Annotated in this window: 52 protein-coding genes (1 of these 52 only partly in view); 24 read left to right on the top strand and 28 right to left on the bottom strand. The window is 67.4% G+C overall.

From position 1 onward, the window contains the following. Positions 1 to 2: 2 nt before the first annotated feature. From pstB to PQI66_RS14740, 6 genes are all read right to left on the bottom strand, one after another. A complete protein-coding gene (gene pstB, locus PQI66_RS14765) occupies positions 3 to 779 on the bottom strand; it encodes a phosphate ABC transporter ATP-binding protein PstB (RefSeq protein WP_339999287.1) in 777 nt (258 codons plus the stop codon). Between the two features lie 22 nt (positions 780 to 801). After that, the gene (pstA, locus tag PQI66_RS14760; protein WP_339999286.1) at positions 802 to 1,743 is read right to left on the bottom strand and encodes a phosphate ABC transporter permease PstA; all 942 of its coding nucleotides are present in this window, start codon (positions 1,741 to 1,743) and stop codon (positions 802 to 804) included. Between the two features lie 15 nt (positions 1,744 to 1,758). Beyond that, entirely contained in the window at positions 1,759 to 2,865 is a 1,107-nt protein-coding gene (gene pstC, locus PQI66_RS14755; protein ID WP_339999285.1) for a phosphate ABC transporter permease subunit PstC, read from the bottom strand. A 1-nt stretch (position 2,866) separates the two neighbouring features. Further along, positions 2,867 to 3,973: a phosphate ABC transporter substrate-binding protein PstS gene (gene pstS / locus PQI66_RS14750; protein WP_339999312.1), complete on the bottom strand. Its 1,107-nt coding sequence runs from the start codon at positions 3,971 to 3,973 to the stop codon at positions 2,867 to 2,869. A 133-nt stretch (positions 3,974 to 4,106) separates the two neighbouring features. Next, entirely contained in the window at positions 4,107 to 5,084 is a 978-nt protein-coding gene (mshD, locus tag PQI66_RS14745) for a mycothiol synthase (protein WP_339999284.1), read from the bottom strand. A 12-nt stretch (positions 5,085 to 5,096) separates the two neighbouring features. Further along, positions 5,097 to 5,777, bottom strand: coding sequence for a winged helix family transcriptional regulator (locus PQI66_RS14740; RefSeq protein WP_339999283.1), 681 nt, complete (start codon positions 5,775 to 5,777; stop codon positions 5,097 to 5,099). 176 nt (positions 5,778 to 5,953) lie between these two features. Here PQI66_RS14740 and PQI66_RS14735 point away from each other — a divergent pair, with 176 nt between their 5' ends. Both PQI66_RS14735 and PQI66_RS14730 read left to right on the top strand, forming a co-directional pair. Then, positions 5,954 to 6,808, top strand: a complete 855-nt coding sequence (locus PQI66_RS14735; protein WP_339999282.1) for an LmeA family phospholipid-binding protein — start codon at positions 5,954 to 5,956, stop codon at positions 6,806 to 6,808. Between the two features lie 39 nt (positions 6,809 to 6,847). Then, a complete protein-coding gene (locus PQI66_RS14730; protein WP_339999281.1) occupies positions 6,848 to 7,486 on the top strand; it encodes an FABP family protein in 639 nt (212 codons plus the stop codon). A gap of 12 nt (positions 7,487 to 7,498) precedes the next feature. Here the strand turns inward: PQI66_RS14730 and PQI66_RS14725 are convergent, their stop codons facing one another. Next, positions 7,499 to 8,407, bottom strand: a complete 909-nt coding sequence (locus PQI66_RS14725; protein ID WP_339999280.1) for an aminodeoxychorismate lyase — start codon at positions 8,405 to 8,407, stop codon at positions 7,499 to 7,501. A gap of 61 nt (positions 8,408 to 8,468) precedes the next feature. Here PQI66_RS14725 and ygfZ point away from each other — a divergent pair, with 61 nt between their 5' ends. Together ygfZ and PQI66_RS14715 are read left to right on the top strand one after the other, a co-directional pair. After that, positions 8,469 to 9,701 (top strand): CAF17-like 4Fe-4S cluster assembly/insertion protein YgfZ, encoded by a 1,233-nt coding sequence (gene ygfZ / locus PQI66_RS14720; protein ID WP_339999279.1) that lies wholly within the window; start codon positions 8,469 to 8,471, stop codon positions 9,699 to 9,701. A gap of 175 nt (positions 9,702 to 9,876) precedes the next feature. Next, positions 9,877 to 10,056, top strand: coding sequence for a DUF3073 domain-containing protein (locus PQI66_RS14715; protein ID WP_038553056.1), 180 nt, complete (start codon positions 9,877 to 9,879; stop codon positions 10,054 to 10,056). A 181-nt stretch (positions 10,057 to 10,237) separates the two neighbouring features. Here PQI66_RS14715 and purM read toward each other — a convergent pair whose 3' ends face one another. Then, complete coding sequence (gene purM, locus PQI66_RS14710) at positions 10,238 to 11,341, bottom strand: phosphoribosylformylglycinamidine cyclo-ligase (RefSeq protein WP_339999311.1); 1,104 nt, start codon at positions 11,339 to 11,341, stop codon at positions 10,238 to 10,240. A 103-nt stretch (positions 11,342 to 11,444) separates the two neighbouring features. Further along, the gene (locus PQI66_RS14705) at positions 11,445 to 11,840 is read right to left on the bottom strand and encodes a sterol carrier family protein (protein ID WP_339999278.1); all 396 of its coding nucleotides are present in this window, start codon (positions 11,838 to 11,840) and stop codon (positions 11,445 to 11,447) included. Between the two features lie 133 nt (positions 11,841 to 11,973). Between PQI66_RS14705 and PQI66_RS14700 the strand changes: the two genes are divergently transcribed. Further along, positions 11,974 to 12,939, top strand: a complete 966-nt coding sequence (locus PQI66_RS14700; protein ID WP_339999277.1) for an acyl-CoA thioesterase — start codon at positions 11,974 to 11,976, stop codon at positions 12,937 to 12,939. On the opposite strand, the gene PQI66_RS14695 is transcribed toward PQI66_RS14700, so the two are convergent. The 8 genes from PQI66_RS14695 to PQI66_RS14660 all read right to left on the bottom strand — a co-directional run bounded on the left by PQI66_RS14695 (position 12,940) and on the right by PQI66_RS14660 (position 22,884). After that, positions 12,940 to 13,782, bottom strand: coding sequence for a hypothetical protein (locus PQI66_RS14695; protein WP_339999276.1), 843 nt, complete (start codon positions 13,780 to 13,782; stop codon positions 12,940 to 12,942). A gap of 39 nt (positions 13,783 to 13,821) precedes the next feature. Further along, positions 13,822 to 14,715, bottom strand: coding sequence for a hypothetical protein (locus PQI66_RS14690; RefSeq protein ID WP_339999275.1), 894 nt, complete (start codon positions 14,713 to 14,715; stop codon positions 13,822 to 13,824). 140 nt (positions 14,716 to 14,855) lie between these two features. Continuing rightward, on the bottom strand, positions 14,856 to 17,243 hold the full coding sequence (purL, locus tag PQI66_RS14685; RefSeq protein WP_339999274.1) for a phosphoribosylformylglycinamidine synthase subunit PurL: 2,388 nt from the start codon (positions 17,241 to 17,243) through the stop codon (positions 14,856 to 14,858). Positions 17,244 to 17,257: 14 nt separating this feature from the next. Further along, the gene (gene purQ, locus PQI66_RS14680; RefSeq protein ID WP_339999273.1) at positions 17,258 to 17,929 is read right to left on the bottom strand and encodes a phosphoribosylformylglycinamidine synthase subunit PurQ; all 672 of its coding nucleotides are present in this window, start codon (positions 17,927 to 17,929) and stop codon (positions 17,258 to 17,260) included. Then, on the bottom strand, positions 17,926 to 18,171 hold the full coding sequence (purS, locus tag PQI66_RS14675) for a phosphoribosylformylglycinamidine synthase subunit PurS (protein ID WP_339999272.1): 246 nt from the start codon (positions 18,169 to 18,171) through the stop codon (positions 17,926 to 17,928). The genes purQ and purS overlap by 4 nt, the downstream gene beginning before the upstream one ends. Positions 18,172 to 18,260: 89 nt before the next feature. After that, positions 18,261 to 19,676, bottom strand: coding sequence for a cation:dicarboxylate symporter family transporter (locus PQI66_RS14670; protein WP_339999271.1), 1,416 nt, complete (start codon positions 19,674 to 19,676; stop codon positions 18,261 to 18,263). Positions 19,677 to 19,779: 103 nt separating this feature from the next. After that, positions 19,780 to 21,948 carry a S9 family peptidase gene (locus tag PQI66_RS14665; protein ID WP_339999270.1) on the bottom strand — a complete coding sequence of 723 codons (2,169 nt, stop codon included), beginning with the start codon at positions 21,946 to 21,948 and terminating at the stop codon, positions 19,780 to 19,782. 36 nt (positions 21,949 to 21,984) lie between these two features. Continuing rightward, entirely contained in the window at positions 21,985 to 22,884 is a 900-nt protein-coding gene (locus PQI66_RS14660; RefSeq protein ID WP_339999269.1) for a phosphoribosylaminoimidazolesuccinocarboxamide synthase, read from the bottom strand. Between the two features lie 162 nt (positions 22,885 to 23,046). Here PQI66_RS14660 and PQI66_RS14655 point away from each other — a divergent pair, with 162 nt between their 5' ends. The 4 genes from PQI66_RS14655 to PQI66_RS14640 are packed head-to-tail and all read left to right on the top strand — an operon-like array spanning position 23,047 to position 28,199. Further along, positions 23,047 to 24,681: a peptide ABC transporter substrate-binding protein gene (locus tag PQI66_RS14655; RefSeq protein WP_339999268.1), complete on the top strand. Its 1,635-nt coding sequence runs from the start codon at positions 23,047 to 23,049 to the stop codon at positions 24,679 to 24,681. A 2-nt stretch (positions 24,682 to 24,683) separates the two neighbouring features. After that, entirely contained in the window at positions 24,684 to 25,610 is a 927-nt protein-coding gene (locus PQI66_RS14650) for an ABC transporter permease (protein ID WP_339999310.1), read from the top strand. Continuing rightward, positions 25,603 to 26,544, top strand: a complete 942-nt coding sequence (locus PQI66_RS14645) for an ABC transporter permease (protein ID WP_339999267.1) — start codon at positions 25,603 to 25,605, stop codon at positions 26,542 to 26,544. Before PQI66_RS14650 ends, PQI66_RS14645 begins: the two co-directional genes overlap by 8 nt. Continuing rightward, positions 26,541 to 28,199: an ABC transporter ATP-binding protein gene (locus PQI66_RS14640; RefSeq protein WP_339999266.1), complete on the top strand. Its 1,659-nt coding sequence runs from the start codon at positions 26,541 to 26,543 to the stop codon at positions 28,197 to 28,199. Before PQI66_RS14645 ends, PQI66_RS14640 begins: the two co-directional genes overlap by 4 nt. Before the next feature lie 16 nt (positions 28,200 to 28,215). On the opposite strand, the gene PQI66_RS14635 is transcribed toward PQI66_RS14640, so the two are convergent. Continuing rightward, the gene (locus PQI66_RS14635) at positions 28,216 to 28,929 is read right to left on the bottom strand and encodes an AAA family ATPase (protein ID WP_339999265.1); all 714 of its coding nucleotides are present in this window, start codon (positions 28,927 to 28,929) and stop codon (positions 28,216 to 28,218) included. 262 nt (positions 28,930 to 29,191) lie between these two features. On the opposite strand from PQI66_RS14635, the gene prpD reads away from it, so the two are divergent. The 4 genes from prpD to PQI66_RS14615 all read left to right on the top strand — a co-directional run bounded on the left by prpD (position 29,192) and on the right by PQI66_RS14615 (position 36,431). Next, positions 29,192 to 30,706: a 2-methylcitrate dehydratase PrpD gene (gene prpD / locus PQI66_RS14630; RefSeq protein WP_339999264.1), complete on the top strand. Its 1,515-nt coding sequence runs from the start codon at positions 29,192 to 29,194 to the stop codon at positions 30,704 to 30,706. Continuing rightward, positions 30,707 to 31,624: a methylisocitrate lyase gene (prpB, locus tag PQI66_RS14625; protein WP_339999263.1), complete on the top strand. Its 918-nt coding sequence runs from the start codon at positions 30,707 to 30,709 to the stop codon at positions 31,622 to 31,624. It begins immediately after the preceding gene. 14 nt (positions 31,625 to 31,638) lie between these two features. Next, entirely contained in the window at positions 31,639 to 32,811 is a 1,173-nt protein-coding gene (locus tag PQI66_RS14620) for a bifunctional 2-methylcitrate synthase/citrate synthase (RefSeq protein ID WP_339999262.1), read from the top strand. Between the two features lie 167 nt (positions 32,812 to 32,978). Beyond that, on the top strand, positions 32,979 to 36,431 hold the full coding sequence (locus PQI66_RS14615; protein WP_339999261.1) for a pyruvate carboxylase: 3,453 nt from the start codon (positions 32,979 to 32,981) through the stop codon (positions 36,429 to 36,431). Positions 36,432 to 36,443: 12 nt separating this feature from the next. Here PQI66_RS14615 and PQI66_RS14610 read toward each other — a convergent pair whose 3' ends face one another. Beyond that, positions 36,444 to 36,899 (bottom strand): Lrp/AsnC family transcriptional regulator, encoded by a 456-nt coding sequence (locus PQI66_RS14610; protein WP_339999260.1) that lies wholly within the window; start codon positions 36,897 to 36,899, stop codon positions 36,444 to 36,446. A gap of 83 nt (positions 36,900 to 36,982) precedes the next feature. Here PQI66_RS14610 and PQI66_RS14605 point away from each other — a divergent pair, with 83 nt between their 5' ends. Then, the gene (locus PQI66_RS14605; RefSeq protein ID WP_339999259.1) at positions 36,983 to 37,618 is read left to right on the top strand and encodes a LysE family translocator; all 636 of its coding nucleotides are present in this window, start codon (positions 36,983 to 36,985) and stop codon (positions 37,616 to 37,618) included. Here PQI66_RS14605 and purB read toward each other — a convergent pair. Further along, on the bottom strand, positions 37,615 to 39,054 hold the full coding sequence (gene purB / locus PQI66_RS14600; protein WP_339999309.1) for an adenylosuccinate lyase: 1,440 nt from the start codon (positions 39,052 to 39,054) through the stop codon (positions 37,615 to 37,617). The two genes, PQI66_RS14605 and purB, sit on opposite strands and share 4 nt — an antisense overlap. Positions 39,055 to 39,161: 107 nt before the next feature. Between purB and PQI66_RS14595 the strand changes: the two genes are divergently transcribed. Then, positions 39,162 to 40,190, top strand: a complete 1,029-nt coding sequence (locus tag PQI66_RS14595; RefSeq protein ID WP_339999258.1) for an ABC transporter substrate-binding protein — start codon at positions 39,162 to 39,164, stop codon at positions 40,188 to 40,190. A 24-nt stretch (positions 40,191 to 40,214) separates the two neighbouring features. On the opposite strand, the gene PQI66_RS14590 is transcribed toward PQI66_RS14595, so the two are convergent. The 4 genes from PQI66_RS14590 to purD are packed head-to-tail and all read right to left on the bottom strand — an operon-like array spanning position 40,215 to position 43,613. Further along, a complete protein-coding gene (locus PQI66_RS14590) occupies positions 40,215 to 40,691 on the bottom strand; it encodes a DUF6985 domain-containing protein (protein ID WP_339999257.1) in 477 nt (158 codons plus the stop codon). 19 nt (positions 40,692 to 40,710) lie between these two features. After that, entirely contained in the window at positions 40,711 to 41,565 is an 855-nt protein-coding gene (locus PQI66_RS14585) for an Fpg/Nei family DNA glycosylase (RefSeq protein WP_339999256.1), read from the bottom strand. Further along, the gene (locus PQI66_RS14580; protein WP_339999255.1) at positions 41,565 to 42,311 is read right to left on the bottom strand and encodes a hypothetical protein; all 747 of its coding nucleotides are present in this window, start codon (positions 42,309 to 42,311) and stop codon (positions 41,565 to 41,567) included. Before PQI66_RS14580 ends, PQI66_RS14585 begins: the two co-directional genes overlap by 1 nt. A gap of 18 nt (positions 42,312 to 42,329) precedes the next feature. Then, positions 42,330 to 43,613: a phosphoribosylamine--glycine ligase gene (gene purD, locus PQI66_RS14575; protein ID WP_339999254.1), complete on the bottom strand. Its 1,284-nt coding sequence runs from the start codon at positions 43,611 to 43,613 to the stop codon at positions 42,330 to 42,332. A 32-nt stretch (positions 43,614 to 43,645) separates the two neighbouring features. Here purD and PQI66_RS14570 point away from each other — a divergent pair, with 32 nt between their 5' ends. From PQI66_RS14570 to PQI66_RS14545, 6 genes are all read left to right on the top strand, one after another. Beyond that, positions 43,646 to 44,074, top strand: coding sequence for an HIT family protein (locus PQI66_RS14570; protein WP_339999253.1), 429 nt, complete (start codon positions 43,646 to 43,648; stop codon positions 44,072 to 44,074). Further along, positions 44,074 to 45,057, top strand: coding sequence for an esterase/lipase family protein (locus PQI66_RS14565; protein ID WP_339999252.1), 984 nt, complete (start codon positions 44,074 to 44,076; stop codon positions 45,055 to 45,057). The genes PQI66_RS14570 and PQI66_RS14565 overlap by 1 nt, the downstream gene beginning before the upstream one ends. Before the next feature lie 180 nt (positions 45,058 to 45,237). Further along, a complete protein-coding gene (locus PQI66_RS14560) occupies positions 45,238 to 45,786 on the top strand; it encodes a helix-turn-helix transcriptional regulator (RefSeq protein ID WP_339999251.1) in 549 nt (182 codons plus the stop codon). Positions 45,787 to 45,790: 4 nt separating this feature from the next. Then, complete coding sequence (locus tag PQI66_RS14555; protein WP_339999250.1) at positions 45,791 to 46,537, top strand: ABC transporter ATP-binding protein; 747 nt, start codon at positions 45,791 to 45,793, stop codon at positions 46,535 to 46,537. A 5-nt stretch (positions 46,538 to 46,542) separates the two neighbouring features. Beyond that, positions 46,543 to 49,020, top strand: coding sequence for an ABC transporter permease (locus PQI66_RS14550; protein ID WP_339999249.1), 2,478 nt, complete (start codon positions 46,543 to 46,545; stop codon positions 49,018 to 49,020). Between the two features lie 47 nt (positions 49,021 to 49,067). Beyond that, entirely contained in the window at positions 49,068 to 49,973 is a 906-nt protein-coding gene (locus PQI66_RS14545; protein ID WP_339999248.1) for an esterase/lipase family protein, read from the top strand. Here PQI66_RS14545 and PQI66_RS14540 read toward each other — a convergent pair. After that, the gene (locus tag PQI66_RS14540) at positions 49,918 to 51,543 is read right to left on the bottom strand and encodes a sensor histidine kinase (RefSeq protein ID WP_339999247.1); all 1,626 of its coding nucleotides are present in this window, start codon (positions 51,541 to 51,543) and stop codon (positions 49,918 to 49,920) included. The two genes, PQI66_RS14545 and PQI66_RS14540, sit on opposite strands and share 56 nt — an antisense overlap. Before the next feature lie 17 nt (positions 51,544 to 51,560). Then, positions 51,561 to 52,244 (bottom strand): response regulator transcription factor, encoded by a 684-nt coding sequence (locus tag PQI66_RS14535; RefSeq protein WP_339999246.1) that lies wholly within the window; start codon positions 52,242 to 52,244, stop codon positions 51,561 to 51,563. 240 nt (positions 52,245 to 52,484) lie between these two features. Here PQI66_RS14535 and PQI66_RS14530 point away from each other — a divergent pair, with 240 nt between their 5' ends. Further along, complete coding sequence (locus PQI66_RS14530) at positions 52,485 to 53,273, top strand: L,D-transpeptidase (RefSeq protein ID WP_339999245.1); 789 nt, start codon at positions 52,485 to 52,487, stop codon at positions 53,271 to 53,273. Next, positions 53,273 to 53,803 (top strand): GNAT family N-acetyltransferase, encoded by a 531-nt coding sequence (locus tag PQI66_RS14525; protein WP_339999244.1) that lies wholly within the window; start codon positions 53,273 to 53,275, stop codon positions 53,801 to 53,803. The genes PQI66_RS14530 and PQI66_RS14525 overlap by 1 nt, the downstream gene beginning before the upstream one ends. Positions 53,804 to 53,825: 22 nt before the next feature. On the opposite strand, the gene crtI is transcribed toward PQI66_RS14525, so the two are convergent. Both crtI and PQI66_RS14515 read right to left on the bottom strand, forming a co-directional pair. Then, the gene (crtI, locus tag PQI66_RS14520; RefSeq protein ID WP_339999243.1) at positions 53,826 to 55,406 is read right to left on the bottom strand and encodes a phytoene desaturase family protein; all 1,581 of its coding nucleotides are present in this window, start codon (positions 55,404 to 55,406) and stop codon (positions 53,826 to 53,828) included. Beyond that, a complete protein-coding gene (locus PQI66_RS14515) occupies positions 55,403 to 56,353 on the bottom strand; it encodes a squalene/phytoene synthase family protein (protein WP_339999242.1) in 951 nt (316 codons plus the stop codon). Before PQI66_RS14515 ends, crtI begins: the two co-directional genes overlap by 4 nt. Positions 56,354 to 56,421: 68 nt before the next feature. On the opposite strand from PQI66_RS14515, the gene PQI66_RS14510 reads away from it, so the two are divergent. Further along, positions 56,422 to 57,671, top strand: partial view of an MFS transporter gene (locus PQI66_RS14510; protein WP_339999241.1) — the 5' portion only. It continues 82 nt past the right edge of the window; the window shows 1,250 of its 1,332 coding nt (coding positions 1-1,250); it begins with the start codon at positions 56,422 to 56,424; its stop codon lies beyond the right edge, outside the window.

The raw sequence follows: 57,671 nt of genomic DNA, 5'->3' as shown, positions 1-57,671 counted from the left end.
GTCTACCCGAAGCGTCCGGAGATGTAGTCCTCGGTCTCTTTGCGCTCCGGGCTCTCGAAGATCTTCTTCGTGGGGCCGACCTCGACCAGCGTCCCCGGCTTGCCGGTGGCCTCCAGGGAGTAGAACGCCGTCTGGTCGGACACCCGCGCCGCCTGCTGCATGTTGTGGGTGACGATGACGATGGTGAAATCCTCCTTCAGCTCGTGGATGAGGTCCTCCACCGCCAGTGTCGAGATCGGGTCCAGCGCCGAGCACGGCTCGTCCATCAGCAGGACCTCGGGTTCCACGGCGATGGCACGGGCGATGCAGAGGCGCTGCTGCTGACCACCGGAGAGCCCACCGCCGGGCTTGTCGAGGCGGTCCTTGACCTCCTCCCACAGGTTGGCCGACCGCAGGGAGCGCTCGGCGACCTCGCGCAGCTTCTTCTTGTTCTTCTCGCCCGAGAGCTTCAACCCGGCGATCACGTTCTCCTCGATCGACATCGTGGGGAACGGGTTCGCCTTCTGGAAGACCATGCCGATGGTGTTGCGCACGGCGACCGGGTCGACGCTGCGTCCGTAGATGTTCTCCCCGTCGAGGAGGATGTCGCCCTCGACGTAGGCGCCGGGGATGACCTCGTGCATCCGGTTGAGGGTGCGCAGGACGGTGGACTTGCCGCAACCCGACGGTCCGATGAACGCCGTCACCGAGCGCGGCGGGACCTCCAGGTTGACGTCCTTCACCGCGTGGAAGTCCCCGTAGAAGATGTTCACGTCGTGGAGATCGAGGCGTTTCGCCATGGTGTTGAACCTTTACCGTTCTTTAGCTGGACTTGATCGAGAACTTGTTGGAGATGATCCGGGCGCTGATGTTCAACGCACCGATGAGGATCACCAGGGTCAGTGCCGCGCCCCACAGTCGGGCGAGCACCTCGTCACTGGCCTGGAGCTTGTACATCTCCAGCATGAACAGCGGCAGGGAACTCTGGTTGCCGTCGAAGACGTTCCAGTTGATCACCGGTGTCGCCCCGACGAGGATCAGCACGGGGGCGGACTCCCCCATCACGCGGGCGACGGCGAGCATCACGCCGGTGACGATGCCGGAGAGGGCGGTCGGCAGCACGACGCGGACGATCGTCTTCCATTTCGGCACGCCCAGGGCGTAGGCCGCCTCCCGCAGGTCCATCGGGACGATGCGCAGCATCTCCTCGGTGTTGCGGACGATCACCGGCACCATCAGCAGCACCAGGGACAGGGAGACGGCGAAGCCGGACCGTTCGAAACCGAACATGGTGATCCACAGTGCGTAGACGAACAGCGCCGCCACGATGGAGGGGACGCCGGTGAGGATGTCGACCATGAAGGTGGTGGTGCGGCCCAACCAGCCGCCCCGGGAGTACTCCACGAGGTAGACGGCGGTGAACACCCCGACCGGCACGGAGATCACCGTGGTCACCGCCACCTGGGTCAGTGTCCCGATGACGGCGTGCACGATGCCGCCGCCGGCGACGTTCGAGAGCTGCCCGAACATGTCGTAGACCCACCAGTCCACGCTGAGCAGCGCGGGGACACCGCGCTGCACCAGGACGAACAGGACCCAGACCAGGGGCAGGATCGCCAGGCCCATCGTGGCGTAGATGACGACGGTGGCCGTCGCGTTGCGGGCCTTACGGCCGGCGGAGATGTCGGTGAACCCGCTCGGGGCGAGCGCGGAGTGCGGACGGTTGTCGAGTTCGGTGGGGCCCGTGGGCGTGCTGGTGGCCATCGGTGTCGTCCTCCGCTACTTCCTGTTGTTGACCAGTGACCGGGCCGCGGCGTTGACCAGGAAGGTCAGCACGAACAGCACCAGACCGGCGGCGATGTAGGCACCGGCCTTGAGGTCGTCGTTGAATTCCGGGGCGGCGTTGGCGATGGCGGTGGCGAAGGTCGTGCCGCCGTCCATCAGCGAGCCGCGGAAACCGGGCGCCGAGGCGATGACCATGTAGAGCGCCATCGTCTCCCCCAGTGCCCTGCCCAGGCCGAGCATCGCGCCGGAGATGTACCCGGACTTGCCGAACGGCAGCACCGTCGTCCGCACGACCTCCCAGCGGGTCGCACCGAGGGCCAGGGCGGCCTCGATCTGCCCGCGCGGGGTCTGGACGAACACCTCCCGGGCGGTGGCGGCGATGATCGGCAGGATCATGATCGCCAGCACCACACCACCGGTGAAGATGTTCCGGCTGGTGGCGAATGCCGGAGACGTGCCCTGCTCCCAGTCGAAGAGGATGAACCCGCCGGCCCAGCCGACGAGCCATTCGTAGAAGCCGCCGAGGGCGGGGCCGAGGACCTGCATGCCCCAGATGCCGAAGACGATGGAGGGCACCGCCGCCAGCAGGTCGATGACGAAGCCCAGGGGGCGCACCGCCCGCTTCGGGCAGTAGTTCGACAGGAAGACCGCGATGCCGAGGGCGACCGGCATCGCGATGATGAGCGCCAGCACCGAGACCATCACGGTGGTGAAGAACATGTTCGGGATGCCGAACTGCATCCAGCCGCCGTCGTTCGAACTGTGGTTCAGGTCCCACCGGTCACCGAAGGTGAAGAAACTGAACAGCCCGTCGCGTTCCCGCGACAGGGCGGGCACCGCCTGGAGGAGCAGGAACAGACCGATGGCCCCGATGAGCACCGTGATCAGCACGGCGGCACCGGTGGACAGCGACTCGAAGATCCGGTCGCCGGTCCGCTTCACGGTGCCGTCGCCACCGGCGTTCCCGGCACGGCCGGACGCCGTCGCTCCCTGACGCTTCTCCCCGTCCCGGTCGGCGGCGTCGAGGTCCGCGCCGGACGCAGCACCGGGCCCCGGACCGGACCCTGCACCCGACTCTGTCCCCGCGTGTGAGTTGGCCATGCTACTGGAGCGCGTCCACGGCGGTCTCGAGCTTCTCCTTGAAGGAGCCGCCCAGCGGGATGTAGCCGGCCTCTTCCAGCTGGTCGTTCTGGTTGTCGAGGATGGTGTGCAGGAAGTCCTTGACCCGGGCACCGGTCTCCTCGTCGTACCCGGCGGAGCAGACGATCTCGTAGGTCGTGAGGGCCAGCGGGTAGGCGCCCTCCTCCTTCATGGCGAACAGCGCATCGGAATCGACGACGAGGTCGTTGCCTTCACCGGAGAAGGCGACCTGGTCGAGGGCCTTGTTGACGGTCTCGGCGTTGAGCTCGGTGGGGCCGGCACCGAAGTCGAGGTTGGCGATGCCCAGGTCGTTGGCGGTGGCGAAACCGGACTCGACGTAGGTGATGGAGCCGTTGGTCGCCTTGACCTGGTCGGCGACGCCGGAGGACCCCTGGGCACCGGAGCCGACGCGGGTCGGGAAGGTCTTGCCCTCGTCCTCCCACAGTCCGTCGGTGGCGGTCTTCAGGAACTTCTGGAAGTTGTCCGAGGTCCCGGACTCCTCGGCGCGGTAGAGGACGTCGATCGGCTGGTCGGGCAGGTCCACGCCCTCGTTCTCCGCGGCGATGGCCTCGTCGTTCCAGGTGCGGATCTCGCCCTTGAAGATCCGGGCGACGGTCTCGACGGAGAGGTTCAGCTCGTCGACACCGTCGAGGTGGAAAGCCACCGCGACCGGGCCGACGACCATCGGCAGGTGCCAGGCGGGGTTGTCCTCGCAGCGCGTCGCGGCAGCCGCGGCCTGCTCCTCGTCGAGCGGGGAGTCCGACCCACCGAAGTCGACCTGGTTGGCGATGAACTGCTTCTGGCCGGCACCGGAACCGGTGGCGTTGTAGGCCAGCACCGCGCCGGGGACCGCGGACGAGTAGGCGACACCGAACTGCTCCATCGCCTTCTGCTGGGAGCTGGCGCCCTCGCCGCGGAGTTCACCCTGGGTGGCTGAGAGGTCGTAGGAGCTCTCGGCGGCGGAGTCCCCGTCACCGTTGCCCGAGTTCGAGCATCCGGTGAGGACGAGGGAACCGGCGGCGACGGTCGCTGCCGCAGCAGTCAGCGTGCGGCGGCGGGTGGTCGAGATCTTCACAGTGGGTAGTCCTTACACATGCGTTGTGGGTTGACGACGCACCGTACGTTAACGACCCGTGGTGGACACCAGACACCGTGAAGGTGAACGGAAGATGAATACTCGGCCCTTTTCCGTGTCTTCCGTGTCAGATCATTCCGCGGTACACGACATCCCGGTGGACGACCTCGAACCCGAGCCGACGGTAGGTGGCCACTGCCGGGGTGTTGTCGCCTTCCACGTAGAGGTCGACGGCCTCGGCACCGCCGTCCAGCAGGTAGCCGATGCCGAACAACGTCATCGGGCCACCGAGGCCCCGTCCGCGGGCCGCGTCGGCCAGGCAGACGACGTACACCTCACCGTGGGGGTCTCCCTCCGGACGTTTCGTCCAGTGGAATCCCAGGCACTCGCGGTCGTCGAAGAGGAAGATCACCCCCGACGGGTCGAACCAGTCGGTGTCCCGGGCGCCCTGCAGTGTTCCGGAGTCCCAGCCGCCCTGCTCAGGGTGCCAGGCGAAGGCCTCGTTGTTGACCCGCAGCCACTCGTCGTCCACGTGGTCCGCGCCGAAGGCCTCACAGGCCGCCGGGTAGTCCAGGACGGTGAGCCCCTCGCCGTCCACGGTGGCGGTCGCCCGGTCACGACGGGCCAGCAGGTCGTCGCGTCGTGCGGCGTCGGTGCAGTCCACCGACATCTTCAGCAGTTCGCGGACGATGCGGGCCCGACGTCCGTCGGCGAACCCCTTCGCCGACCCCAGGTCGCCGTGCGACCACACGCTGAGCTGGCGTTCCACGTCCAGGTGACGACCGATCTCCCGCAGCATGCCGGTGGCCACCCCGCTGCGGCGTGCGTCCGGGTGGACGGCCAGCTCGGCGACGTAGGACGGGTTCACCGACACCACCCCGACGACCCGTCCGTCGACCTCGGCGGTGAGGTGCCGGTATCCGTCACCGCCTCCCGCGCCGCTGACGCTGCGCAGGAACGCCTCACTGTACGGCGATACCCCGTCGGCCTCCTCGGCGGCGGCGAGAAGGCGTGTCACCTGCTCACTGACCTCGTCCGACCGGTCGGGGTCCCCCGGAAAATACTCCCGGTGCACAGGGTTCAGTGTCTTGTTCTCGGCGTTCATCGCGGTTCACTCCTACGGTGCGTCCAGTTCCACTGCCTTGTACCCCACATTACGCACCGTGGCGATGACCTTCTCGTACTCGTGACCGAGCTTCGCGCGCAGCCGGCGCACGTGCACGTCCACGGTGCGGGTGCCCCCGAAGTAGTCGTAGCCCCACACGTCCTGCAGCAGCTGTTCCCGGCTGAACACCCGGCCCGCGTGCTTGACCAGGAAGTACAGCAGCTCGAACTCCTTGTACGTCAGGTCCAGCGGTCGTCCCTCGACGCGGGCGACGTAGGTGACCTCGTCGACGATCAGTCCGCCGATCGTGGCGACCTGGCTGTCCTCCGCCTCTTCCACGGGCACGGGGCGCCGGGTCATCAGCATGCGCAGGCGCGCATCCACCTCGGTCGGGGTCGCCGAGGGGAGCAGGAAGTCGTCCACCGCCCAGGACCCGTCCAACGCGATGACGCTGGTCTCCTCGATGGCGACGGACACCGGCAACGTGGGGTACGCGGCGGCGACCGACCGGCAGAGGTCGCGGGCACCCAGCAGGTTGCTCCCGGTGACGTCGATCATCACCACCTCGGCACCGCCGATCTCCTTGACGGATCCCGGCGCCGGCGGGAGGAGCACGACCTCGTGGGACAGCAGGGCCAGCGACGGAAGTACCTCTGAGACCTCGTTCTTGTCAGAGAGCACGGTCAGTTTCACGGCCGTCGTCCTTCCTTCGGTGTGACTCGCCGGGAACGCTCCGCTCCGGCACCGTCACCACTTTACACCGGCCGGACCTGCACAATCCTGGTGACCGACCACCGCAACAGCATCGAAACGAAGACGTAACAATCTGCCCATTCGTCGCAACCCCGGCCGCTTTGTATGCTGGGGCGGTGACCGACACCACCCACCAGCGCACCGGACGCCGTCCCCGACGCACGGTGACGACCGTCGTCCTGACCGTGGTCGCCGTGCTCGTCGCCACGCTCGGCGTCGCCGTCGTGGCGGACAGTCTGGTCGCCGCCCGGGTGGAGAAGAAGATCTCCGACCGCATCTTCCGCGAGTCCCACCTGGCCACCCCGCCGCACGTCCAGGTGACCGGCCTGCCCTACCTCGCGGCCGCCATCACCCACGAGGTGCCGTCGATCCAGGTGGAGTCCACCGACGTGGAGATCCCGGGCTTCGGACGGGTGACGGTGTCCTCGTCCGCCACGAAGATCACCCTCGGCCGGGACGCGGTGTTGTCCGGGGACTTCTCCGACGCACCGGCGAAGGAGGTCTTCACCCGCATCCAGATGGACACCGTCGAACTCGGCGACCGCATGGGGATCGCCGACCTCGGACTGGCCTCCCAGGACGACTCCTCCCCCACCGGCGGGTGGGAGACCGAGGGCTACCTCTCCGGCTCACCCGAGGGGTTGCCGGCGGAGGACGCCGGACGCTACGAGGTAGGTGTGCGGCTGCGCGTCTGGCAGGGCGACGTCTACCTCACCCCCACCGAGATCACCGACACCCCGCACGCCACCGCCCCGGAGGACCTGGACGACCAGGTGCGCGACCGCGTGCTCGACGCGTTCACGCTGGAACTCCCCGGCGACAGCCTGCCCTTCCGCAGTCCGCCGCGGCGGGTGTACACCGCCGGCGGCACCCTGTTCATCGAGGCGGAGCAGAACTTCACGCGGGTCAGTGTCGCCGACCTCGCCCCACGCTCGGGCCCGTTGGACGAGGACGAGCAGGCGGGACTCTGAACCCGGCCCGTCGGGGGGCGACCCGGTACGCTGTCACACATGACTAGCGAGAACCCCATTTCAGGTAACGAGGCCGTCGCCCGCGCGGAGGAGCAGGCCAAGCAGACCGCCGGGCGCAACATCCCGACCATCGGTGACCTCCCCGTCGCCGAGGACACCGCCAACCTGCGGCAGGGACCGAACCTGCACGACGGACTGCTGGCCCTGCTGCCCCTCGTCGGTGTCTGGCGCGGCGAAGGCCACGCCTCACCCGTCGGCGGCTCCGACGAGTACGCCTTCGGCCAGCAGATCGTCTTCGCCCACGACGGCGAGAACTACATCAGCTACAACTCGCGGATCTGGCGTCTCGACGACAACGGCGAGGCGACCGGCCAGGACGTCCGTGAGACCGGGTTCCTGCGCATCAGCGACAAGGACGACATCGAGTTCCTCACCGTGCACAGCACCGGTGTCGTCGAGGTCATGTACGGCCGCCCCCGGACCGAGCGCGCCTGGGAGCTGGAGAGCGCATCGACCATGGCCTCCGAGACCGGCCCCCGCGCCTTCGGCCCCGGTAAGCGGCTCTACGGCCTGATGCCGAACAACAACCTCGGCTGGGTCGACGAGCGGGCCGAGAACGGTGGCAGCGGCGAACTGGCGCCGTGGATGTCCGCCGAGCTGTCCCGGGTCATCGGCTAGACGGGACGCCCCTCAGGCGGTGGCCGCCTCGACGGCCAGCGCCTCAACCTCAGCGGCCACGTCCGGACGGGGCAGCGCGACACCGTCCATCTCCGTGACACGGGCGTGGATGCGCACCGAGGAGACCAGCCAGACGCCGTCGGCGGCACGCAGGTCGGCCACCGTCAACGGGCGCCGCTCCGTCTCCCAGCCGTCCCGACGCGCCACGGCGAACAACGCCGCCTGGGTCGTGCCGGGGAGCACCCCCGCCTGCTGGGCCGGGGTGACCATCGTCCGGCCGGTGACCGCCACGACGGTGGAGGTCGGCCCCTCGAGGACCCGGTCGTCGTCGCCGATGAAGATGACGTCGTCCAGCCCCTGCGACGCAGCGTGGCGGAGGGCCGCCATGTTCATGGCGTAGGACAGCGTCTTCGCGCCCACCAGCGCCCACGGGGAGTCCTCGGAGACGCTGAGACTGAACCCCCGGTGCGCCGTCATCACCCGGACCCCCTGCTCGCGTTGACGCACCACCGACGCCGACTCCGCACTGACGGTCACCCACCCGGTGACCTCGCCGGTCGACTCGCGCCCGCGGGAGTACATCCAGCGCAGGGCGGCCGCGCCGCCGCCGAGGTCGTCCCAGGCCGCCAGCGCCATGTCCGTGGCCTGCAGCCACCGGTCCACGTCCGGGGCCGGCAGATCCAGCAACGAGGCCCCCCGGACGAACCGGTCGCGGTGGAGGTCGAGGTTGCGCACGCGACCGGCCCGCACCATCATCGTCTCGAAGATGCCGTCGCCCCGACGCGCGGCAAGGTCGTCGATGTACATCACCGGCACGGTCGGGTCGATGGTCTGCGGCGGCAACACCTCCGCGGGACGGACGTCCACGGCCACGTCACGGGGGTTGTCGAGGGGAGTCTCACTGGTGCTGATGGCGTCCATGGAGACCAGTGTAGGGGGCGTACCCCTGACACGGGCGGTGATGAGTACTAGGGTGGACGGTGTGAGTCAGACGCACAGTCCCCTGGTCAGTCCCCTGGTCGACCACGTACCGGGGGCAAGCACGGAAGACGGTTCGGGAGTCGAGGGGCACCGGGAGTTCCTGGTCGCCACGGCGAGGCACTATGGACGGCCGCTCATCGAGCAGTCGATCGTGGACGAGGGCGGCACCGGGGTGATCGACGGGTGGTCGCACACCGCCATCCTCGTGACCGGTGCCGACGCCGCGACGTGGCTGAACGACCTCATCTCCCAGAAGGTCAACGCCATGGCGGTGGGGACGTGCACGCGGGGGCTCATCCTCGACATCCAGGGCAGGGTCGAACATGCCTTCGGCATCGCCGCGGTGGACGACGACACCTTCCTGCTGGACGCCACCGGAGACTCCGACGCCGCCGCCCTCGCCGACTTCCTGACCCGGATGGTGTTCTGGGCGCAGGTCGAGGTCTCCACCCCGGCCCTGTCACTGCTCAGCGTGGTCAACCCGGCGTCCGCCCCCGCGGAGTCACCGTCGACGGCCGCCGGAACCGGCGCACCGGCCGGGGCGGGCGTCCCGGGTGCCAGGTTCTGGGCGACCCGCACGCTCGGCGGCCACCCGGTCACCGATGTGTGGGTCGACACCGACACGCTGACGGACTCCTGGGACGCCCTCGTCGCGGACGGGGCCGTCCCCGTCGGCGGGTGGGCGGCCGACGCCCTCCGGATCCGGGACCGGCAGCCCCTGCTCGGTGTCGACACCGACGAGCGGGTGATCCCGCACGAGGTCCCCGTGTTCATCGGCGACACCCCCGGTGCACACGGCGCCACCCAGCTGGCCCGGGCCGACGACGGCCCGACCTCCTCCGCCGTGCACCTGAACAAGGGCTGCTACCGGGGCCAGGAGACGGTCTCGCGCGTGCACAACCTGGGCCGTCCGCCACGGCAGCTGGTGGTCCTGCAGCTCGACGGGTCGGGCCAGTCGTTGCCCGAGGTGGGCGCGGCGGTGCTCGCCGGCGGCCGGAGTGTCGGCCGGATCGGGTTGACCGTCCAGGACGCCGACGACGGTCCGGTCGCTCTCGCCCTGGTGAAACGCCAGGTCATCGAGAAGCTCGCGGCGGACCGGGAGACCGGCGGAAACGAGACCCCCGCCCTGACGGTCGACGGTGTCGATGCCGCCGTGGACCCCGACGACATCGTCGTCGACACCACGGTGCGCCCGGGCCGGGCGGCGGTGGACAAACTGAAGGGAAAGATCTGACCGCCGTTCACCTGCAGTTACCGTACTGACACGCGATTCGGGGCGGGGCCGTTTCTGACAACCGCGCCTTCACCCGCTATGGTGGGGGCAGAACAGAATCACTCAAAGATGCGAGAGCAGCTCAAATCCCTGGCTGCTCCAGTGACATCCATTGACAACCCGAGGGGGTCAGGCCATGGGTCGCGGCCGTGCGAAGGCGAAGCAAACCAAGGTTGCCCGTCAGCTCAAGTACAGCTCTCCAGACATGGATCTCGAGAGTCTTCAGCGCGAGCTGTCCACTGAAAGTGGGCACTCCACCGAAGACGACTACGAGGAGTGGGACGACTGGAGTGCCGAGGAGGACGAGGGCCGCTGACGGCCCTCTCCCTCCCCCCAGGCAGTGAACGCCGGTGCTCGGGTCACCCCGACCGCCGGTTTTCGCGTACCTGCGTCGCTGTAACGACTCCGGGGGCGGGGGGGGGGGGGGGGGCCCCCCCCCCCCCCCCCGCCCCCGGTTCCTCGGCCGCTCAGCCGGGGCAGGACGCCGGTCCTCCCGCTCAGGTCCGCGGGTACTCCCCCACGAGCTCCGCACGCGCCGCAGACTCGTTCTCCGAGCCGTCCTCGGCGGCGAGCCTGACGTGACCCAGGTTCCAGGCGTCGATGTGGCGGGCGGTGAGCATGGCGAGTGCCCGCTCGGCGTCGTCCTCGCCGACGACGGCGACCATGCCGACACCCATGTTGAAGGTCTTCTCCATCTCGTCCTGGGAGACCTTGCCCAGCTGGGCGATGGTGCGGAACACCGGGGCCGGCTCCCAGGAGCCGCGGTTGAGCTCGGCGACGAGCCCCTCGGGGATCACACGCGCCAGGTTGGCGGCCAGTCCGCCACCGGTGACGTGGGAGTAGGTGTGCACGTCGCACTCGGCGGCGAGCGCGAGGCAGTCGAGGGCGTAGATCTTCGTCGGCTCCAGCAGCTCCTCACCGAGGGTCCGCCCGAAGTCCGAGACGTAGCCGTCGAGCTCCAGGCCCGCCGTCTCCAGCAGGACGTGGCGGGCGAGGCTGTAGCCGTTGGAGTGCAGGCCGGAACTGGCCATGCCGATGACGACGTCACCGTGGCGCACCCGGTCCGGCCCCAGCAGCTTGGCCTCTTCCACGACGCCGACCGCGGTGGCGGAGACATCGTACTCGCCGGGCTCCATCAGCCCGGGGTGTTCGGCGGTCTCGCCGCCGAGGAGGGCGCAGCCGGCGTCGATGCAGCCCGCGGCAATACCGGAGACGATCTCGGCGACGTGCTCGGGGACGACCTTGCCGATGGCGATGTAGTCCTGCAGGAACAACGGTTCGGCGCCGCAGACCACCAAGTCGTCGACGACCATGGCGACCAGGTCGCGGCCGATGGTGTCGTGCTTGTCCATGGCCTGGGCCACCGCAAGCTTGGTCCCGACGCCGTCGGACCCGGACGCCAGGAGCGGCTTGTCGTAGTCCCCGAGGGCGAAGAGCCCGGCGAAGCCGCCGAGTCCGCCACGGACCTCGGGTCGGGTGGCCTTCTTGGCCAACGGGGCGAACATCTCGACGGCACGGTCGCCGGCCTCGATGTCCACGCCGGCGGCAGCGTAGCTCGCTCCCTCGGCGGCGGCGCCGGAGTTGTCGCGGGGATCGGTCAGGTCAGTCACAGTAAATACGCCTTCACTCGCGGTGATTGTCGTGCAGGATTCTCCTGCATTGAGCCGACCCCAGCCTACCCGGTGTGTTCCCCGATCTTCCTACTCAGATACCCCGGACGACGGGAATCCAGTGCGAGATGTCACCGGCATGCGCACCGGACACCTCCGCACCAGCGGCGACTGCCCCGTCGAGGTCGGTCAGCCCACCCGCGAGGCGGAGCCACGTCAGGGCGTCGCACTGGACGACGTTCGGTGGGGTCCCCCGCCGGTGCACGGACCCGTCGACGCACTGCACCGCAGCGAACGGCGGCACCCGTACCTCGACGCTGTGGCCCGGGGCGTCCTGCCCCAGCTGCGCCACGGTGAGCCGCACGGCGGCCGCCACCGCACTGCGCGACGGACGCGGGACGGCGTCCGGATCCTGCACCCACGGCCACACCGCCACCATCGCCGCACGCACCGCGGCGGGGTCCGTCGTCTTCGTCGACCTCTCTGACATGACCTCGATGATACGGCGGGGAGGCGGACTGTAGGATGTTGGACATCACCAGTGAGACGAAAGGCAGATTGTGGCAGTAACAGGGGCAGACGACCGGGAGCGGACGCTGCAGCCGGAGACGACCCTCCGGTTCATGGCGGCACCGACCGACGTCCTGATGCAGGGGTCCCGAGGTGTCCATGGCGGCCGCGTGCTGGAGTGGATCGACAAAGGTGCCTACGCCTGCGCCGTGGGGTGGTCCGGCGCGTACTGCGTGACGGCGTACGTGGGCCACATCCACTTCACCCGCCCGATCCCCTCCGGCCACATCGTCGAGGTCCGGTCCCGCATCGTCTACACCGGCCGCTCCTCGATGCACATCGTCAACGAGGTGCTGTCGGCGGACCCGCGGGAGGGCGTGTTCACCCGCGCATGCGACTGCCTGGTCATCTTCGTCGCCATGGACGAGAACCGGAAGTCGATGCCGGTCCCCCACTTCGAGCCCGAGACCGAGGCCGGCGTGCGCATCCAGCAGGCCGCCCTGTCCCGCGTGCAGCTGCGCAAGGCCATCGAGGAGGAGATGCTGAAGCAGAGCTACTCCTCCGATCCCGCCGCGACGACCGCACCGCGGATGACGCACCGCTTCATGGCCAAGCCGACCGACGTCAACTGGGGCGGCAACGTCCACGGCGGTACCGCCATGGAGTGGATCGACGAAGCCGCCACCGCCTGCACCTCGGCGTGGACGGGCGAGCGGACCGTCGCGGTGTACGCCGGCGGCTTCCGGTTCTACCGGCCCGTGCACATCGGCGACCTGGTGGAGGTCGAGGCCCGCGTGATCCGTACGGACGTGCGCAGCATGTCGGTCTCGGTGCACCTGCGCGCCGGCGATCCGCGTGAGGGGACCGGCAACCTGCCGGTCGGCATCCACGCCTCGATGACCTACATCGCCACCGACATCGACGGCAACCCCCTCGCCGCCCGTCAGTTCACCCCCACCACCCCGGAGGACAAGCGGCTGTCACAGCACGCCGCCACGCTGCGCGAGCTGCGTACCAAGTACCGGCCGATGCCGCTGGTCGAACCGCTGCGCGACGAGAGCCAGTACCCGATGAACTGATCAGTCGGCGTCTACCTCGATGAGCTTGTAGTCGCCGTCGCGTTCCACGAGCGAGGCTCCTCCGACAATATCGGTCCCGTCAGTGATGCTGAAGATCAGCATGCTGTCGACTTCCTCCCGGCTGAGTCCGGCATTCTTCTTGGCGCCCTCGTACATCTCTTCGACATCATCGAGAGCGATCATCTTGAAGAATTCGACCGACACGAAGGTGGTGTCGACCTTAAGATCATCACTACCGAACAGCGCATCGAAACCGTTGAATGACTGCCCATCACCGAGATCCAGTCCGGACAACACATCCTCACGGCTCTTAGGGATCGAGTTCTCCTTCACCCAGTCGCGGAGCTCGTCCTCGTCGTCGATCTTCAACATGTCCTCAACGACCGATGCCGCACGTGACTGTGCATCGCCACCACCGAACAGTCCGGTCCCCCATCCGACCAGTCCCGCGATGACTGCGGTCACCACGGCGGTGATCATGATCGCGAGGACCCTGGACTGCCGGAAGGAGTCACGGACCTGCCCGGTGAGCTGCCCCACCCTCCCTGTGCTACCTGCGGCCTTTGTGCCGTCCGGACTTCCGGCCCCCGGCTCGTTGAGGGCGGCCAGTTCCCGCAGTGAGGCGACGTCGATCTCTGGGGCGGAGGGGTCATCGAGGCGCTGGTCGTAGAGGGAACGGCGGGTCTCATCACCGAGGATCGCCCGAGCGGTGTTCAGCTGGTCCAGCTGGCCGACATCGTCCGCTGGAGTGGTCGCGAGGCGTTGCTCGATCTCCGCCGCGAGCTCCTGGGGAGTCGCCCGCCTGGACAGTCCGAGCGACTGGTAAAGGTCATAATGTGCCATGAGGTGTTCTCTTCTTCTCTTCGTCTCTCAGTGATTCTCTTAATAATCCATCGGCCGATTGACGATATTGAGCACCTTGAGGTTCCCACCCTGCTCGACGAGTGCGACAAGGCCCCCGTAATTCCCGGAGTCTTTTGCGACACCGACGATCAGCCTCGAATCGGCCTCTTCCTCAGAGAGCCCCATCGCAGCCAGGTCCTCAGTCTCATCAACGCCCGTACCGCCGGGCAGCTGTTCCCCAACATTGAGCGTCGTCTTCGCGTGGAGCCCGCTCCCCGAGAAGAACGCGTCCATTCCGTTGAAGGAGTCGCTGTTGCCGTCGCCGACGTTCATCCCCTCCATGATCTCGTCGCGGAACTGGTAGGCGGTGTTCTCACGCAACCAGCTACGAAGGTCTTCGGAAGTGTTCTGCTTGAGCAGGTCGTCCACCAGTGCGATGGCGTCCTTGTCCTCCTTCACGCCGGAACCTCCCCCGGTTAGCGCCCCGATCCCCCACCCGACCAGCAGCACAACCACGGCTGTGACCACTGCGGTGATGCCGATCGCCAGCCCCTTCGATTGACGGAACGAGTCCTGGACCTGGCGGCCGGCCCCGGTAGTCTTCGCCCCCGCTGTCCGGGCGAACTGGCCGGCCTGCTGCTGGAACTGCCCTCTTCGCTGAGAGGACGGCACGTCTCCGCCGACGTCAAGTGCGGCGAGTTCCTTCAACGACGCCACGTCGATGTCCTCGGCATTCGGGTCAGCGAGCCGCTGATCGTAGAGCGACCGGCGGGCGTCGTTGCCCAGCACTGCCCGCGCCGTCGTCAGTTCGTCGACCGCCGCCGGATCGTCCGACGGAGCAGCCGCCAAACGGTCAGCCAGTTCTCTGTCGAGCTGCCCGCTGGGGGCGCTCCTGTCCAGCCCCAGAGACTGGTAGATGTCGTAGTGCGCCATTGAGTTTCTTCTCTCCTGAAAATGTCGGATGCTGCAAAAGCATCTCTTGAAACCAGGGGAAGATTAACAAACCCTCAGACACACAAGGGCCCGTTATGGGGAAACTTCCCCACAACGGGCCGCAGTGTGCCGGCGCGCAACTACTCCACGACGGAGTTCGCTCCGACAGCGTGGCTGAACAGCGAGGGAAGAGTACCCTCCCACGCCTCCCTGGCCTCGGCGACGGAAACGGTGAACTCTGCACCGACCGTGGTCACGGCGATCTGCGCCGCCTCGGCGGAACCGGCGCCGTTGTCCCCGTCGGCCGAGACGCTCGACCCGATGCGGGTCACCGGGACCCCGTTGTCGGCGAAGACGGACTCCGCCTTCTCCACCGCGGACGGATCCGCGGCATCGACTGCGACGAGCACACGCGTGGCGGTCTCGGAGAACAGGCCGGTGAACAGATCGGCGACAGCGTCGCCCGAGGTGGCTTCCGCTGACAGGGCGGCCACCGGGTCCACGGACACCGAGGTTCCGGACTGCACCGCGTACTCCACGACGGCCTGGGAGAGGCCACCTTCGGACAGGTCGTGGGCGGACGCCACCGTCCCGCGCAACTGTCCGAGTGCGGCGCCGAGGCGCTGCTCGGCAGACAGGTCCACGGCCGGGGGCATGCCCGCCAGGGTGGAGTGCGCGACCTGCTGCCAGATGGAGCCTCCGAGTTCGTCGGCGGTCTCCGCACCGGCGAGCAGCAGCACGTGGTCCCCCGCCCCGGGGCGGGTCGGGATACGGGTCGCGACGTCGTCGATGGTGCCAAGGACGGCGATCACCGGAGTCGGGAGAATGGCCTCCGCCCCGGTCTGGTTGTAGAAGCTGACGTTGCCACCGGTGACCGGGACAGCCAGTTCGGCACAGCCGTCGGCGAGCCCGTGGACTGCCTCGCGGAACTGCCACATCACGCCGGCGTCCTCCGGGGACCCGAAGTTCAGGCAGTTCGACACCGCCACGGGGGTCGCCCCGGTCACCGACACATTGCGGTACGCCTCGGCCAACGCCAGGCGAGCACCGGTGTTCGGGTCGAGCTTGGTGTACCGCCCGGAGGCGTCGGTGGACACGGCGATGCCGCGGCCGGTCTCCTCGTCGATACGCAGGACGCCGGCGTCGGCGTCCTTCGCCAGGACGGTGTTGCCGCGCACGTAGCGGTCGTACTGCTCGGTGATGAAGGCGCGCGAGCACAGTGCCGGTGAGGCGGCGAGGTCGAGCACGGTCTGACGGATCTCGTCGGTCGAGGACGGACGGGCGAGGCCGGGCTCGGCGTTCAGCGCGTCCTGCGTGCCGGGTCGGGCGACGGGCCGCTCGTACACGGGGCCCTCGTCGGCCATCGTGGCGGCGTCGGCGTCGACGACGATCTCACCGCGGTGTTCGATGACCAGGTGGTCGCCGTCGGTGACTTCGCCGAGGTCGGAGGCGATGACCTCCCACTTGTCGCAGATCGCCATGAAGGCGTCGACGTTGTCCGGGGTGACCACGGCCATCATGCGTTCCTGGGACTCGGAGGAGAGGATCTCCGCGGCGGTCATCCCCTCGGCGCGCAGGTGGACCTTGTCCAGGTTGACGTGCATGCCGCCGTCACCGGCGGCGGCGAGCTCGGCGGTGGCACAGGACAGACCGGCACCACCGAGATCCTGGATGCCGACGACCACGCCAGCGTTGTACAGGTCCAGGCAGCACTCGATGAGCACCTTCTCGGCGAAGGGGTCGCCGACCTGGACGGCGGGCAGCTTACGCTCGGCGCCTTCCTCGAAGGTGTCGGAGGCCAGCACGGACACACCGCCGATACCGTCCAGACCGGTCCGGGAGCCGAAGAGGATCACCCGGTTGCCCACGCCGGAGGCGAAGGCGAGCTTGAGGTCGTCGCTCCTGAGCGTACCGACGCACAGCGCATTGACCAGTGGGTTACCGGCGTAGGAGGCGTCGAACACCGTCTCACCGCCGAGGTTCGGCAGGCCGAGGCTGTTGCCGTAGCCGCCGACGCCGGCGACCACGCCGGGCAGCACACGCTGGGTGTCCGGGGCGTCCGCCGCTCCGAAACGAAGCTGGTCCATCACGGCGACCGGGCGGGCGCCCATGGCCATGATGTCGCGGACGATGCCGCCGACACCGGTCGCCGCGCCCTGGTACGGCTCGACGTAGGACGGGTGGTTGTGGGACTCGACCTTGAAGGTGACGGCGTTACCGTCGCCGATGTCGATGACGCCGGCGTTCTCGCCGATACCGGCGAGCATCTTCGACTTCATCTCGTCGGTGGTGGTCTCACCGAAGTAGCGCAGGTGCACCTTGGAGGACTTGTAGGAGCAGTGCTCCGACCACATCACCGAGTACATCGCCAGCTCGGCGTCGGTGGGACGCCGGCCCAGGATGTCACGGATGCGCTGGTACTCGTCAGGCTTGAGGCCGAGCTCCGCCCAGGGCTGGTCCAGCTCCGGGGTGTCGACCGCATGGGACACGGTGTCGTTGATGACGGTCACGCCGTTGTTGTCACTCATCTGGTTATCTCTCCTCAGGCTGCCACGGTGCCGACGGCGGACAGGAACATCTCCAGGCCGTCCAACGACGGCCCGGTCAGGGTCTCCACGGCGTGCTCCGGGTGCGGCATCAGGCCCACGACCCGGCCGTTGTCGGAGGTGATCCCGGCGATGTCGTTGACCGACCCGTTGTAGTTGTCGGTGTAGCGGAAGACCACCCGGCCCTCCGCCTCCAGCTCGGCGACGGTCTCGGCGGACGCCTGGAAGCGGCCCTCCCCGTGCTTGGACGGGATGAGAATCTTCTGGCCGACCTGCAGGGACGAGGTCCACGCGGTGTCGGCGTTGACGACCTCGAGCACCGCGTCGGTGCAGTGGAAGTGCAGCCCTTTGTTGCGGGTCAGGGCCCCGGGCAGCAGACCGGATTCGGTGAGGATCTGGAACCCGTTGCAGATGCCCAGCACAGGCATGCCGGACGCTGCCTTCTCGACCACGGAGCGGACCACTGGGGCCTGGGCGGCGATGGCCCCGGAGCGGAGGTAGTCACCGTAGGAGAACCCACCGGGGACGACGACGGCGTCGACATCCTTCAGGTCGGCGTCCGCGTGCCACAGTTCAACGGCCTCGGCACCGGCGAGGAGCACGGCACGGGCGGCGTCGACGTCGTCCAACGTGCCGGGGAAGGTGATGACCCCGATGCGGGCGCTCACTCGGTGACCTCAGCGGACACGACCTCGTAGTCCTCGATCACGGTGTTGGCGAGCAGTGTCGAGGCGACACGCTCCAGATCGTCGGCGGAGACAGAGTCATCGACCTCCAGCTCGAACCGCTTGCCCTGACGGACATCCTCGACGCCGGAGACGCCGATGCGCCCCAGCGCACGGACGACCGCCTGTCCCTGGGGATCCAGGATCTCGGCCTTGGGCATGACATTGACTACGACACGTGCCACAGGTTTCCTCTTGTTTCCTTGCTGTCAGCTGTAGGTGGGGAACAAGGCACAACCATACCGGGTGACACGGACATCGCGAACCGGAGGTCTCAGGGCTGCCAACGTTCCGTACTGGGCTTCTGTCCCGCAGGCTGCGGAGAAGCACCGACAGGCTCCGCGATCTCGTCGTCGGGCGAGTACTCGAAGGTCTTCTCCCGCTCCAGGACGGCATGCGCCTGGTCTATGTCCAGCGACTTCGTCCATTTGCCCACGAGGAGGGTCGCCACGGCGTTGCCCGTGAAGTTCGTCAGTGAACGTGCCTCGGACATGAACCGGTCGATACCGACGATGATGTCGACCCCGCCGAGCATCTCCGGACGGTGTGCCTGCAGCCCCGCCGCGAGGGAGGCGATTCCGGCGCCGGACACGCCCGCGGCCCCCTTGGACGCGATGATCATGAACACGAGCAGGCCGATCTGTTCACCGAGGCCCATCGAGATGTTCATCGCGTCGGCGATGAAGATGGAGGCCATGGTCAGGTAGATGGCGGTGCCGTCCAGGTTGAAGGAGTAGCCGGTCGGCACGACGATGCCGACGGTGGCCTTGTCGACGCCCGCGAACTCCATCTTCTGCATCAGCTGCGGCAGTGCCGACTCCGAGGACGAGGTGCCGACGATGAGCAGGTACTCCCGACCGAGGTAGCGCAGGACCTTGAAGATGTTCAGGCCGGTCGAAACACGCAGGATCGTCCCCAGGACGAGAACGATGAAGAGCACGCACGTGACGTAGAAGCCGAGCATCAGTGTGATGAGCTGCCAGACGGCGTCCATTCCCGTGCCGCCCACGACACCGGCCATAGCTCCGAAGGCGCCGACCGGAGCGACCCAGAGGATCATGGACATGACCTTGAAGACGACCTTCTGTGCCAGCTCGATGCCGTACAGGCAGGGCCCGGCGATCTTGTTCGGCATCGACTGCAGCGCGAAACCGACGAGCAGGGCCACGAACAGTGTCTGCAGGACGGCCTGTTTCGGATCAGTGAAGGCAGAGACGATCGTGTCAGGGATGATGCCCTGGACGAAACCGAAGAATCCACCGGCGTCCTCAGAGTCCGCCGCGGCTCCGCCGTCCCCGGCGGCGAGGCCCAGGCCGTCCCCCGGCTGGATGAAGTTCCCGACGACGAGCCCGATGCCGAGAGCGAACGTCGACATGATCAGGAAGTAGACCAGTGCGATGCCACCGGCCTTGCCGACGGTGGCCGCCTCACGGACGTGGCCGATACCGATGACGATCGTGCAGAAGATGATTGGCGGAATCACCATCTTGATCAGGCTGACGAACATCGTGCCGAGGGGCTTGAGACCTTCCCCGACCCCGGGAGCGAGCAACCCTACGATGATTCCGGCGACCACGGCGACGATGACGCTGAGGTACAGCCAGTGGGACCTGTCTTTCGGCCGCGAGTTCTTCCCGGTGTCGGCGCCTTGTGTGGCGCCAGTCACCTCAGGACGGTGTTCGTTAGTCATGGAACAGCAACCTACGCCCGAACACCCCTTCCCACCAAGTGGGAAAGACCAGGTGAACTTGGTTTACTACACGATCAGGGGTGCGGAACACCCCCTCCGGTATTCACCCGATCAGCTCCGTCGCACCCATCCGGTCGAGCTCCCAGGCGGTCTCGAAGGCGGACTGACGCCACTTCTCGTAGCGCCCCGACACCCCGCCATGCCCGGACGACATGTCCGTCTTCAGCAGGAAGTCACTGCCCCGTTCAGCTACCGAGACGTCACCGGCGACCTCACGCAGCTTCGCGATCCACTTCGTCGGTTCCACATACAGCACCCGCGTGTCGTTGAGTCCGCTGATCGCCAGGATCGGCGGATACGCCTGCGCCGTCACGTTCTCGTAGGGGGCGTAGGTCGACATGTAGTCGTAGACCTCCGGGTCGTGGTACGGATCGCCCCACTCCTCCCACTCCGTCACCGTCAACGGCAGCTCCGGCATGAGGATGCTGGTGAGCGGGTCGACGAAAGGAACCACAGCCTCAATACCGGCGAAACGGTCCGGTGCCATGTTCGCCACAGCCCCCATCAGCAGACCGCCGGCGGAACCACCCTCCGCCACCATCTTCTGCGGCGAGGTGATTCCCGCGGCGATCAGGTCGTCCGCCACGGCGATGAAGTCGCTGAAGGTGTTCACCTTGTGCAGTGCCTTGCCCTGCTCGTACCAGTTCCTGCCCATCTCCCCGCCGCCGCGGACATGGGCCACGGCGTAGACGACACCGCGGTCCAGCATCGACAGGCGGAACACCGAGAAGTACGGGTCCATGCTTGCCTCGTAGGAACCGTAACCGTAGAGGAGCACCGGGTTCACCTGCTCGAGCGACACGTCGGTGCGGTGGACCAGCGACACCGGGATCCGGGCACCGTCCGACGCCGTCACCCACCGTCGCGACGCGGTGTAGCGCAAGCGGTCGAAGTCGCCAAGCACCGTCTGCTCACGTCGCAGCGTCCGTTCCCCGGTCCGCAGGTCGATCTCCCACACCTGCGCTGGAGTGACGTAACTGGTGTAGCTGATGCGCAGCACCGGCGACTCCCACTCGGAGTTGCCGACCGTCCCGGCCGAGTAGATCTCCTCGTCGAAGCCGATCGGCTCGAAGCGGCCCCAGCCCCCGGACGTGTCCATGAGCGCCAACTGCTCGATGGCGTTCTCCCTGGTGGAAAGAACGAGATGGTCGGAGAAGCAGTCGACCCCCTCGACACGCACATCCTCACGATGCGGGACGAGGACCTCGTAGGACGCGTCGTCGAAGCTGGCGACCGGGCCCACCGGGCAGTGCCCGACCTCACCGTTGGGCAGATCCTCGAGCTCCTCACGCACGACGAGCCACTCGTCCGTCCCGCCGACGACGACATGGTCGACGTCGTACTGGACGTCCTTCTCGCGGGCGCGGATACAGGTCAGCTCACCCTCCGGGTCACCTGTCTCCGCCGAGACATCGAGGTACCAGGTCTCCGACGTCGTCTTCGAGGCCGTGGACACCAGCAGGAACCGCTCCGAGCGGGTGACCCCGACGCCGGTCCAGTAGGCCTCGTCATCCTCCCGGAAGACACACACGTCCTCGCTCTCGGGCGTGCCGATCCGGTGCCGCCAGATCTCGTGGGGACGCCATGCGTCGTCGACCCGCTGGTAGAAGAGGTGGTCGTCGCCGACCCACGTCGCACCGTAGGCGACGCCCTCCAGGACGTCGTCCAGCAGGACGCCGTTGACCAGGTCCTTGACCCGCAGGGTGAACCGCTCGTCGCCGACGGTGTCGGTCGAGTACGCCAGCAGCGTGCCGTCGACGGTGACACTCGCGGCACCCAGGCTGAAGAACTCCTCCCCCTCTGCCAACACATTGCAGTCGAGCATGACCTGCTCGCGGGCGGCGGGCTCCCCGGCGACGATCTCCGGCGGGATCCAGGCGCGGTCGGGGTCGGTGGTGTCGACGGGGATCCGGCACATCGTGGGGTAACTCTTCCCCTCCGCCGTGCGGGAGAAGTACCACCACTGCCCCGAGCGCACCGGAACCGACAGGTCCGTCTCCTGGATCCGCGACTTCACCTCCTCGAAGACAGCGTCCTCCAACGGCTTGAGGTGCGCGGTCCGGGCGTCGGTGTAGGTGTTCTCCGCGGTGAGGTGGGCGAGAACCTCGGAACTGTCCTTGTCACGGAGCCACTCGTAGTCGTCGACGACATCACGGCCGTGGAAGCTACGGGTGACGGGCTTCTTCTTCGCTACGGGGGGGTTCACATCCATGGGACACGATCGTAGCCTCCACCGGCCGCAGGCAGGCTACCGGTCGGTGCAGGTGCCGATCCAGTCGTTGAAGCGCTGCCCCGAGATCCGTTCGTAGGCGTCGACGTAGCGCTCACGGGTCGCCTCGACGACCGGTCCCGGCAACTCCGGCGGCGGGGTGCCCCCGTTCTTGTCCCACCCCGACTTCGGCCCCGTCAGCCAGTTGCGGACGTACTGCTTGTCGAAGCTGGGCTGCACCTTGCCCTCCTCGTAGGAGTCGGCCGGCCAGTAGCGCGACGAGTCCGGGGTCAGGACCTCGTCACCGAGCACCAGGTTGCCCTCGGCGTCCAGACCGAACTCGAACTTGGTGTCGGCCAGGATGATGCCGTGCTCCGCCGCGATCCCCGCCGCCTGGGTGTAGATCGCGATCGAGGCGTCACGCAGTTCCTCGGCACGCTCCCGACCGAGGCCCTCGACGACGACGTCGAAGGAGACGTTCTCGTCGTGGTCGCCGATCTCCGCCTTCGTCGCCGGGGTGAAGATCGGTTCCGGCAGCTTGGACGACTCGGTCAGGCCGTCGGGAAGTTCCACGCCGCACACGGCACCGTTCTCCCGGTACTCGGCGAGGCCGGAGCCGGTGAGGTAGCCGCGGACGACGCACTCGAACGGCAGCATCTCCAGTTTGCGGCAGACCTGCGCCCGTCCCAGGGACTTCTGCGGGATGCGCTCGTCGTCGGCGGGACCGGCGAGGTGGTTCGGAAAATCGATGCGGTCGAAGAAGAAGTCACTCATCGCGGTGAGCACCCGCCCCTTGTCCGGGATCGGGGTCTCCAACACGAAGTCGAAGGCGGAGATCCGGTCGGTGGCCACCATGAGCAGGGTGTCCTCGTCGATCTCGTAGATCTCACGGACCTTTCCCGCGGAGAAATGGGTGTAGTCGGACAAGTCGGGTCGCATGGCCTGCAGAGTCTAGCCCTCGCGTCCGGCAATCTCCACGCGCCCCCCTGCACCACCGTCCCGTGCTGCGCCGGGGATTTCCGTTTCACCATGCGAGACACGGAGAAGTCACTAGAATTTCCATTTTCGACGTTTCCTGTACACCTCACGAAAGTGCCATCCATGAGAATCCGACCCCGTCGGGCACTGGCGGCGACCCTCACCGGGCTCGCCCTGCTGCTCTCCACGACGGCGTGTGTACCGGACCGGGACGACATCCCGTCCGACTACATCACGTTCTTCGGCGGCGAACCACAGAATCCGCTGCTGACCACCAACACCAACGAGATCCAGGGCGGTGAAGTCCTCCGAGCCATGTACACCGGTCTCGTTGCCTACAGCCCGGAGGGCGAGCCCTACAATGCGGTCGCCGAAGACATCGAGCCGAACGACGACTCCTCCAGTTTCCACGTGACCCTCAAGAACGACTGGACCTTCACCAACGGTGAACCGGTGACCTCCGCCAGCTTCATCGACGCCTGGAACTTCGGCGCAACCTCCGCCAACGCCCAGCTCGGCGCGGACTTCTTCTCCGCCATCGAGGGATACGACGACGTCGCCGGTGAGAACGCCACCGCGACGGAGATGTCCGGCCTGACCGAGATCAACGATCACGAATTCACCGTCGACCTCTCGGCCCCGGACGCCTCCTTCCCGACCCAGCTCGGGTACATCGCTTTCGCCCCCCTGCCCCAGGTCGCCTTCGAGGACATGGATGCTTTCGGACAGCACCCGGTCGGCAACGGTCCCTACCTGTTCGACGGCGACGACGCCTGGCAGCACAATGTCTCGATCCAGCTCAAGGCCAACCCGGACTACGCCGGAGACGACAAGGCGCAGAACCCGGGTATCGCGTTCAAGCACTACTCGGACGTGGCCACGGCCTACGCGGATCTGCAGTCCGGCGACCTGGACCACATGCGTGAGAACGTCGGCCCCCGGGCACTCCCCAGCTACCGGGTGGACTTCCCCGACAGTAACGACGACGCTCCCTACGCCGCGATCCAGAACTTCACCATCCCCGAGAACCTCCCGGGCTTCCAGACCGATGAAGAGGGCCGTCTGCGCCGTGCGGCGATCTCCATGGCCATCGACCGGGAACTGATCATCGAGAAGCTGTACTTCGGTGGACGCGAAATCGCCGAGGACTTCGGCGCTCCGACCCTCGAAGGCGGCATCGCCGACGTGCCCGGCAAGGAGGTGCTGACCTACCAGCCGGAGAAGGCCCGCGAACTGTGGGAGAAGGCCAACGAGATCAACCCCTACAGCGGTGAATCGTTCCAGATCGCCTACAACGCCGACGGTGGTCACCAGCAATGGGTCGAGGCTGCGACAAACAGCATCCGTCAGACGCTTGGCATCCCTGCCTCCGGCAAGGCCTACCCCACCTTCCAGGCGATGCGTGACGCAGTGGTCAACCGGACCATCGGTTCGGCCTTCCGTTCCGGCTGGAACGCCGACTACCCGTCCATCTCGTCCTTCCTGGTCTCCAACTACCGCACCGGCGGCGGCTCGAACGACGGCGACTACTCCAACCAGGAGTTCGACGACCTGCTCGCCCAGGCGTCCTCCTCGCCGGACTCCGAGGCCGCCCAGGCCTACTACGACGACGCCCAGGCCGTCCTGATGGAGGATCTGCCGCAGATCCCCCTGTGGTACTACGCCGCAACCACGGCCTGGAACCCTGACCTGCACGGCGTCCAGACGAACTGGCAGGGTATGCCGGTCTACACCGCGATCACGAAGGACGGTGAGTGACCGTGTGGTGGTACCTCGGCAAACGACTCCTCCAGCTCATCCCCGTCTTCTTCGGGGCGACCTTCCTCATCTACGCCATGGTCTTCCTCATGCCGGGAGACCCCGTCCTCGCCCTGGCCGGCGACAAGGCCGCCGAACCGGCCGTCCTCGACCAGATCCGCGCCGACTACAACCTGGACAAGCCCTTCCTCGTCCAGTACCTGCTCTTCATCGGTGGGTTCTTCACCGGTGACATGGGCACGACCTTCTCCGGCCGTGCCGTCACCGAGGTCCTCGCCGAGACCTTCCCGATCACCATCCGGCTGGCGCTGATGGCGCTGGTCATCGAGGCCGTGATGGGCATCGTCTTCGGCCTGATCGCCGGGCTGAAGAAGGGCAAGTGGTTCGACTCGACGCTGCTGGTCGTGTCCCTGTTCATCATCGCCGTGCCGACCTTCGTCATTGGTTTCGTCGGCCAGTTCCTCTTCGGCATCCAGTGGGGAATCCTCCCCCCGACCGTCGGCTCCGACGGCTCCTTCGGACGCCTCCTGCTGCCCGCCATCGTGCTGGGCATGGTCTCCTTCGCCTACGTGCTGCGCCTGACCCGCTCCGAGGTGGCGCAGAACCTGCGCGCCGATTTCGTGCGCACGGCCTCGTCGCGCGGGCTCTCCCGCGGCGTCGTCGTCCGTGACCACGTCCTGCGCAACTCGCTGGTGCCCGTGGTCACCTTCCTCGGTGCCGACCTCGCCACCCTGATGGGTGGGGCGATCGTCACCGAAGGCATCTTCAACATCCACGGTGTCGGCGGACTGATCTTCCAGTCCGTCAGCATCGGTGAAGCCCCCACCGTGGTCAGTGTCGTGACGATTCTGGTGGTCATCTTCGTGGTGGCCAACCTCCTCATCGACCTGCTCTACGCCCTGCTCGACCCGAGGATCCGCTATGCCTGACACCCACAACCGTAACCAGCGCTGGGTCGCCGACGTCGTCACCGAGGACGTCCTGACCCGCGACCAGCTCCTCCCCGAGGACGCCCCCGCCGGCTTCTGGGGCACCGCCTGGCGCAACCTGCGCCGCCGCCCGATGTTCTGGGTCTCGACGGTGATCATCCTCGCCGTCCTGCTCGTCACCGTGTTCCCCGGCCTGTTCACCTCCACCGACCCGACCGCCGCGACGCTGGAGGACTCCCTCGAGCCCGCCCGCGACGGCCACCCCTTCGGCTTCACCCAGCAGGGCTACGACGTCTTCGCCCGCACCATCTACGGCGCCCAGGCCTCCGTGGTCACCGGCCTAGTGACCACCCTCGTCGTCGCGCTCCTGGGCGTGGTCATCGGCTCCCTCGCCGGCTACTTCGGCGGCTGGATCGACGCCGTCCTGTCCCGTCTGACCGACATCTTCTTCGCCGTGCCGCTGCTGCTCGCCGCGATCGTGCTCATGCAGCTCTTCGAGGTGCGCAACGTGTGGACCGTCGTGCTCGTGCTCTCGGCCTTCGGCTGGCCGCAGATGGCTCGCATGGTCCGTGGCGCGGTTCTGCAGGCCAAGAACAACGAGTACGTGCAGGCATCCCGCGCCCTCGGCCTGACCCGCGGCGGAATCCTCGTCCGGCACATCCTGCCGAACTGCCTCGCCCCGATCATCGTGATGATGACCACCAACCTCGGTATCTACATCGTCGCCGAAGCGACACTGTCCTACCTCGGCGTCGGCCTGCCGCCGGACACCGTCTCCTGGGGCAACGACATCTCCACCGCGCAGGACGTCCTGCGCCTCTCCCCGGAGATCCTGTTCTACCCGGCCGGTGCGCTCGCGATCACCGTCCTGGGATTCATCCTGCTGGGCGACACCCTCAAGGACGCCCTCGACCCGAAGGAGCGCACCCGATGACCGACGCACCCCTGCTCTCCATGCGCGGTGTCGACATCGCCTTCGGCACGCAGAAAGCCCCGAAACCCACCGTCTTCGGCATCGACCTGGACATCTGGCCCGGTGAGACCGTCGCCATCGTCGGCGAGTCCGGCTCCGGCAAGTCCACCACCGCCATGAGCATCATGGGACTCATGCCCGGCGACGGCCACGTCACCGACGGCACCATCACCTTCGAGGGCGAGGACATCACCCACGCCTCCGCCAAGCGGTTCACCGAACTGCGCGGCGACCACATCGGCCTGGTCCCCCAGGACCCGATGAGCAACCTCAACCCGGTGTGGACCATCGGCCACCATGTCAAGGAAGCGTTGAAGGCCAACGGCATCGCCACCGGATCCGCCGCGCACACCCGCGCCGTCGAGCTCCTCGGTGAGGCCGGCCTCAGCGACGCCGAACGCCGCATCAACCAGTACCCGCACCAGTACTCCGGCGGCATGCGTCAGCGTGCCCTCATCGCCTGCGGGCTGGCGGCCCGTCCCTCCCTGCTCATCGCCGACGAGCCGACCTCAGCGCTCGACGTCACCGTGCAGCGCCAGATCCTCGATCACCTGCAGAGTCTGACCGACGACCTCGGTACGGCCGTCCTGCTGATCACCCACGACCTGGGGCTCGCCGCCGAGCGCGCCGACCGCATCGTGGTGATGAGCCAGGGCCACATCGTCGAGTCCGGGCCCGCCCTGGAGATCCTCCAGGATCCGCACCACCCCTACACCCGCAAACTCGTCTCCGCGGCACCGTCCATCGGGGCCCGACGCAGCGAGGTACAGGTCACCGAGCCGGTGCCCGACACTGCCACCGGCACCTCCGAGACCTCGCCGCTGATCAGCGTGGAGAAGTTGCGCAAGGTCTTCCAGGTGCCCGGCGACACACCGTGGCGCAAGGAGGACTTCACCGCGGCAGACGACATCAGCTTCTTCCTGCGCCGCGGTCGGACGCTGGCGTTGGTGGGGGAGTCCGGCTCCGGCAAATCCACCGTCGCCCAGATGGTCCTCGGCCTGCTGAAACCCACCTCGGGCACCGTCACCTTCGACGGCGAGGACGTCACCGACCTGGACCGGAAAGCGGAGATGGCGTTCCGCCGACGCGTCCAGCCGGTGTTCCAGAACCCCTACGGCTCGGTCGACCCGATGTACTCGGTGTTCAACACCATCGCCGAGCCGTTGAAGATCCACGGCGTCGGGTCGAAGAAGGACCGCGAGAAGCGTGTCCGTGAGCTGCTGGACCTCGTGGCCATGCCACAGTCGATGATGCCGCGGTTCCCCGGGGAGCTCTCCGGCGGACAGCGTCAGCGTGTGGCCATCGCCCGCGCCATGGCCCTGGGACCGGACGCGCTGATCCTCGACGAGGCGGTGAGCGCGCTCGACGTGCTGGTGCAGTCCCAGGTCCTGGACCTGCTGAACCAGCTGCAACGGGACATGGACCTGACCTACCTGTTCATCACCCACGACCTGGCGGTGGTCAAGCAGATCGCCGACGAGACCCTGGTGATGCAGCACGGCCGGATCGTGGAACGCGGCGAGACCGACGACCTCTTCGACCACCCGGCCGAGGAGTACACACGTCGACTGCTGGACTCGATCCCCGGCGGGACAATCCCCCTGCACCAGGGATAGCTCCTCTGGCGTCGGCTCAGAAGAGATGCCGGAGGAAGCTCTCCGGCTCACCGAGGAACCGGCGCCAGTTCTGTACGAGAGCAAGGTCGTCGTAGTCGGCCCGGTGAATCCCGGTGTCGTCCAGTTCGAGGATCTCGGCCCCGGGCGCTGATGCGAGGAGGGGCGAGTGGGTGGAGAGGATGACCTGTGATCCACGCTCGATGAGCTGCGCGATCTGCGCCAACAGCATCAGGCACCCATTGAACGACAGGGCGGACTCGGCTTCGTCGAAGATCCAGAGCCCTCGGATCCCCGCCCTGTCCGTGAAGAATTCGATGAACGATTCTCCGTGGCTCTGGAAATTGTGCCGCCCACAGCTGCCAATTCCGTCCAGGTAGGCGAAGTGACTGTGCATGGTCTCGGCGCGGAGGAACACACCTTTCCTCGCGGCCCCTCCGGCACGGATCAGCTTCAGGTTGTCCGCGAGGCCGGACTCTGTCCGCTGGGTCGAGTGCATCGCGTCCCGTGTGCCGCCTTCCGGGTTGAGGCCGTAGGCCTCGGCGACCGCTTCGACGAGCGTCGACTTCCCCGAACCGTTCTCACCGACGAGAACTGTCAGCCGCGACAGGTCGATGCCGTTGTCAAGTACATCCCTGACAGCGGGAACGGTGGCAGGCCAGACGCCGCGGTCCGCCGGATAGACGGTCAGCTCCTCGACCCTGCGTACCGGAAGTGGAGGCGGGTAGGGCATACCGCCAGTGTATCGCCCCCACCCCCGGACGGCCCGACATCGAATGAGGTACTGGACGGCATCGGGGGTGACGGCAACCGCGCGCACCAACCACCGTTTCCGAAACAGAACATTTGCCCCGGGTGACGGTGGCATAGTGGACGCCGAAACCATGTGTCAGCAGTCACAGTTCAGTCACAGCGCCGCCTGGACCGCCTGAACCGCCTGGGCCACTGACACGGTCACGCATCCCGAGCACCCGAGCCTCTAGGAGTTCCACCCCGTGGAGAAGCACACCGTTCGCGTTCACCCTTCAGCCGAAGAGTTCCCGAAGAAGGAGCACCTGGCCTGGAAGGTCGCCGAAGTCGCGGCCGACCCGGTGGCCGTGCCGACCGACTCCGCCGACATGGCGGTCAACCGCATCATCGACAACGCCTCGGTGGCCGTCGCCTCCGTGCTGCGCCGTCCGCCGTCGACCGCCCGCTCCCAGGCACTGAGCCACCCCTACTCCCCCGGTGCGACGGTCTTCGGCGTGCCCGGGACCTACTCGCCGGAGTGGGCCGCCCTGGCCAACGGCACCGCCGTGCGCGAGCTCGACTTCCACGACACCTTCCTCGCCGCCGAGTACTCCCACCCCGGCGACAACATCCCGCCGATCCTGGCGACTGCCCAGCACAAGGGACTCTCCGGTGCGGACCTGGTCCGCGGCATCGTCACCGGCTACGAGATCCAGGTCGACCTGGTCAAGGGCATCTGCCTGCACGAGCACAAGATCGACCACGTCGCCCACCTCGGCCCGTCGGTCGCCGCCGGCATCGGCACGCTGCTGAAGCTGGACACCGAGACGATCTACCAGGCCATCGGCCAGGCACTGCACACCACGACCGCCACCCGCCAGTCCCGCAAGGGACTGATCAGCTCATGGAAGGCCTTCGCCCCGGCGTTCGCCGGCAAGATGGCCATCGAGTCAGTCGACCGTGCGATGCGCGGCGAAGGCGCCCCGTCGCCGATCTGGGAGGGCGAGGACGGTGTCATCGCCTGGATGCTCGACGGCAAGGACGCCAACTACACGGTGCCCCTGCCCGCCCCCGGCGAGGCCAAGCGCGGCATCCTGGACACCTACACCAAGCAGCACTCCGCGGAGTACCAGTCCCAGGCCCCGATCGACCTGGCACGACGTATGGGTGCCCAGCTCCGCGACCAGGGGCACGACCTGTCGACGATCGAGTCCATCGTCCTGCACACCAGCCACCACACCCACTACGTCATCGGCACCGGCGCGAACGACCCGCAGAAGTTCGACCCGGACGCCTCGCGCGAGACGCTCGACCACTCCGTGATGTACATCTTCGCCGTCGCCCTCGAGGACGGCGAGTGGCACCACGAGCACAGTTACTCCCCGGAGCGGGCCCACCGTCCCGAGACCATCGAGCTGTGGAACAAGATCAGCACCGTCGAGGATCCGGAGTGGACCCGCCGGTACCACTCCACCGACCCGAACGAGAAGGCCTTCGGCGCCAAGGCCGTGATCACCCTCACCGACGGGACCGTCCTGACCGACGAGCTGGCCGTCGCCGACGCCCACCCGCTGGGAGCACACCCCTTCACCCGGGAGCAGTACATCGGCAAGTTCCGCACCCTGGCCGAGGGTCTGGTCGACGACAAGGAGCAGGACCGCTTCCTCGAGGCAGCGACCAACACCCTGGAGCTCGGGGCCGGCGACCTCAACCAGCTCACCGTCACCTTCTCCGAGGACGTGCTGGCGCGCGCGCCGAAGATCACCGAGGGGCTGTTCTAGATGCCCGGGTTGTTCTCGAGCACCGTCACACCCACCCAGCGGCGCCGGGCGTTCCGCGAGGGTCTGACCTCCGGAACGATCCAGCGTCTGCCCGGTGCGTTTTCGCCGCTGGTGGCCCGGGCCATCCAGGAAGCGGGCTTCGACGGGGTGTACGTCTCCGGTGCTGTCGTCGCCGCGGACCTGGCACTGCCGGACATCGGACTGACCACCCTCACCGAGGTCGCCGGACGCTCGGCCCAGATCGCCCGCGCCACGGACCTGCCGGTCCTGGTGGACGCCGACACCGGCTTCGGTGAGCCGATGTCCGCCGCACGCACCATCAGCGAGCTGGAGGACGCCGGTGTCGCCGGCTGCCACCTGGAGGACCAGGTCAACCCCAAGCGCTGCGGCCACCTCGACGGCAAGGAGGTCGTGCCCACCGAGCTGATGCTGCGCCGGATCACCGCCGCCGTCAACGAGCGTCGCGACGATTCCTTCGTGCTCTGCGCGCGTACCGACGCCGCCGGCATCGAAGGGATCGACGCCGCGATCGAGCGGGCGAAAGCCTACGCCGACGCCGGGGCGGACCTGATCTTCACCGAGGCGCTGCACACCCCGGAAGACTTCGAGAAGTTCCGTGCGGCGGTCGACATCCCCCTGCTGGCGAACATGACCGAGTTCGGCAAGACAGAGCTGCTCAGCGCGCAGACCCTGCAGGACATCGGCTACAACGCGGTGATCTACCCGGTCACCACGCTGCGTATCGCCATGGGCCAGGTCGAGGCGGCACTGTCCGACATCGCCGAGACCGGCACCCAGACCGGTTGGATCGACCGGATGCAGCACCGTTCGCGACTGTACGAACTGCTGCGCTACAGCGAGTACAACGCCTTCGACAGCAATGTCTTCACCTACACCACACCAGACACCACCTCCTGAAAGGATTTTTCCTGATGAGCGAGAACACCACCGACAACTCCCCGGCGAACACCACGGAGATCCGCAAGGGACTCAACGGCGTCGTCGTCGACTACACCGCCGTGTCCAAGGTCAACCCGGAGACCAACTCCCTGACCTACCGCGGGTACCCCGTCCAGGAGCTCGTGGAGCACTGCAACTTCGAGGACGTCGCCTACCTGCTCTGGAACGGCGAGCTGCCGACGTGGCGTGAGTACCAGGAGTTCGGCCAGCGTGAGAGGGCCCTGCGTCCTGTCACCCGCGGCCTGCTCGACCTGATCGCCTCGCTGCCCAAGACCGCCCACCCGATGGACGTCGTCCGCACCGCGGTGAGTTGGCTGGGTACCCAGGACGTCACCAACGCCGACAGCAGCTCGGACACGGTGCGTCGCACCGGTCTGAGCCTGCTGGCCAAGCTGCCGGCGATCATCGCCTACGACATGCGTCGTCGGCACAACCTGGAGTTCATCCCCCCGTCACGCACCCGAGGGATCGCCTCGAACTTCCTGTACATGTGCTTCGGTGACGGTCCGGACTCCCCGGCGAACAACATGGACGACGTCAAGGCGTTCGACCAGTCGCTGATCCTGTACGCCGAGCACTCGTTCAACGCCTCCACGTTCACCGGCCGGGTGATCACCTCCACGACCTCGGACGTCTACTCGGCGGTCACCGGTGCCGTCGGTGCTCTGAAGGGTGCACTGCACGGCGGCGCCAATGAGGCGGTGATGCACAACTTCCTCGAGGTCGATGATCCGGCCAAGGCCGAGGCCTGGGTCCTGGACAAGGCCGACAACAAGCAGAAGATCATGGGCTTCGGCCACCGTGTGTACAAAAAGGGTGACTCGCGGGTGCCGTCGATGGAGGCCGCGATGCGTCGCACCGCCGCCAACCACGACGGTGACAAGTGGGTCCAGATGTACGACAACATGCAGGCCGCGATGGAGAAGCGCACCGGCATCCTGCCGAACCTGGACTTCCCCGCCGGCCCGACGTACTACATGCTCGGCATCGACATCCCGTTCTTCACCCCGATCTTCGTGATGGCCCGGGTGGTGGGGTGGACCGCCCACATCGTGGAGCAGAACGAGTCCAACGCCCTGATCCGCCCGCTGAGCGCCTACAACGGCGAGGAGCAGCGGGTGGTCGCCGACAACGTCGGACGCTGACGACCTGCATTTCCCGCACCCGTGTCGACGGTCACCGCCGTCGGCACGGGTGCATTGTTATTGTCACGAACCCCTCGACAGTGGCGTAGATCACCAGTAATCTTTAAGGCTGGTCTGACCTCACTACCCCACCTGAAACCCACCGGTATCTGGAAAGGACGCCTCACATGGCTGACCCGCACTCCTTCTCGAAGATTCTCGTCGCCAACCGCGGCGAAATCGCCGTCCGCGCCTTCCGCGCCGCCTACGAAACCGGCGCCACCACCGTCGCGGTCTACCCCAGAGAAGACCGCAACTCCTTCCACCGAGCCTTCGCCTCCGAAGCCGTACGCATCGGCACCGACGACTCACCGGTCAAGGCCTACCTCAACATCGACGAGATCATCCGCGCAGCGAAAGCCACCGGCGCCGACGCGATCTACCCCGGCTACGGCTTCCTGTCAGAAAACGCCACCCTCGCCCGCCGCGCCGCCGAAAACAACATCACCTTCATCGGCCCCGACCCCGACACCCTCGACCTCACCGGCGACAAAGCCGCCGCCGTCGACGCCGCCAAAAAAGCCGGCCTACCCATCCTCGACGACTCACCCCCCAGCGCCGACATCGACGACCTCGTCTCCTTCGCCGAGGGCCGGACCTACCCCCTGTTCGTCAAGGCCGTCGCCGGCGGCGGCGGACGTGGCATGCGTTTCGTCGGTTCCCCCGACGAGCTCGCCGAGCGCGCCGCCGAGGCCTCCCGTGAGGCCGAAGCCGCCTTCGGCGACGCCCGGGTCTACATCGAACGCGCGGTGATCAACCCCCAGCACATCGAAGTCCAGATCCTCGCCGACCACACCGGCAACGTCATCCACCTCTACGAGCGCGACTGCTCCCTGCAACGCCGCCACCAGAAAGTCGTGGAAATCGCCCCCGCCCAACACCTCGACCCACAGTTGCGCGAGACAATCTGCGCCGACGCGGTACGCTTCTGCGAATCCATCAACTACACCGGTGCCGGCACCGTGGAATTCCTCGTCGACGAAGACGGCAACCACGTCTTCATCGAGATGAACCCACGCATCCAGGTCGAACACACCGTCACCGAGGAAGTCACCTCCGTGGACCTGGTCAAATCCCAGATCCAGATCGCCGCCGGCGCCACCCTGGACGATCTCGGCCTGCACCAGGACACCATCACCACCCGCGGGGCGGCACTGCAGTGCCGCATCACCACCGAAGACCCCTCCAACGGTTTCCGCCCCGACACCGGCACCATCACCGCCTACCGCTCCCCCGGCGGAGCCGGGGTGCGCCTCGACGGGGCAGCGAGCCTGGGCGGGGAGATCTCCCCGCACTTCGACTCGATGCTGGTGAAGATGACCTGCCGTGGCGCCGACTTCGCCCAGGCCGTCGCCCGGGCCCAACGCGCCCTGGCCGAGTTCACCGTCTCCGGGGTGGCGACCAACATCGGTTTCCTGCGCGCGATGCTGCGCGAAGACGACTTCCAGTACCACCGCATCGCCACCTCGTTCATCACCGAGCACCCGCACCTGCTCACCGCCCCGCCGGCCGACGACGAACCCGGCCGGATCCTGGACTACCTCGCCGACGTCACCGTCAACCAACCCCACGGGGCCTGCCCCACCGACGTGGTGCCCCACCGCAAACTCCCCGAACTCCACACCACCACCGACACCACCGACAGCACCGACAGCACCGACAGCACCGACACCAGTGCGGGGCTGCCGGCCGGCTCGCGCGACCGACTGCTCAAGCTCGGACCGAAAGAGTTCGCCCGCGGTCTGCGCACCCAGACCGCACTCGGGGTCACCGACACCACCTTCCGTGACGCCCACCAGTCCCTGCTGGCGACCCGGGTACGCACCAACCCGTTGGTCGACGCCGCGACGGCGGTCGCCCGCCTGACCCCCGAACTGCTCTCCGTGGAAGCCTGGGGCGGGGCAACCTACGATGTCGCCCTGCAGTTCCTCCACGAAGACCCGTGGGAACGCCTCGACCAGCTGCGTACCGCGATGCCGAACACCAACATCCAGATGCTGCTGCGCGGGCGCAACACCGTCGGCTACACCCCCTACCCCGACATCGTCGCACAGAAGTTCGTCGCCGAAGCCGCCGCCTCCGGGGTGGACATCTTCCGCATCTTCGACGCACTCAACGACACCACCCAGATGCGCACCGCCATCGACGCCGTGCTGGAAACCAACACCGCCGTCGCCGAGGTCGCCATGGCCTACTCCGGGGACCTGTCCGACCCGGGTGAGACGCTCTACACCCTCGACTACTACCTGCGGCTGGCCGAGCAGATCGTCGCCTCCGGCGCGCACGTCCTGGCGATCAAGGACATGGCCGGCCTGCTGCGCCCCGCAGCGGCGACAACCCTGGTCACCGCACTTCGCAAGAACTTCGATGTGCCGGTGCACCTGCACACCCACGACACCGCCGGCGGGCAGCTGGCGACCTACCTCGCCGCCGCCGAGGCTGGGGTCGACGCGGTCGACGGTGCGTCGGCCTCGATGGCCGGCACGACGTCGCAGCCGTCACTGTCGGGTATCGTCGCCGCCTTCGCGCACACCGACCGCGACACCGGCATCAGCCTGGACGCGGTGAACTCGCTGGAGCCCTACTGGGAGGCCGTGCGCGCGGTGTACGCCCCCTTCGAATCCGGGCTCACCGGCCCGACCGGGCGGGTCTACCGCCACGAGATCCCTGGCGGGCAATTGTCGAACCTGCGGACCCAGGCGACCGCACTGGGGTTGGGGGATCGCTTCGAGCTGATCGAGGACGCCTACGCCGGAGTCAACGAACTCCTCGGCCGACCGACCAAGGTCACCCCGTCGTCCAAGGTCGTCGGCGATCTGGCGCTGCACCTGGTCGGCGCCGGAGTCTCGGTGGCGGACTTCGCCGCGGACCCGCAGCGCTACGACATCCCCGCCAGTGTGATCGCCTTTCTGCGCGGCGAGTTGGGCACACCCCCGGGTGGGTGGCCGGAGCCGTTGCGTACCCGCGCGTTGGAGGGACGTGGTGACGCCACCGCCGACCGCACCGTGTCGGTGCCGGCTGAGGAGCAGACCCATCTGGATGGGGAATCTGCTGAGCGTCGCGGTGCGTTGAGCCGGTTGTTGTTCCCCAAGGAGTCCACCGGGTTTGACGAGCACCGTCGTAGTTTCGGTGACGTGTCGATCCTGACTGACCGGCAGTTCCTCTACGGGCTGGTCGAGGGTGAGGAAACCGTGGTACGGATCAAGAACAACCCGCCGATGGTGGTGCGCCTCGACGCTGTCGGTGAGCCCGACGACAAGGGCATGCGCCAGGTGGTGTGCACCGTCAACGGGCAGATCCGCCCGATGCGGGTGCGTGACCGCTCGGTGGAGTCGGTCACCGCTGCCGCGGAGAAGGCTGATCCGGGTGTGGCCGGGCAGATCTCTGCACCATTCGCCGGGGTCGTCACCGTCACCGCCAGTGTGGGTGACACCGTCGAGGCCGGGGACGCGGTCGCGGTGATTGAGGCGATGAAGATGGAGGCCACGATCACGTCCCCGGTCGCCGGCACCGTGAAGCGGGTGGTGATGACCCAGCCGACGAAGGTCGAGGGCGGCGACCTGCTCACCGTCGTGGAGTAGCTCGTGGAGTAGCTAGACGACGGGTCCCCGCGACCCGTCCACGACCCGTTTCATCACCATCGTGGAGTTCAACCGCTCCACCCCGGGCAGGGTTCCGAGGACGGCATCGTAGAGTTCCTGGTAGCCGGCCATATCAGTGGTCAACGTGCGCAGGATGTAGTCGGTCTCCCCGAAGAGCCGCTCGGCGGAGACGATGGCCGGCTCATTCGTGACCGCCTCCTCGAAGGCGGCGACGGTGGCCTGGTCCGTCCTGCCCATGGTCACCATGACCAGCGCCTCGAAGGTGAGTCCGAGCGCCCCCGGGTCCACCGCAGCGTGGTAGCCCTGGATCACCCCGGTGTTCTCGAGATCCCGCAGCCGACGGTGACATGTCGACACGCTCAGCCGCGCCCGGTCGGCGAGGTCGGTGACGCTCATGCGTCCGTCCCCCTGGAGCAGTGAGATTATCTTCCGGTCAATCGCATCCATGGGGAAGATCTTCCCACACATGCCCGGACAGGCGCGGAAAATTCGAAACACATTCCCCGCTACCTGCAATAAGCTTTCATATCATGGAAGCTACTCTGGTCCTGCAGTTCGCCGTCATGTCCGCACTGCTGACTCTGGTGCCCGGTGCGGACTGGGCCTATGTCATCACCACCGGCGCCCGCAGCCGGTCCGTCGTCCCGCCCGTCCTCGGCCTCGCCAGCGGGTACGTCCTGCTCGTCGGCGCCGTCGCAGTCGGTGTCGGCGCCCTGGTGTCGACCCACCCCGACATCCTCACGGTGGTGACGCTCGTCGGCGCGTGCTACATCACCTACCTGGGAGTGAGCACCCTGCGGAGCCTGCGGGGCGCCGACGGGGCCCTACTCCTCACCGACGAAGGGACACCCGCGGACGGCAACGACGGACTGCGCCTGTACCTGCGGGGTATGGGTGTCAGCGGCATCAACCCGAAAGCGATGCTGATGCTGCTCGTCCTCCTGCCGCAGTACCTGACCCCCGACGGATGGAGTTCGACCACCCAGACCGGACTCCTCGGAAGCATCTTCATCCTCGAGGTCGTCGTGATCTACTTCGGCGTCGCCCTGTTCGCCCGGACGCTGCTGCTCGGACGGCCGCGGCTGAACACCGCAGTCACGGCCTTCTCCGGAGTGCTCCTGACCGGATTCGGAATCTGGCTACTCCTGGACGGTCTCGCGTTCTAGAGGATCTCGCCCGGCCGGTAGGACGCAGCCTCCGGATGGACGGCGACGAGGGCGTTCACCCGGGCGAGGACGCGGTCCACCTGATCCTCGGCGGCACCGATGAACGCGTGACGGTCGGCCAGGGCGCTGTTCAGTGCCTCTTCGTCGAGCGGCAGCCGCTCATCGGCGGCCAGACGCTGGACCAGGTCCTGGTCCGCGCCGTTCTCCCGCATGTCCAACGCCACGGCGACGGCATTCTCCTTGATGACCTCGTGGGCGGTTTCCCGCCCCACGCCGGCACGCACCGCCGCCATCAGGATCCGGGTGGTGGCCAGGAACGGCAGGTAGCGCTCCAGCTCCCGGTCGATCATGGCGGGGAAGGCACCGAACTCGTCGAGGACGGTGAGGAAGGTCTCGCACATCCCGTCGAAGGCGAAGAACGCGTCAGGCAGGGCGACACGGCGCACCACCGAGCAGAAGACGTCCCCCTCATTCCACTGCGATCCGGCGAGGTCCGAGGCCATGGTCATGTAGCCACGCAGGATGATCTGCATGCCGCCGACGCGCTCACAGGACCGCGCGTTCATCTTGTGCGGCATGGCGGACGAGCCGACCTGCCCCTCCTTGAAGCCCTCGGTCACGGTCTCGTTACCGGCCATCAGACGGATCGTCATCGACAACGACGACATCGCCGCGCCCAGCTCCACCAGCGCAGACAGGGCATCGAAGTCGAGGGAGCGAGGGTAGACCTGCCCGACGGAGTCGAAGATCCGGGCGAAACCGAGCTCGTCGGCGATGGCCTGCTCGAGAGCGGCCAACTTGTTCGGGTCGCCACCCAGCAGGTCGAGCATGTCCTGACTGGTACCCATCGGCCCCTTGATTCCGCGCAGCGGGTAGCGGTCCAGGAGGTTCTCGATACGCTCGATACCGACCATGAGCTCGTCCGCCGCGGAAGCGAAGCGCTTACCCAGCGTCGTCGCCTGTGCCGCGACGTTGTGGGACCGCCCCGCCATCACCAGGGACCTGTACTCCGCGGCATGCCGCCCGATCTGCGCCAGGACGGCGACGGCCTTGTCACGGGCGATGGTCAGCGACCGGTGGATCTGCAGCTGCTCCACGTTCTCGGTCAGGTCGCGGCTGGTCATCCCCTTGTGGATGTCCTCGTGGCCGGCCAGCGCGTTGAACTCCTCGATGCGCGCCTTCACGTCATGCCGGGTGACCTTCTCCCGCTCGGCGATGGAGTCCAGGTCGACGGTGCCGATGGCGTTCTCGTAGTCACTGATCGCCGCCTCGGCGATGTCGACACCGAGGCTCTTCTGCGCCTTCATCACCGCGATCCACAGGCGCCGCTCCATGAGGATCTTGTCCTCGGGGCTCCAGATACCGGTCAGTTCAGCGGAGGCGTAGCGGTTCGCCAGGACATTCGAGATCTTCTTTTTGTCAGCCACGGCAACCAGTATCCCACAACCAATTGCCACAGTGGCCACCGCGAGGCAGGTGCCGTCACCTGCCGTATCTCCGGGAACTACAACCAGGCCGACCAAAGCAACGCTATCCTTACCTCATGAAAACCCTTCGCGTATTCGGCGCGATCCTCGTCCCGGCGGTTGCCGCCGCCCTCTCTCTCAGTGCCTGCTCCTCCAACTCGAGCGGCACTGATCCGTCCACTCCGTCAGGATCGCCGGACTCCGCGGCGTCCTCGCAGGAGTTCCCACTGACCGTCCAGCACGCCCGGGGTACGACGGAGATCCCCGAAGCACCGCAACGCATCATCGCCCTCGACAACGCGTTCCTCGACTATGCGGTCGACCTCGGCGGCACCGTCGTCGGGGTGTCCGACATCGGCGCCGACCTGGTGCCGAGCTACCTCGACGACGAGCAGTCGTCCCACGCGGCGGACGTGGAGTCGGTGGGGAACATCGCCGAACCACAGCTGGAGAAGATCGCCGCGCTGGACCCGGACCTCATCCTGTCGTCCGATGTCCGGCACAAGGAGTACTACGACCAGCTCGCGGCGATCGCGCCGACGGTCTTCAGCGAGGACACCGGTGACACCTGGCAGGAGAACTACCTGCTGACCGGCGAAGCGCTCGGGAAGAAGCAGCAGGCGGAAGACCGGCTCACCGAGATCCGTGACCGCGCCGGCCGCATCGGCGACCGTATCCGGGACACGGATGGCGCAGGGGACGTGCCGGACGTCAGTGTCGTCCGCATCAAGGACGAGAACACCATCAGGTTGTACGGCGAGGACACGTTCTCCGGCTCGGTGCTCGCGATGGTCGGGCTTCCCCGTCCCGATAACCAGGAGTCCGGCTACCCCGGGCAGGACTACGGGATGTACGTCGTCTCACGGGAGAACCTGGACCAGGCCGGGGCCGACCTGATCCTCGTGGCGGTCCCCGAGGAGGGGACAGCCAAGGCGACAGAGTGGGCGGCCATCTCGGATGCGGTTCTCGACACCGCCACATGGAAAGCCTTCGACGGACGCAAGGTCGACGCGGACGAAGGCACCTGGATGACCTCGGTCAGCCCGATCGGTGCCGACCACATCCTCACCGACGTCGCGGACATCTTCGACGTCGACGGGCAGTGACCTCCCCAGGGTCACCGCACGGCGTCAGTCCCGGATGAAACCGTCGTACTCGCTGACCCGGGTGACGTCCTCGCCGTTGCGCAGGACGATCTGCAGGCCGCCCTCGGCATTCCACTCACACTCGTTTTCGGTGATGACGTACCATTCGTCGGTCTCATCATCCTTTTCGATGCTCGCCGCCGACCCCAGGGTCAGGTGGTCCCAGACATCAGCCGGGTCGGTGATGTCCGGGATGCCATAGTCGTCACGCTCCTCGGCGGAGAATTCCTCCACCGTCTCACGGTAATTCGCGAAGACCTGGGAGGTGGCGTCCTTCAGGGCGGACTCCGGCAGGGTCCGGAAGTTCGTCAGGCAGGTCGCGACAGCCTCGATGTCGACGTCCTCCCCGTCGTGGACGACGGTGAACTCCACATCATCATCCACGACGTCGACGCCCAGCGTCGCCGTCCAGTCGTCGTCGCTGTCATTGAACTGGCCGTGTCCCGGAATCTCGATCGTCATGCCGCAACCCTAACGTGTCTCAGCGTCCCGCCTGACACACCGGGCACCAGTAGATCTTGCGCGCAGCCATCTCCCCCAGTTCCACCGGCATCCCGCACACCAGGCACGGCAGTCCGGCGCGACGGTAGACGTACACTTCCCCGCCGTGGTCGTCCTTGCGCGGTTCGCGGCCCATCGCTTCCGGGGTGTGCTCGTCCCGGACCGTGTCGATCCGGCCGTGTTCCAGCCCGTAGTCCATGAGCACGACCATGTCGTCCCAGATGTCCCGGAGTTCCCCCTCGGTGAGCGACTTACCGGGAACGTTCGGGTCGATCCCGGCACGGAACAGGGCTTCGGTGCGGTAGATGCTGCCAACACCGGCGTACATCGACTGGTCCATCAACAGGGCCCCGATGGGCTTCACTGAGCGCCGCGTCCGGGTGAACGCGCGCTGCCGCTTCTCCTCGTTCAGGACGCCATCCCCGGTGTCCCCGCCGAGCGGGCGCAGCGGGTCCACACCGAGCTTCGCCAGCGCCGCGTCCTCCTCTGCCGGGCCGATGACGACGCAGCGCTGCGGTCCCCGCAGGTCCGCAGCGACGTCGCCGTTGTCAATACGCAGGCGTACCTGGCCGCGCGGTTCAGCGAACGGCTCCACCAGGAATGTGCCGATCAACCCCAGGTGGATGTGGATGATCCGGGCGTCCGGTGCATCCGTGTCGCCGAAGTGCAGGAAGAGGTGTTTGCCCCAGGCCGCGGCCCCGGCGAAGTCCAGCCCGTCGAGTGACGCCGCCTCCGTCGCGAAGCGTCCCTGCGGCGAGGAGACGTTGACCGGTCCACCGGCGAACTTCCTGGTGAGTTCGTCAGCCAACCGGTGGATCACATGTCCTTCAGGCATCAGCGCGCATCCGGATCGTTACCGCGAATCCTGTCAACCTGCCGGTCCGCGAGATCCATCAGAATCTGTGGTTCGTCGATACCGCTCGCATCGACACGGAAAGCCACCCCCTCGACATTCCCGACCACAACAGAGATGGGGTTGCCCTCACCCTGCGAGTCAGATTCGCTGACGACCGTGATCACGTGAACGTCGTCTGCTCCGACAATCTCGGCATCAGTCGAATCTGCCAGGAGGGTCACCTCAGGACGGTCGGGTTCGAGCTCAGAATGTTGAGTAAAGGTTCGGCACTCAGACATGTCATCCGGCAACGCCATTCCGGTGTTCTCGGGATCAGTGGAGATCATCGCATTCACCTCCCCACCATCCGAGTCTGCTTGTGGGAGGAACCCCACGGCTGCAGTCGTGTCGGGATTGTCATAGAGCTCCGCCAGCATCGATACCGCGGAGGGTGCGATCGCCGCACACGCCTCAGGTTCCGTGATCACCGCATTGGCAGACTCCAACAGGTCAGACATGTCTTCCTCATTGCCTTCGGCGACGATCTCGGAGGCATCACTCCACTCCCATCCTGCAGGTGTATCGGAATCGGTGAGCATCATGTCAGACGGATCCTTCGACGTGGCGTTACTGGAATCAGTACCGTCACCATCATTGCTGTCACCGGACGAACATGCGGCGGCCGAGGTCAGCAAACCGGCTGCCGCCAGCGCAGCGCATGCACGGCGGAAAGTCTTGTCGATCATCAGTACAGACTATCGGGTTCAGCGCTCCGGAACCGCGATGCGCCCCTCGACCGCAGCCAAACCGATGTCCGTACGGAAGTGGCCACCCGGCAACGAGATCTTGTCCAGCTCGTCATATGCGGCGGCACGGGCATCCTCCAGTGTGGAGCCCTTCCCGATCACGTTGAGCACACGACCACCGGCAGACACCAGTGCCCCGTCCTTCGCTGCGACACCGGCGGCACGGATTCCACGGGCCTCATCACCGGCCGCCGCGCCGGAGATCTCCACGCCCGTGACCGGAGTGCCCGGGTAGTTCTCCGCAGCGAGCACCACGGTGACCGCGTACCCGTCCTGCCACTCCAGCGGCGGGAGCTGGTCGAGCGTCCCCGTGGCCACCGCATTGAGCACCCCACCCAGCGGGGTGGTCAGCAGATCCAGGACCGCCTGGGTCTCCGGGTCACCGAAGCGGCAGTTGAACTCCACCACGGCAGGACCGTCCGTCCCCCAGGCGAGCCCGGCGTAGAGCAGGCCAGAGAAGGGGCAGCCCTCGGCCACCATCTGCCGGGCGACCGGCACGCAGACCTCGTCGACGATCCGCTGCACACCGTCCTCCGGCAGCCAGGGCAGGGGCGTGTAGGCGCCCATGCCGCCGGTGTTCGGCCCCTCGTCATTGTCGCCGACACGCTTGTGGTCCTGCGCGGGCAGCAGCGGCACCACCGTCTCGCCGTCCACCAGGCAGAACAGGGAGACCTCGGGACCGTCGAGGAAGCTCTCCAGCAGCACCGGGTTCCCGGCGGAGTGCACGTGGCGGACGTGCTCGAGCGCCGCCTCGCGTTCCGGGGTGACCACGACGCCCTTGCCGCCGGCCAGGCCGTCGTCCTTGACGACCCAGGTGGGACCGAAGCGGTCGATCGCGGCGGCGATGTCATCCTCCGACGCGCCCGGGAGGATCGACTCCGCGTGGGCCGTCTTCACGCCCGCGGACGCCATGATGTCCTTGGCGAAGGCCTTGGACCCCTCGATCCGTGCCGCGGCGGACGACGGGCCGAAGACCGCGAAACCTGCGTCGCGGAGCACGTCGGCGACACCAGCGACCAACGGGATCTCCGGGCCGATGACGACCAGCTCCGCCGACAGTTCCCTGGCGAGGGCCACGACGGCGTCGGCGTCGTCCCCCTTGATTCCCGGGTGCAGCGTGGCGACCCCGGCGAGACCAGGGTTGCCGGGTGCGACATGCACCTCACTGACCTCGGGGTCAGTGGACAGTGAGTAGGCCAGGGCGTGTTCGCGGGCTCCGTTGCCGATGACGAGTGTGCGCATGGGTGAACAGTTTAGCCGCTACCATCGACGGCATGGCTTCCGTATTCAGCAGCATCATCTCCGGCGACCTCCCGGGCCGTTTCGTCTACCGGGACGACACCGTCGCCGCCTTCCTCACCATCGAGCCGGTGGCCTACGGGCACACCCTCGTCGTGCCGGTGGAGGAGGTCGACAAGTGGACCGACATCGAGCCGGACCTGTGGGCGCATCTCAACGAGGTCGCCCAGCATGTCGGCGCTGCCATCGTGGACCAGTTCGACGTCCCGCGGGCCGGCTACCTCATCGCCGGTTTCGAGGTGCCGCACGCCCACATCCACGTCTTCCCCGCGGCGGACATGTCGGGTTACGACCTGTCGAAGGCGCTGGGGATGAACGACACCGACCCGGATCAGATGGACGCCGCCGCCGAGAAGATCCGGGCAGGGCTGCGGTCCCGGGGAGTCGACGTGAGCGTCGGCTGATGCAGGAGGAGATCGAGTCCATCGCCAAGGCGATCGCCGAGGCGGAGTCCGAGGCGCAGCAGGTACAGCAGGAACAGTTCCAGGAAGCCCCCGGAAAAACGATCCTCAACCAGCTGTCACAGTTCACCGACGGTGTGCGCAACACCCTGGAGTTCCCGTCGCGCCTGCTCCCTCGCACCCCGCAGCTGCCGGGTGGGACCACCACGTTGCCGATCGGCGCCCGCCAATACACCGTCGGCTTCGTCGACGACCTGTGGCACGCACGTCCCACCGACGAACGGCCCTACCCGGTGGTCCTGCTGCACGGAACGATCTCCTCCAAGAACGTCTGGCAGAACCTGGTGGTGTCCCTGCGGGACAAGGGGTGGGTGGTGTTCGCCCCCGACTACGGCATTCACGGTACGCAGGACGTTCTGACCTCCGCGCGGGACATCGCCGCCTACCTGGACCAGGTGCTCGCCGCCACCGGGGCGGAGAAGCTCGACATCGTGGGGCACTCCCAGGGTGGACTGCTCGCCCGGTACTGGATCAACGAGATGGGCGGCGCCGACAAGACCCACCACCTGGTGTCCCTGTCCTCCCCGCACCACGGGACGACGGTCCGCGGGTTGCTCGCCTCGGTCATCACGGCCAGTGAGACGACGGTGCGTGTGGCAGAGGCGGTCGTCAGCAAGATGATGGGGCCGGCGGGCATGCAGCAGGTCGTGGGGTCGCCGCTGATCGAAACGATGACGACCGGCCCGGAGACCCGTCCGGGGATCCGGTACTCCTGCCTGGCGACGCGCAACGACACCACAGTGGTCCCCTTCGAGACCACGTTCCTGGAACCGGACTCCGGTGACGGACCCGGCGGGCCAGCACGGGTGTGGAACGCCTTCCTGCAGGACCACGGGGTGAGCAGGGTGCGTCACGACGAGATGCCGGCGCATCCGGAGGTGCAGGACCTGGTGGTGAAGATCCTCGAGGAGGGTCTGAGCGACTGAGCGCGACCACCGCGGCTTCAACCCCGGGGCATTGTCGGTTTCGGAAGCGGTAAACCGACAATGCCCCGGGGTCACGGGAGGAATGGACGAGAATAGTCTCTTGCTTACCGGGTAAGTTACCGGGTAACGTCCTGGTTACTTACCGAGTAAGCAACACCCCTTCCAGCCGAGGAACACGCCATGTCCATCAAGTTCGCCCTGCTCAGCCTGCTGGCCGAGCAACCGAGGAGCGTGGGGAAGTTGAAGTCGGACTTCGAGACCCGCACCCGGGCCACCTGGCCAGTCAACGTCGGGCAGGTCTACCAGACCGTCCAACGTCTCGCCCGGGACGGTCTCATCGACGTCGCCGGAACCGACACCGGCACCTCCGGACGACACACCGAGATCTACGCCGTCACCGACAAAGGCGCAGAGGAACTCTCCGCCTGGTGGCACGAACCCGTGCTCCCCCCACCCAACGACCGGGACGACCTGGTGATCAAGACCGCGATGGCCGCCTCCCCGAACGGCCTACTCCCGGACGGTATGGATTTCGCGGCGGTGCTGCACAACCAGCGGCTCGCCGTCCTGGACGAACTGCGCACCCTGACCCGGAAGAAAGCCGACGTCCCCCCGTCCACCGCCGCCGACCGGCTGCAGCTGGAACGACGGATCTTCGACCTCGAATCCCAGATCCGCTGGCTCGACCAGGTAGAAGCCCTGCCACCCACCACCGCCGAGGAGAACTGAGACCATGACACGCCCCAACACCACCTCTCCCCTGTCTCCCCGACGCCTCTCCGGCAACGACGCCGAGGACGCGACAACCTCTGCCGCCGCGCTGCACCTCGACAAGGTCAGCCGGTTCCACCAGGACGGTCCGACCACCGTGACCGCCCTCGACAAGGTCACGCTGACCATCGAACCCGGTGAACTGGTCGCCGTGATGGGTCCGTCCGGCTCCGGTAAGTCGACCCTGCTCAACGTCGCCGGCACGCTCGACACCGCCAGTGACGGGCGCGTCCTCGTTGCCGGGGTGGACGTCTCGCACCTCTCCGCACGGGCCCGCGCCGAAGTCCGCCGCACCCACGTGGGCTACGTCTTCCAGGACTACAACCTCATCCCGACGCTGACGGTGGCGGAGAACGTTTCCCTGCCGATGGAACTCAACGGCACGAAACGCCGGGCGGCCCGCGCCGCGGCGCTCGAGGCCCTGGACGAGATCAGTCTCGGTGACCTCGCCGACCGTTTTCCGTCCGAGGTGTCCGGCGGCCAGCAGCAACGCGTCGCCGTGGCACGCGCCCTCATCGGTGACAGGCACCTCTTCCTCGCCGACGAGCCCACCGGCGCCCTGGACTCGGTCACCGCCGAATCCGTAATGTCGCTGCTGCGTAACCGGGTCTCCGACGGCGCTGCCGGCCTGCTGGTCACCCATGAGCCCCGCTTCGCCGCGTGGGCGGACCGCACCGTGCACCTGCGCGACGGCCGGATCGTGGAGTGATCGCCATGTCGAACATCTTCTCCCGGCTCCGCGTCGCCCTGCGCCTCGCCCGGCGCGACCTGGCCGCCCACAAGATCCGCACCGTCGTCGCCGTGCTGCTGTTCGCGCTGCCGGTGTCACTGGTGGTGGGGTTCGTGTCCATGACGATGGGATACGACCGGTCGCACATGAACTCTCCGGTCAACGACGTCGGAACCGTGTCTTTCCCCCGAGAGCCTGGTGATCCGGTCACCTCAGACACCGTTACGGCGCAAAGCGCCGACCTGTCGGCTGCCCTCGGCGACCTCGCCGATTCACTGTCGCCTGGTGTTCTACAGACTTCCCACTTCACCCGAGACGGTCGTAGCGCTGACTTGAGCATCATCACAGTCGACTCTTCAGTAAACGGTTCTGGCCCTGCCGTGGAACCGGGGAATATCTATCTCACCGATCAGGCTGCCTTCCTCATGGGGGCCGACGACGGCGATACGGTCACCGTCGACGGCGCCCAGCTGACTGTCACCGTCGGCGCCGACTACCAGGGGTCGGTCGCCAGTGCCCAGGACGTCCCGACCAATCGAACTGCAGTGAACGTGACCTGGTATCTACCGGCTGATCGGTCGCAGGCGGACACGATCACAGACGCAGTCAGAGATTCCGGTGACGAGAGCGTCTCGAAAGCGAATGTCTTCACGCCAGGCTACAGCGGCTCCACCTTGTCCAATCCCACTGACGCACTCACTGTGATCGGTGTCGGAACTCTGGGGATCCTGCTGATTTCGGCGGTAATCACGCCGATCTTCGCTGTCTCCGCTCGACGACAACGCCATGCTATGGGCTTGCTGAGCGCCACCGGAACGGCGCCACGCGACCTACGCCTTGTGATGTTCTCTGAAGGCCTCGTCACAGGTGCCCTCGGTACGGTCATCGGCCTCGTACTCTCGACTGGAGTCTCAGCAGGGCTGACCGCGCTTGTCCCGGGAGCGGATTTCTACTGGTCCTGGCCCACCGCAGCTGTGATCTCTGTCATCGCGCTGATCTGTGGAATCACCTCGTCGCTCCTCCCCGCACTTCGAACAGGAAGGGAGGACCCCGTCCAGGCCCTCGCCGACGGAAGCAGTGTACGAATGACCTCCTTCCGGAAACGCATGCTCATCGGCCTGGTGTTCCTGGTCCCGGGCATCGCTCTCACGACGACGACCGAGGAGGGCTCTTTTGTGCTCGGCGTCTCCCTCTGCGGGATAGGGGTTGTACTCAGCAGCGCTCTCGTCGTGTGGCTAATGTCCCGGCTGAGCACGATCCTCCCCACCTCAGCACGACTGGGTGTTCGTGACAGTCGACGCAATAGTCACCGTACTGTCCCTGCCGTCGCAGCCATCGCCGGTGCCACCTTCCTCGCGACGGTTGTTCTGACATTGCCCTACAACTCCACAACCGAAACCCGTTACCGGGATAACGTGGCTGTCCTCTCTGGCTCGCAAGGAGGGGAAGAAGCTTCCTACTCCTCCGAAATCGAGCAAACGTCCGAGCGGATGGACGCCCGTTCACACCACACCGTCGCGGATGTGGACACGGTCTCCCGAGGCAGCTCCACTTACCACGCGACCTTGGCACGCTCTCCAGAAGTAGAGGATTATGTCTACACCAACGAATGGGCCGAGCTTCGGGTGACTGACGGTGGACTATTCGCCGCATTTAAGGGCACCGAAGACAAGGACATCCGTTCCGCATCCGACGCCCTCGCCGCCGGCAAGGCTGTCGTCAGTGACCCTCGGCTCATCAAAGACGGCATACTGACCGTGGAGCTGCGGGAGTCCGACCCCTACTACGGCTATCTCAGGGACGCGGACGCACCAGCCGACGAAACGCTGTCTCTCCCCGCCGTCGTTGTGCCTGGACTTGCCGGCACGGGAGCAATCGACGGTGCCGCGATAAGTCCCGACACCGCTGCAGCCCTGGGACTGGAAACGAGGTACGTCGGCACGGCGTTCATCCTCGATTCACCGGCCACAGTGAGTCAGGCAGCGCTGACTGCGATGGGAGTCTGGCCGGTGAACTCACAGTTCGCCACGGTCGACACACCATCCGTCGACGGAGTGCGAGCCCTCTCAGTCACCATCCCCGTCGTGCTGAGCTGGGCCCTCACCCTGGGCACTGTGCTGCTCGTTATCCTGCTCGCCGCCGCCGAGTCCCGACGTGACAGCGCCACCATCACAGCTGTCGGTGCCCCTCCGGGGCTGTTGCGCCGGTACTCCGCCGCACAGGCAGTCTTGATCGCCCTCCCCGGCACGGCGATCGGTGTGCTGGTGGGGTTGCTGCCCAGGGTCAGTCAGACAGCGTGCGACCTGCTGCAGAACTCTCTGTTCTACTCCGGTTTCCTCACCCCCTCCCAGTGGCTCGCACTCGGCCTGACCGCCGTCGTCGGCCCGGTGCTCGCCTGGATCGCCGGGTCCGCCATCGGCGCAGTCACCTCCCGGGACCGTTCGCCGGTCCGCCGTCGGTGAAGACCATCCGGTGCACGGAGCACCCGCCCCGGTGGCAGAGTGGGGCCATGCGTGCACCCCGACCGCCACGACCACGACACCCACAACCCCCACTCGTCGCCCGCCTCCTCGACCGCCTTCCGCAGCCCACCACACCCTGGGAGGACTCGGCAGGCACCGGAGACACCCCAGACGAGACCGATGCACGCCCCGTCGTCCTGGTGCACGGCACGGCCGGAAGCCGGGACAACTTCGAGAAGATCGTGCCGGTCCTCCGCGGGACCGGGCGCCCGGTCCTGTCCGTCTCCTACGGTCACCGTGGAACCGGTGGGCTGATCGCCTCGCTCGACGAGGTCGTCGACCAGCTCACGGCCATCACGAGTAGGTTCGGCGCCGTCGACCTGGTCGGCCACTCCCAGGGCGGGCTGCTCGCCCTCGCCGCCGCCGGAGTCATCGAGGACAGCGATGAGGACGGCAGCGACGACACCGCCCGCGATACGGCCCACCATGCCGTCCACCACGTCGTCGGCCTCGCCGCGGACTTCCGCGGGGTGGGGCGGCCGTGGTTCCGTCCACCGGAGTCCCGGCTCCTCCGCCGTATCGACCAGGCACTTCTTCCCGCACTGGCCGACCAGCTCGCCGGGTCCCCGGCGTTACGGGACGTCCTGCAGCACACGGTGCGCACCCGGGTGCCCGTCACCCAGATCATCACCCGAGGCGACTGGATCGTCCCCGCGGCCCGTGCCCGCGCGTTCACCACGCCGGACCCGCTGACCGGGCTGCCCGCCCACCCCGGTCCGGCCCGCGTCGTCACGGTCCAGGACCACTACCCCGACGCCCGCATCAGTCACGCGGTGATCCCCTACCACCGCCTCGTCGGCACGCTCGTCACCGAGGCACTGGCGCACCCGCCGGGGGTCACCCGCCCCACGAGTCGCGGCCGGACCTCCCGCCAGTGTCCGGATCATCTGTAGCGTCATCCACCGAATTCGCCGAGTCCTCCGGATTCTCTGAGTCCTCTGAGCCCTCTGAGTCCTCTGACACGTCCGGGTCGTCCATCTCCTCCGGATCGATGACGTCCTCGTCATCGCGCCACACCGGCAGCAGGATCCGGAACGTCGTCCCCTCCCCCTTCTCGCTCTCCACAGTGATCGTCCCGTTGTGCAGTTCGATCAGACGCTTGACGATGGACAGACCCAGACCCGAGCCGCCCGAGGCCCGGGACCGGGACACGTCCGCCCGGTAGAACCGTTCGAACAGGTGCGGGAGATCGTCGGCGGAGATACCGTCGCCGTCATCGATGACCTCGACGGCGACCATGTCGTCGTCCGGCCGACTCAGCCGGATCGTGACCGCGGCGTCGTCCCCGGCATGCCGCATCGCATTGGTCACCAGGTTGCCGACGACCTGGTGCAGTCGAGCACTGTCACCGACGGTCACGGGCACCGACCGGGTCTCGTTACGCACGCTCACCGACCGGCCCGGGAAACCGACGCGGGCGTTCTCCGCCGCGGACAGGCAGATCTCCAGCATGTCCACCGGATCCTCGCGCATCGGCCGGCCCTCGTCCATGCGCACGAGGGTGAGCAGATCCTCGACCAGCAGGCTCATCCGCCCGGCTTCGGCGGCGATCCGGTCGATGACCATGTCCGGGTTGTCGGTCGCCCCGGACCGGTACAGGTCGGCGTACCCGCGCACACTGGTCAGCGGGGTCCGTAGTTCGTGGGAGGCGTCACCGATGAAGCGGCGCATCGACGCCTCCGCCTCACGCGCCTGCCGTTCCGAGTCGTTCACCGCGATGAACGCCCCCTGGATCTGGGCGAGCATCCGGTTCAGTGCGACCGACAGGCGCCCGACCTCCGTCTTCGGCGACCAGTTCGGCACACGCTGGTCGAGGTGCCCCCGGGCGATCCGTCCTGCGGTCTGTTCGACCTGGTAGAGCGGCTGCAGTGCGCGACGGACAAGGAACAGGCTCGCCGCCGTCACCGAGGCGAGGATCAGCAGGCTGATGACGATGAGCATCGTCGTCATCCCGCTCATGATCTTCGACTCCCCGTCCATCGGCAGGGCGAAGACGGTGACCCCGCCATCCTCATTCGTCACCGCCGCCGCCCGCCAGGGGGCCTGGGACGCCGAGTAGGCCGAGGCGGGGACCGTCACCGGACGGGTCGGCTCGGTGATCGAGGAGACGTCCGGCAGGGAGTCGTTGACACTGTTGGGCCCGGTGGTCTGGCAGGCGTCACCGGGCAGCCCCCAGTACATCTTCGACGGGGGCCGCTGCATCCGCAGCTGGTCATGGGACTGGTAGGTGTTGCGGCACGGCGACTCGGTGATGCTCGTCGCCCAGGTCGCACTGTCCCGGAGCTGTTCGTCGACCCGCTCGGTGAGGAAACGCTGCATCATCCCGGTCACCACGGTTCCCGACACGGTCAGCCCCAGCGCCGTGAGCACGGCGATGACCAGCACCAGCGACACCCGGAGCGGGTAGTGGGACAGAAAAACCCCCGGGTACTGCCGGCCCGCCCGACGGGCGCCGGCCGTCATCCTGCCCGATCCCGCCATCAGCTGCGCGGCAGCCTCAGGACGTAGCCCACCCCGCGCACGGTGTGGATCAGTCGCGGATCCTGGGTGTCGATCTTGCGGCGCAGGTAGGAGACGTAGGACTCGACGACATTGCCGTCACCGCCGAAGTCGTACTCCCACACCGCGTCGAGGATCCTGGACTTGGGCACCACGACCTCGGAGTTGACCAGCAGGTAGCGCAGCAGCTTGAACTCGGTCGGCGACAGGTCCACGACCTTGCCGGCCTTGGTGACCTCGTGCATGTCGTCGTTGAGGGTGATGTCGGCGTAGGTGATCAACGACGAGTCGTCCTCCTCCGCCGGCTGGACGCGGCGCAGGATCACCCGCAGCCGGGTGATCACCTCCTCCAGGGCGAAAGGTTTGGTGACGTAGTCGTCCGCACCGATCGTCAGCCCGTGGATCCGGTCGTCGACCCCGTCCTTGGCGGTGAGGAACAGGACCGGCGCCTCGTGCCCGTCCTCCCGGAGCTTGTTGAGCAGCGTGAACCCGTCCATGCCCGGCATCATCACGTCGAGGATGAAGGCGTCGGGACGGAAGTCCTTGGCGATCTCCCGTGCGGTCGCCCCGTCCGCGGCGGTGCGGACCTCGAAGTCCTGGAACTCCAGCCGTGCCTTGATCAGGTCGGCGATGTTGGCCTCGTCGTCCACGACGAGAACCTTCACCGGCTGGACGCTGTGGGCACCGTGAGCAGCGTGAGCACTGTGTGCGCCGTGGCTGGAGGTACTGGGACTGTTCGACAGAGGCACGTTCATATCTCCCTAGTCTGCGCCGGGAATCCGGGTTTTTCATGCTGGGCACATCCAGACTACCTGTGACTTGCGTGACCTTCCGGTGAAGGCTGACCCAATACACGCCCGGCGAAAAGTGGCTCAACGACGTAACCAGGGGATAGGATAGCCCCCGTGAACATTCGGAGAACACCTGCACACCACAGCGCCCCCACCCGCACCATCCGGCGTCGGGCCGCGGCCCTCGGCATCGCAGCGGTCGCCGCCCTCGGCATCGGCGGGCTGGGCATCGCCCCGGCCACCGCCGCACCGAGCGTCCCCGCCCTGCCCGCCGCAGGCGACATCGCCCTGCCCGGACCCGACGAGATCAACGACATGGTCCGCGACGGTGTCCTCGACGCACACGACGCCGCCCTGCTGCAGGCCGGCCAGGTGCCCGAGCAGTTCCGCGGCGCCTACGAACAGGGCGTCCGCGACCTGGCCGACCTCGTCGCCCCCGGCGCCGTCCAGGAGCGCCAGGACGCCCGCGACGCCGCCGAGCGCGAAGCCGCAGCCGCCCGTGCCGAGCGTGAGGCTCGCGCCGCCGCCCAGCAGCGACGCGCCAGCACCACCAACACCCCGTGCCCGGCGTCCGCCCGCGTCTGCGTCGACATCGACGGCAAGCGCACCTGGCTGCAGCGCGACGGCGACACCTCCTACGGTCCGGTGAGCATGTCCCCGGGCAAGCCCGGCCAGGACACCCCCCGTGGCAACTTCACCGTGCAGTACAAGGTGAAGGACGAGATCAGCCGTGAGTTCAACAACGCGCCGATGCCCTACGCCGTGTACTTCACCAACAACGGCCACGCCTTCCACCAGGGCACCCTGGACACCCAGTCCGCCGGTTGTGTGCGGATGAACAACCAGGACGCGGTCACCTACTTCAACGCCCTCAACCCGGGCGACCAGGTGTTCATCTACTGATGACCGGTCCCGGACCGCGCCCCGAACTGCGCTACCGCCCCGCCGTCGAGGGTGACCGCGACTTCCTGCGGGCGCTCTACATCCTCACCGACCAGTGGGGTGACGAGAGCCGGCCGGTCAGTGACGGCATCGACGACGAGCTCGAGACCTACGTGGAGCGCTGGACCCCGGACCAGCCCGCCGTGATCCTCGAGGACGTGGGCGGCCCCACCCCGACACCGGTCGGTGGTGCCTGGCTGCGGACCTTCACCGCCGAGGACCCCGGGGCGGGATTCGTCTCCGACGACATCCCCGAAGTCGCCATCGCCCTGCGCCCCGAGTACTCCGGGCACGGGCGCGGCACCGCGCTGATGTCCGAGATGCTGGACACCGCGCAGGCCGCCGGCTTCCCGGCCGTCTCCCTGGCCGTGGACCTGGGCAACGACCGCGCCCGCCACGTCTACGCGAAACTCGGTTTTGTCGACAGTGACGTCAACGGCGGCCTCGACCCGAGCGGGCAGTGCCACGTGATGGTCCACCGCTTCGACTGATCCGGCCCTCCCCGATCCCGGTCTAGCCGATCCTGGTCACGGCGTTCTCTGCACTGATCAGGCACATCGGCACCCCCACCCCGGGTGTGGTCGTCGAACCGGCGTAGAACAGGTTCGACACCGCCCGCGACCGGTTGGTGCCGCGCATGAACGCCGACTGGGTCAGCGTGTGTGCCAGGCCGAGCGCCCAGCCGCGCCAGGAGTTGTAGCGCCCGGCGAAGTCCGCCGGCCCCAATGTCCGGCGGACGACCACCCGGTCCACCAGGTCCGGCACCCCCGCCCGCTCGGCGATGAGTTCCAGTGTCGCATCGGCGATCGCCTCCACCGTGTCCGGTCCCATCTGCGGGTCGCAGGCGACGGGCACGAGGACGAAGAGGTTCTCGTGGCCCTCCGGCGCCACGTCCGGATCGGTCGCCGACGGCCGGGAGACGTACACCGACCGCGACGCCTGCCGGTCCGTCGTCCCCGCGGCACCGTCGAACACCGCGGCGAAGTCGGGCGTCCAGTCGTCACTGAAGATCAGGGTATGGTGCGCCAGCTCGGGCAGCGCACCCCGCACCCCGAGCATGACGACCACCGCACCGACACCCGGATCGGCACGGTGCCACCGCCGTTCCGGGTAGGTCTGCAGCCCCACCGGAAGCAGTTCGGTCTCGGTGTGGTGCAGGTCGGCGGCACTGACGACGACATCGGCGGGGATGAACTCCTCACCGGCACCGTCCTGGGTACGGACGGTGACGCCGCGGGCGCGGGCAGCGAAGAGCTGCGCGGTGACGCGTCCCACGCCAGGTACCCGGCGCAACGGGTTCGCCCGGTCACGGTCGGTGACGATCCCGGTGACGTCCGCCCCCGTCCGCACGTCGACCCCGTGGGCGACGGCGAGCCGGTGCAGTGACTCCACCACCGAGGCGAAACCGCCGACCGGGTACTTCACCCCCTGCACCAGGTCGGTGAAACTCATGAGCTGGTACAACGCCGGAGTCTGCGACGGACGCGAGGAGAGGAACACCGCCGGGTAGCTCAGGATCTGGCGGAGACGACGGTCCCGGAACCGACGGTCGACCAGCCCCTCCAACGACCCGGTGAGTAGCCGGACCAGCCGGCCCGCGCGCCGCAGCACCCCGAGTCCCAGGAACGGCGCCGGCGAGGTGAACCCGGTGTAGAGGAAACGGTCCACGGCGATGCGGTAGGTGTCCCCCGCCTCCTGCAGGTACCGCCTGATCTGTCCGCCTGCGCCTGGTTCGAGTGACTCGAAGAGCTCGGCGACGGCATCCTCCCCCACCGGGACATCGACCGGGTCCAGCCCCTGGGGAAGCAGACGGTAGCACGGGGAGAGGTCCACCAGGTCCAGCTGGTCCCCGGTGGAGGTGCCCATCAACGCGAAGAAACGGTCGAAGGCCTCGGGCATGAGGTACCAGCTCGGACCGGTGTCCCACCGGAACCCCGGTGCCTCGTCGACGGTGAGTGAGCCCGCGCGCCCGCCCACCGCGTCCCCCCGTTCCAGCAGGGTCACCGCGTAACCACGCCGGGCCAGCAGCCCGGCGGTCGACAGTCCCGCGACTCCGGCACCGATGACGACGGCCCGGCCGCGGACGCCGCTCACCGTCGGCCCCTGACGGTCCCCCGGGCGGCTTCGCAGGCGACTTCCCCGACAACTTCCCGGGCAACTTCCCGGGTGGTGAGGACCACCTTGACCGGCGCGGGCACCCGGACGCGGGTGTGCCGGAGCTGTGCAGGCGGAGTACGGCGCAACCGTGCCGACAGTTCCTCGTAGAGTGCCGCGGCCGCCGACACCCCCGCCCGGCACCCGGCCGGCAGCGACGGGACACGCTCACGCCCCGCGGCGATGCCGGCGTCCACGTCGTCCAGGATCCGGTCACGGGCCTGCGCCGTCAGCGGGCCGTCCTGCAGCTCCGGCAGGTACGTCCTCCCCAGCGAGTCCTGGTCGTCGCCCAGGTCCCGCAGGAAATTGACCTTCTGGAACGCCGCGCCCAGCGCCGCCGCACCCTCGCCCAGCCAGGCGCGCTGCGCCGCAGGCACCGGCCCGCCGTGTGCGAGGAAGATGTCCAGACACATCAGGCCGATGACCTCGGCGGAGCCGTGGATGTAGCGGGCCAGGCTCTCCTCGTCGTGCACCGCCCGGTCGATGTCGCTGCGCATGGAGGCGAAGAACGCCGTCATGTGCGCCGGGTCGATCCGGCAACGCACCGCCGTGGCCGCCCACGCATGCAGCACCAGGTCGGTGTGGAAGCCCTCGTCGGCGGCGGCGAGCACCCGGTCCTCGTAGCCGTCGAGGACCGCCCGGGGATCAGGGTGCCCCGTGGCCGCACCGTCGACGATCTCGTCGGCGATACGCACCACGGCGTAGAGATTCCGCACGTCCTCCCGGACCCCGGCGGGCAGCAGCCGTGTGGCCAGGGAGAACGACGTGGAGTAACGACCGATCACGGTGGCGGAGACGCGCTCGGCCAGCGCCGCGTACATGTCTGCGGCGGTGCTGCGGTGGCGGGCACGCCGACGAGGGCCCCGACGAGGACTACGAGTGTTCATCGACACACAGCGTACCCCGACCGCACCCCCGCACCCGGTACGTTCACCGAGGCAATAGTCTGTGAGGCATGGCCACCACAACACGGGACGACACCGCCCGACTCGCCGGCATCTACCGCGGCCCCACCCTCGCCTGGGCGTTCTGGGACTGGGGGTCCGCCGCCTTCAACGCGGTGCTGGTGACCTTCATCTTCTCCGTCTACCTCACCGACTCGGTCGGCGGCTCCATCGACGGCAGTGCCGGCGACGGCATCAGCCCGGCGACCTGGTACGGCTGGGCGATGGCCCTCGGCGGGGTGACGATCGCGCTGATCGCACCGGTGATGGGACGCCGCGCCGACGCACGCGGGACGCGACGCAGATCGGTGATCCTGTGGACGCTGGTCACCGTCGGGCTGATGTTCAGCCTGGTCGGCATCGGCGACGACGCCCCGGGCTACTTCTGGGCCGGCATCGTGATCATGAGCGTGGCATCGGTGACCTTCGAGTTCGCCGAAGTCAGCTACTTCGCCATGCTCTCGCAGGTCTCCACCCGCGAGAACGTCGGACGGGTGTCCGGCTTCGGCTGGTCGATGGGCTACTTCGGCGGAATCGTCCTGCTGCTCGTCTGCTACCTCGGGTTCATCGCCGGTGAGGGCGACACCCGCGGGCTGCTCGGCGTCCCGGTGGAGGACGGCTGGAACGTGCGCATCGTCGCCGTCATCGCCGCGGTTTGGTTCCTGGTCTCGGCGATTCCGGTGATGCGCAAGGTCCCGGAGAACACCGCGGACCCGAGTGCGGCGACGTCCTCGGTGAAGGCGTCCTACCTCGGACTGTTCCGTGACATCGCCTCGCTGTGGCGCACCGACCGCTCGGCGGTGTGGTTCCTCATCGCCTCGGCGGTCTTCCGTGACGGACTGGCCGGCGTGTTCACCTTCGGTGCGGTGCTGGCGGTCTCGGTGTACGGGCTGAGTCCGGCCGACGTTCTGCTCTTCGGCGTGGCCGCCAACGTCGTCTCGGCGATCGGCGCACTGGCCTGCGGTTACATCGACGACAGGATCGGGCCGAAACCGGTGATCATGGTGTCGCTGATTCTGCTGGTGGTCGACGCCTTCGTCCTGTTCTTCGTGGACGGTCCGGCGATGTTCTGGATCTTCGGTCTCCTGCTGTGCCTGTTCGTCGGCCCGGCGCAGAGCGCGTCGCGCTCGTACCTGACACGGATCTGCCCGGAGGGACGGGAGGGCCAGATGTTCGGCCTGTACGCCACCACCGGACGCAGCGTCAGTTGGATGGCCCCGGCCGCGTTCGCCCTCTTCACCGGGCTGACCGGCGACGACCG

Source organism: Corynebacterium sp. USCH3, assembly GCF_037619475.1.
Taxonomy (GTDB): Bacteria; Actinomycetota; Actinomycetes; order Mycobacteriales; family Mycobacteriaceae; genus Corynebacterium.
This window is presented reverse-complemented; position numbering and strand designations above follow the sequence as displayed.

Excerpts from the sequence above, each read along its gene's own strand:
- pstB (WP_339999287.1), bottom strand. The coding sequence starts at position 779 with ATGGCGAAACGCCTCGATCTCCACGACGTGAACATCTTCTACGGGGAC.
- pstA (WP_339999286.1), bottom strand. The coding sequence starts at position 1,743 with ATGGCCACCAGCACGCCCACGGGCCCCACCGAACTCGACAACCGTCCG.
- pstC (WP_339999285.1), bottom strand. The coding sequence starts at position 2,865 with ATGGCCAACTCACACGCGGGGACAGAGTCGGGTGCAGGGTCCGGTCCG.
- mshD (WP_339999284.1), bottom strand. The coding sequence starts at position 5,084 with ATGAACGCCGAGAACAAGACACTGAACCCTGTGCACCGGGAGTATTTT.
- PQI66_RS14730 (WP_339999281.1), top strand. The coding sequence starts at position 6,848 with ATGACTAGCGAGAACCCCATTTCAGGTAACGAGGCCGTCGCCCGCGCG.
- PQI66_RS14725 (WP_339999280.1), bottom strand. The coding sequence starts at position 8,407 with ATGGACGCCATCAGCACCAGTGAGACTCCCCTCGACAACCCCCGTGAC.
- PQI66_RS14715 (WP_038553056.1), top strand. The coding sequence starts at position 9,877 with ATGGGTCGCGGCCGTGCGAAGGCGAAGCAAACCAAGGTTGCCCGTCAG.
- PQI66_RS14705 (WP_339999278.1), bottom strand. The coding sequence starts at position 11,840 with ATGTCAGAGAGGTCGACGAAGACGACGGACCCCGCCGCGGTGCGTGCG.
- PQI66_RS14700 (WP_339999277.1), top strand. The coding sequence starts at position 11,974 with ATGGCGGCACCGACCGACGTCCTGATGCAGGGGTCCCGAGGTGTCCAT.
- PQI66_RS14695 (WP_339999276.1), bottom strand. The coding sequence starts at position 13,782 with ATGGCACATTATGACCTTTACCAGTCGCTCGGACTGTCCAGGCGGGCG.
- PQI66_RS14690 (WP_339999275.1), bottom strand. The coding sequence starts at position 14,715 with ATGGCGCACTACGACATCTACCAGTCTCTGGGGCTGGACAGGAGCGCC.
- purL (WP_339999274.1), bottom strand. The coding sequence starts at position 17,243 with ATGAGTGACAACAACGGCGTGACCGTCATCAACGACACCGTGTCCCAT.
- PQI66_RS14670 (WP_339999271.1), bottom strand. The coding sequence starts at position 19,676 with ATGACTAACGAACACCGTCCTGAGGTGACTGGCGCCACACAAGGCGCC.
- PQI66_RS14665 (WP_339999270.1), bottom strand. The coding sequence starts at position 21,948 with ATGGATGTGAACCCCCCCGTAGCGAAGAAGAAGCCCGTCACCCGTAGC.
- PQI66_RS14660 (WP_339999269.1), bottom strand. The coding sequence starts at position 22,884 with ATGCGACCCGACTTGTCCGACTACACCCATTTCTCCGCGGGAAAGGTC.
- PQI66_RS14655 (WP_339999268.1), top strand. The coding sequence starts at position 23,047 with ATGAGAATCCGACCCCGTCGGGCACTGGCGGCGACCCTCACCGGGCTC.
- PQI66_RS14645 (WP_339999267.1), top strand. The coding sequence starts at position 25,603 with ATGCCTGACACCCACAACCGTAACCAGCGCTGGGTCGCCGACGTCGTC.
- PQI66_RS14640 (WP_339999266.1), top strand. The coding sequence starts at position 26,541 with ATGACCGACGCACCCCTGCTCTCCATGCGCGGTGTCGACATCGCCTTC.
- PQI66_RS14635 (WP_339999265.1), bottom strand. The coding sequence starts at position 28,929 with ATGCCCTACCCGCCTCCACTTCCGGTACGCAGGGTCGAGGAGCTGACC.
- prpB (WP_339999263.1), top strand. The coding sequence starts at position 30,707 with ATGCCCGGGTTGTTCTCGAGCACCGTCACACCCACCCAGCGGCGCCGG.
- PQI66_RS14620 (WP_339999262.1), top strand. The coding sequence starts at position 31,639 with ATGAGCGAGAACACCACCGACAACTCCCCGGCGAACACCACGGAGATC.
- PQI66_RS14615 (WP_339999261.1), top strand. The coding sequence starts at position 32,979 with ATGGCTGACCCGCACTCCTTCTCGAAGATTCTCGTCGCCAACCGCGGC.
- PQI66_RS14610 (WP_339999260.1), bottom strand. The coding sequence starts at position 36,899 with ATGGATGCGATTGACCGGAAGATAATCTCACTGCTCCAGGGGGACGGA.
- PQI66_RS14605 (WP_339999259.1), top strand. The coding sequence starts at position 36,983 with ATGGAAGCTACTCTGGTCCTGCAGTTCGCCGTCATGTCCGCACTGCTG.
- PQI66_RS14595 (WP_339999258.1), top strand. The coding sequence starts at position 39,162 with ATGAAAACCCTTCGCGTATTCGGCGCGATCCTCGTCCCGGCGGTTGCC.
- PQI66_RS14590 (WP_339999257.1), bottom strand. The coding sequence starts at position 40,691 with ATGACGATCGAGATTCCGGGACACGGCCAGTTCAATGACAGCGACGAC.
- PQI66_RS14585 (WP_339999256.1), bottom strand. The coding sequence starts at position 41,565 with ATGCCTGAAGGACATGTGATCCACCGGTTGGCTGACGAACTCACCAGG.
- PQI66_RS14580 (WP_339999255.1), bottom strand. The coding sequence starts at position 42,311 with ATGATCGACAAGACTTTCCGCCGTGCATGCGCTGCGCTGGCGGCAGCC.
- purD (WP_339999254.1), bottom strand. The coding sequence starts at position 43,613 with ATGCGCACACTCGTCATCGGCAACGGAGCCCGCGAACACGCCCTGGCC.
- PQI66_RS14570 (WP_339999253.1), top strand. The coding sequence starts at position 43,646 with ATGGCTTCCGTATTCAGCAGCATCATCTCCGGCGACCTCCCGGGCCGT.
- PQI66_RS14565 (WP_339999252.1), top strand. The coding sequence starts at position 44,074 with ATGCAGGAGGAGATCGAGTCCATCGCCAAGGCGATCGCCGAGGCGGAG.
- PQI66_RS14560 (WP_339999251.1), top strand. The coding sequence starts at position 45,238 with ATGTCCATCAAGTTCGCCCTGCTCAGCCTGCTGGCCGAGCAACCGAGG.
- PQI66_RS14555 (WP_339999250.1), top strand. The coding sequence starts at position 45,791 with ATGACACGCCCCAACACCACCTCTCCCCTGTCTCCCCGACGCCTCTCC.
- PQI66_RS14550 (WP_339999249.1), top strand. The coding sequence starts at position 46,543 with ATGTCGAACATCTTCTCCCGGCTCCGCGTCGCCCTGCGCCTCGCCCGG.
- PQI66_RS14545 (WP_339999248.1), top strand. The coding sequence starts at position 49,068 with ATGCGTGCACCCCGACCGCCACGACCACGACACCCACAACCCCCACTC.
- PQI66_RS14540 (WP_339999247.1), bottom strand. The coding sequence starts at position 51,543 with ATGACGGCCGGCGCCCGTCGGGCGGGCCGGCAGTACCCGGGGGTTTTT.
- PQI66_RS14525 (WP_339999244.1), top strand. The coding sequence starts at position 53,273 with ATGACCGGTCCCGGACCGCGCCCCGAACTGCGCTACCGCCCCGCCGTC.
- PQI66_RS14515 (WP_339999242.1), bottom strand. The coding sequence starts at position 56,353 with ATGAACACTCGTAGTCCTCGTCGGGGCCCTCGTCGGCGTGCCCGCCAC.